The sequence below is a fragment of the Bradyrhizobium sp. CCBAU 11361 genome (genome assembly GCF_028128935.1).
Classification (GTDB): Bacteria; Pseudomonadota; Alphaproteobacteria; order Rhizobiales; family Xanthobacteraceae; genus Bradyrhizobium; species Bradyrhizobium niftali.
This window is the reverse complement of record NZ_LBJZ01000195.1, coordinates 166,589-223,438: the sequence shown is the minus strand read 5'-3', so window position 1 is coordinate 223,438 and position 56,850 is coordinate 166,589. Positions and strand designations below refer to the sequence as shown.

The following is a 56,850-nucleotide window of genomic DNA, read 5'->3' as shown; positions in this document are numbered from 1 at the left end:
GCCATAGCAACCGGGAGCCGCACCGCGAATTGTTCGGACGGGACTGCGCGGATTGCCATGGGCTCGCGTCCTGGAAGATCGCTGGTTTCCTGCACCCCTCGCCGACGTCGAGGGACTGCGCCCAATGCCATCAGGCGCCGCCGAGCCACTACATGGGTCACTTCGTCATGATGGATCGGATGATCGCGGGGCAGGAGCACGCATCGGTCGATCAATGCTTTCTGTGTCACAGAACCGACTCGTTCAACGACGTCAAAGGCGTCGGCTGGATGAAGCATCATTGACGGATTCGGTCGAGCGACGGAGATGGGTGCAATATATTACAGGGCTCGACCAAAAAAATCGGGAGCTCATTTCCGCGCCGCATCTGGCATGGCGCACGACTCTCCTCACCGTTCTTGCAGTGTCGAAGCCGTGTGCGTCGTTTTCTATTGGCCGTCACTGCAACCAGAGCTATATGTTTCCGGTCGGGACAGCAGGTGCAGGGATGATTGGCTTGCGAAAGCCGAGGCGAAGATGGTGGGGATGGCTTGTCGCCATCACTTACCTGCTCGCGTCGATGACGCCGTCTCTCGCGATCTCGATTTCCCTCGACGCAGCGATGCAGTGCGACCATCAGGGTGATCAGCCTGGAGATGCGCACGATCACGCTGGCGGATCGGCAGTACATTCGCATGACGTTGCGATGGCCGGGGATTGCGACGACGACCAGGACCGGCCCAGCGAGCGGCATGCGACCTGCTGCGGCTCGGTGCTTTGCTTCAGCGCCGTGTGGCCGCAAGCTCCGGCCATTGCGGAGTTCATGGTGCCGCGCTCGCGCTGCGAGGCGCAGCCTGACGTGATCGGCGACGAAGGCACGTTCCGCCGCCACTACCGGCCCCCCATCGCCTGAGATAGCACCCGAAAACCGGACTGCGTCGCTCCAGGTGCGAGCGCGGATCGACACGTCTGCGAGGGGCACTTTGCCATGCGGATGACGGCGATACGCGCCACGACCTCACACGCGGCGGAGTGACGGCGCCGGCCTCGGTGTTGCTCGCGCGCGCTGAGCGCCACGGGCTGAGTGGAAGAACGCCGAGAAAACGATCGTCCGTTTGCAGAAACACAGGTCGCCACGTGAGCGCCGCTGGAGCGGTGATTTCTCGCGACCCCTGTTCGGGAGGCTGCCGCACCGGCTGATGGCAGCCGCGCCGTCGCGTTTCCGCTCCAACGAAGCGATCTACCGAATGTCATGCAAGGACGATGCGTCATGAAATCGCCGAACGAGAGTCTGCCGGCGCAGACAGCCGGTCCCTTGGATGTGCAGGACGCAGTCGTTCGTGCCGCCCTCGTCGGCAGTTACGATCGCCTCCGCAGCTATCTACAGCGACGCTTTGGCGGGAAGGCGGAAGCGGAGGAGGTGCTCCAGGCGTTCATGTTGCGCGCGCTGGAGCGGTCCGGCGACATTCGCGATGCGGACTCGGTTCGAGGCTGGTTGAGCAGGGTCCTGGCGACGACGATCGCCGACTTTCACCGTCAGACGTCAAAGAGCAGAACGCGAGAGATGCCGTTCCCGCATGAGCTCAACGAGCGTCTCGCGGCCGATCAGGATCCCGCGGCGAATGCCGCGGTCTGCGAGTGCCTTCATACCCATCTATCCCTGCTGAAGCCGGAACATGCCGACGTCATCAGAAGGGTGGATCTCGCCGGTGAGCCGCGGGAGCTGGTTGCAGCCGACCTGGGCGTGACCGTCAACAACCTGACCGTTCGCCTTCATCGCGCCCGACACGCCCTGAAGGAGCGTCTTGAGCAGACCTGCGTTGTGTGTTTGGAGGAAAGCTTCTGGGAATGCCGCTGCGCCGACAACAGAAGTCCGACCTAACCCGCCTCGCGGCGGCGGCTCTCGTTGCCGTCGCGCGGGGCGAGCCGGCTGCGATGCAGTGCGAACAGCTCCAGCACCTTGTCGGCCGGCTTTGCGGCGCTGAACAGGTAGCCCTGCATCTCGGAGCAGCCGAGCGTGCGGAGCAGGCGCCGCTGCTCCTCGGTCTCGACGCCCTCGGCGGTGGTGGTCATGCGGCGGGAGGCCGCAAGGTTGACGACGGCCTGGACGATGCTGGCGGAGCCGTCTGGGCCGGCGATGTCGTTGACGAAGCAGCGGTCGATCTTGATCTTGTCGAACGGGAAGCGGTGCAGGTAGCTCAGCGAGGAGTAGCCGGTGCCGAAATCGTCGAGCGCGATGTGCACGCCGATGGCACGGAGCTGGTGCAGGATCGCCAGCGCGGTGTCGTCGTCGCGGATCAGCACCGCCTCGGTGATCTCGAGCTCGAGCCGGCTCGCCGGCAGGTTGGAGGCGGCGAGCGCCGCCATGATCTTCAGCGCCAGCGTGCCGCTCTTGAACTGCACCGGCGAGACGTTGACGGCGAGACGGATGTCGTCGGGCCATGTGGCTGCGTCGCGGCAGGCGGTCGCCAGCACCCATTCGCCGATCTCGTTGATCAGGCCGGTATCCTCCGCGATTGGGATGAATTCGGCCGGCGAGACCATGCCGCGATCGGGGTGGCGCCAGCGCACCAGTGCCTCGCAGCCGGTGATGCGATCGTCCTTCAGGCCGAGGCAGGGCTGGTAATAGACCTCGAGGCCGCCATCGGCGATGGCGTGGCGCAGGTCGATCTCGAGCTGCCGCCGATCGCGGACCTTGGCGTCCATCTCCGGCTCGAAGAAGCGATAGGTGCGGCGTCCGGCGGATTTGGCGGCGTACATCGCCATGTCCGCGTTCTTCAGGAGCTGGTCCAGCGCGGTCCCGTGACCCGGCGCCAGCGCGATGCCGATGCTGGCGTCGGAGGTGAGGTGGTGGCCCATGCAGTCGAAGGGTGCGCGGATGGACTCGAAAACCCGGGCGACGAGATCGTTGACCTGGTCCGGCGACGTCACTGCGCTCTGCACGATGGCAAATTCGTCGCCGCCGAGCCGCGCCACGAAATCCGCCGGGCCCGCGCAGCCGCTGAGGCTCGTTGCGACCGATTTCAGGAGCTCGTCGCCGACGAGGTGGCCGAGCGCGTCGTTGACGCCCTTGAACTCGTCGATGTCGATGTAATGCACCGCGATCTCTTCGCCGTCGACGATGGCGGCCAGCTGCTGCCGCAGATGCTCGTGGAACATGGCGCGGTTGGGCAGGTCGGTCAGCGCGTCGTAATGGGCGAGGTGGGTGATGCGCTCCTCGATGCGCCGGCGCTCGGTGATGTCCTCGTGCGTCGCCACCCAGCCGCCGTCCGCGAGCGGTTCGTTGAGGATGTGGATCGAGCGCCCGTCGGCGGTGTCGACCACCATGGAGCTGCGCGCGTGGACGTCGCCGAGCACGCGCGCGACATAGTTGTCGACGTCGCCGGTGAACGACCCGGTCGCCCTGCGGTGGGCAATGATGTCGTGGAAGCTGGAGCCCGGCTTCACCACCTCGGGCGACAGGCCGTACATCTCGATATAGCGTTCGTTGCACACCACGAGCCGCTGCTCGGCGTCGAACAGCAGCAGGCCCTGGGTCATGTTGTTGACGGCGCGGTCGAGGCGCTGCTTTTCCAGCATCAGCCGTTCCCGCGAGAGGCGGTGCTGCTCCAGAAGCTTGCGCACGATCGCGATCAGCACGCCGGCGATGGCGAGCGCGGAAGCAGCGGCGACCGAGATCAGGATGCCGATCTGCTCGCGCCAATCCGTCAGGGCCGCCGCGCGCGTCGCGGTGGCCATCATCAAGGTCGGGAAATGGGGCAGGGCATGCGAGGAGATCATGCGGTCCTCGCCATCGACGGGGCTGATGAAGCGTCCGGCAAAATGGTCGAGGCTGAAGACTCTCTGCTGCGCGAACGGGCCGTTCCTGAAGTTCCGCCCCATCAATTCGCCGGAATGCGGGTAGCGGGCGAGCAGCGTGCCGTCACGATGCAGCATCGAGATGGTCGCGCCTCCGCCGAGCACGACGGACTCGAAGAACTTCTCGAAATTGGCCGGCTCGATGCCGCGTCCGACTACGCCCATGAACTCGCCGTTCGGGCCGACGATCTTGCGGACGATCACGATGGTCCATGCGCCCGAAATGCGGCTATGCACCGGCTCGACCAGGACGTCGGGCGCATCGGGGGCGTATCGGAAGGTACGGAAATAGGCGCGATCGGCGACGTTGACCTTCGGAGCCGGCCACGCCGTCGACGAGTTGATCAGATTGCCTTCGGCATCGATGACGTTGACGCCGCCCATGTAGGGAAGCGCCTCGATCTTCGAGCGCAGCAGACGGTGGATGTCCTGGCCGGAAAGGCGCTTGCGATAGTCTTCCGCGCTGGCAATGCCGATCGCGCGGACGTGGTCGACAAAATCCTTCTGGATGACCGCGAAATCCTGCAATTGCTGATCGAAATGATGGGCGAGCATCAGCACGGTGTTTTCGAGCTCGCGGCCGGAGTTGCGCAGCGCGCGCTCGCGGAAGTTCTGCGCCATCAGGACCGCACCGACGGCGATCGCGGCGATCAGCAGCGTGCCGCCCACGACCAGCCAGCGGATCGGTCCGCTGCGCACAAAGGCCTGGTCAAAGAGGCGACTGCCGTATTTCGTCATCATGTGGATCGTTGCCGCACACACGCCAGGATCAATTCCTGGACCTCAAAACATCCGTCGGTTTACGGGAACGGTGTGGAGGCGAAGTTAGGAAGCGCGGTTAATGCGGCATGAACGTCCACACGCAAAAGCAATCGATACGCGGGATGCTGGACGTGCAGAAATTGCCGCAAGGTTCCTGCAATGCCGATCAATTCCTGCCGGTCATGCGCCGATCAACCAAGGCTTAACCATCTAACATGCTGGCGCTCCTCACGGCGGCACTGGCACGTAATTTGCGAACACGCGTGCCAACGAGACAGTGAGGACACGACGATGAAAAACACCTTGAAGAACTTCCTCGCCGACGAGCGCGGCGCGACCGCGATCGAATACGGCCTGATTGCAGCCGGCATCGCGCTTGCGATCATCACCGTTGTGAACGGCATGGGCAGCAAGCTCAACACCAAATTCGGCTCGATCAGCTCTTCGCTGAAGTGAGGACCACGCGCTCAGGCGCGGTAATGGCCGGACTTGCCGCCGAGCTTCTCGACGAGATGGATGCCCTCGATGCGCACGCCGCGCTCGACCGCCTTGATCATGTCGTAGATGGTGAGGCAGGCGACGGACACGGCCGTGAGCGCCTCCATCTCGACGCCGGTCGGGCCCGTCACCTTCACGCTGGCACGGACGAGGCAGCCCGGCAGCTTTGCGTCGGGCTCGATATCGACCGTGACCTTCGACAGCGCGAGCGGATGGCAGAGCGGGATCAGCTCCGAGGTGCGCTTGGCGGCCATGATGCCGGCGATGCGCGCGGTGCCGAGCACATCGCCTTTTTTGGCGTTGCCCGAGACAATGAGATCAAGCGTCGCCGTGGTCATGAGGACGCGGCCTTCGGCGACCGCAAGCCGTTCGGTCGCGGGCTTGTCCGAGACGTCCACCATCCGCGCCTCGCCGGAGGCGCCGATATGGGTGAGGGCAGGGCCGGCCTTGGTAGCCTTGGTCTTGGTGGGCCTCTTGGCCGGCTTGCGCGCCATCTCAGCGCGTACCGGTCGCGCGGTCCGTCGTCTCGCGCGCGAGCAGCGCGCGCGTGGCGGCGGTCACATCGGTCTGCCGCATCAGGCTCTCGCCGACCAGGAAGGTCGACATGCCGACACGCTCGAGCCGGGCGAGGTCGGCGGGCGTGAAGATGCCGCTCTCGCCGACCATCAGCCGGTCCCCGGGGATCAGCGGCGCCAATGCTTCGCTGGTCGCGAGCGTGGTCTCGAAGGTGCGCAGGTTCCTATTGTTGACGCCGATCATCGGCGAGCGCAGCTTGAGCGCGCGGTCGAGCTCGGCGCGGTCGTGGATCTCGATCAGCACATCCATGCCATGGGCGATAGCCGTGTCTTCCAGGTCCCTGGCGGTGGCGTCATCGAGCGCGGCCATGATGATCAGGATGCAGTCGGCGCCATGCGCGCGGGCTTCGACCACCTGATAGGCGTCGAACATGAAGTCCTTGCGCAGCACCGGCAGCGCCGTCGCCGCACGCGCGGCCACCATGAAGTCGAGATGGCCCTGGAACGACGGCGTGTCTGTCAGCACTGAGAGGCAGGCGGCGCCGCCGGCCTCATAGGCCTTGGCAAGCTGGGGCGGATCGAAATCGGCGCGGATCAGCCCCTTCGACGGCGAGGCCTTCTTGACCTCGGCGATCAGCGCGAAGTCGCCGTCGGCATGCTTGGCCTTGATGGCGCGCAGGAAGCCGCGCGGTGCGGCCTGCGCCTTGGCCCTTGCTTCGACAACGGAGAACGGCTGCGCGCGCTTGGCAGCCGCGATCTCTTCGCGCTTGTACGTCTCGATCTTGGTCAGGATGTCCGACATGTCAGGCTCAGCCGTTGGAGACCGCGATCAGATGCTTCAGCCGTGCATTGGCCGCGCCGCTGTCGAGCGATTTGGCGCCGATCGCGACGCCCTCCTTGAGGTCCTTGGCACGCCCGGCCACGATCAGCGCGGCCGCCGCGTTCATCAGCGCCACGTCGCGGTAGGGGCTCGGCTTGCCGCTGAGCACGCTTTGCAGCGCAATCGCATTGGCGTCGGCATCTCCTCCCTTGAGCGCACCGGGCTCGCAGCGCGGCAGGCCCGCTTCCTCCGGCGTCACCTCGAAGTTCCTGATCTCACCATTGTGGAGCGAGGATACGAAAGTCGGGCCGGTGAGGGTGATTTCGTCGAGGCCGTCGGAGCCGTGCACCACCCAGGCGGATTCAGAGCCGAGGTTCTTGAGCACCTGCGCCAGCGGTTGCACCCACTGCCGCGAGAACACGCCGACCATCTGCCGCTTCACGCCGGCCGGATTGGACAACGGGCCGAGCAAATTGAAGATCGTGCGGGTGGCGAGTTCGACCCGGGTCGGGCCGACATTCTTCATCGCGGGATGGTGGGCAGGGGCGAACATGAAGCCGATGCCGCATTCGCGCACGCAGCGCCCGACCTGCTCCGGCCTGAGGTCGATCCTCACCCCGAGCGAAGCCAGCACATCGGCGGCGCCGGAGCGTGAGGACAGTGCGCGGTTGCCGTGCTTGGCCACCGGCACGCCGGCGCCCGAGACGATGAAGGAGGCACAGGTCGAGACGTTGACCGAACCGGAGCCGTCGCCGCCGGTACCGACGATGTCGATGGCGTCGGGCGGTGCCGTCACCGTCAGCATCTTGGACCGCATCGCCGCGACCGCGCCGGTGATCTCGTCCACGGTCTCGCCGCGTACCCGCAGCGCCATCAGCAGGCCGCCCATCTGCGAGGGCGTGGCTTCGCCCGACATCATGGCGTCGAAGGCGGAAGCCGCTTCGTCACGCGACAGGCTAGCGCCGGTCGCCACTTTTCCAATGATCGATTTCAGGTCGTCCATCGCGTGCTTTCAACTCACTGGTTCGCGCCGGTCACCTGCGCGAAGGCGGCCTGATTAATGGTGGTCCCGATGTCGGTTTCAAGCTTGTTGACGTAGGCGGCGACCTGCTCTTCGGTCTGCGCCCGGTCGAGGCTGTCCTTCAGCTTCTTGACCGCGTCGGAGGCCGCGTCGACCGCGGGATCGATGATGTCGGTGACGCGGAAGACGATCACTTCGCTGCCGCCGCTCACGGGCGTCTGTCCGACGCCGTCCTTGGCGGTGCGGAAGGCGGCCGCTACGACGGTGCCGGGCACGCCGGCGGGCGAGTCGTCGCGCTTGAAACCGGTCGCGGTCTCGACCTTGGCGCCGATCGCAGCGGCTTCATCGGCAAGCTTGCCGCCCGCTTCGAGCTTCTGCACCATCTCGGTCGCCTTGGTCTTCAGCTTTGCCGCGATCTGGTCCTGGCGCCAGCGGGCCTCGACCTGGTCGCGGACCTCGTCGAGATTGCGATCGCGCGAGGGCGTGATGGCGAGCACGTCGTACCAGACATAGCCGCCCTTGAACGAGATTGCGTCGTTGTCGACGCCGACGTCGGTGTTGAAGGCCTGCGACACCACGTCGAGGCCCTGCGGGACGTTGGCGACCGGCTGGCCGTTCGGGGCGCGGCCGGAGCGGTCGACGGCGTCGATGGTCACGGCGGTGAGGCCGAGCTTCTGCGCCGCGTCGATCACGCTGGAGCCGCCGCCGCGTTCGTCTTCCATCTTGTCGCGGAGATCGGCGACCTTGACGCGCGCGCGCTCGGTCGCGATCTCGCGCTTGATGTCGCCGACGAGGCTGGCGTAGTTCGCCTCGACGCCCGGCTCGATCTTGTCGACCTTGACGATCGCGGTGCCGAGACGGCCCTGGATCGGCTGGCTGATCTCGCCCGCGGCAAGCGCGAAGGCGGCGTCGCCAACCGCCGGGTCCAGCGACGATTTGGTCACGAGCCCGAGATCGACGTCGGAGGCGCTCAGTCCGCGCTCCTTGCCGAGATCCTCGAACGACACTCCGCCGGCGAGGCGCTCGCGTGCGGTCTGCGCCTCGGCCGCGTTGGGGAACACGATCTGGTGGATCTGGCGCTTCTCCGGCGTGCCGAGCCGGTCCTTGCGCTGTTCGAACACCTTCTTCGCGTCCTCGTCGGAGACCTCGGTCCATTTGCCGATCTCTTCCGGCGAGATCACGACGAAGGCGATCTTGCGATATTCGGGCGCGCGGAACTGGACCTTATGATCCTCGAAATAGGTGGCGAGCGCCTCGGGCGAGGGCGCATCGATGGTGCCGGCCTGGGCTGCGTCGAGCCTGACGAACTCGATGGCGCGCTGCTCGTTCTGGAAACGCGTCAGCACGTCGATCATCGCCTTCGGCGGCTCGAGGCCGGCACCGATCGTGCCGGTGATCTGCCGGCGCAGCGACACCTTGCGCTGGTCGGAGACGTAGCGCTGCTCGGTATAGCCGAAGTTGCGGATCACGGCCTGGAAGCGGTTCGGATCGAAGCTGCCGCCGACGCCCTTGAAGTTGGGGTCGTTCATGATGACCTGGCGGATCTGGTCGTCGGACTGGCCGAGCCCGAGCCGGCGCGCCTCTTCGTCGAGGGCTGCTTCCGCGATCGTCTGCTGGAGCACCTGACGGTCGAGGCCGAAGGCGCGGGCCTGATCGGGCGTCAGCGGACGGCCGAACTGGCGGCTGATCTGTTGCAGGCGGTCGGTATAGATCTGGCGGAACTCGTTCAGCGAAATCTCGGTGCGGCCGATCTTGGCCACCGTGGACTGCCCGAAGCCCTTGAAGATGTCGGCGATGCCCCAAATGCCGAAACTGACGATCAACACGCCCATCACCACGGCCATAATGGTCTTGCCGAGCCAGTTTGATGAGGCCTTGCGCATTCCTCGAAGCATTTGGTCCAACTTGTTTGGCAGGAGGGGAACGGGAGCGCGTCTTAATGCAGATTCCGCAAAAGCGCGTCACCAAATTGATCAATCATCATAAAGTGGCGGCTTTCCCCCCGCAACCTCAGGTCACGCGGCCTCACGAAGCTGCGGTTAAAAGCCCTTAGGTCTCTGGAACTGCCGCAGCGGCTCTGCTAGCGCATGCACAAACCTCATTTTGCTGGAAATTGACATGACCGACGCCATCCGACCGCTGATCGCCGGCAACTGGAAAATGAACGGGCTGAAGGCCTCCACTGCCGAATTCGACGCCATGCTCAATGGCGCGGCAGAGGTGGCCGCCAAGGCCGATCTGCTGGTCTGCCCGCCCGCGACCCTGATCGCGGCCTTTGCCGACAAGGCACGCGGCAAGAAGGTCGCAGTGGGGGCCCAGGATTGCCACCCCAAGGCCTCCGGCGCCCATACCGGCGATATCGCCGCCGAAATGCTGGCGGACGCGGGTGCGACCGCCATCATCGTTGGCCATTCCGAGCGCCGCGCCGACCATGGCGAGGGCGATGCCTTGGTGCGGCAAAAGGCGGAAGCCGCCTGGCGTGCCGGGGTGACGGCGATCGTCTGCATCGGCGAGACGCAAGCCCAGCGCGATGCCGGCCAGACCCTGGACATCCTGCGCGGCCAGCTCGACGGCTCGCTGCCGGACGGCTCGACCGCGGCCAACCTCGTCGTCGCCTATGAGCCAGTCTGGGCCATCGGCACCGGCCTGACCCCCACGGCCCAGGATGTCGAGCAAATTCATGAGTTTATCCGGGAATTCCTGACGTCCCGGTTTAGGGCGGACGGCGCCAGGATGCGGATCCTCTATGGCGGCTCGGTCAAGCCGTCGAACGCGGCCGAGCTGATGGCCGTGAAGAACGTCAACGGGGCGCTGGTCGGTGGCGCCAGCCTCAAGGCGGCCGATTTCCTTGCGATCGCCAAGGGCTGTCCCTAGCTAAACCAAACCGTTGGTCCGGACCCGATCGGGGGTGGCAATGCCGTTTCCGATCGTGTAACACCGCGCAACTTCAGGAAAACCCGCGAAGCGCGATCGGCCGCCGTCTCGGCGCTGTCGGCTTGTGACGGAAGGGCACTATGCAGACTGTTGTCATCGTCATCCATCTCATGATCGTCGCCGTCATGATCGGCGCCGTCCTGCTCCAGAAGTCGGAAGGCGGCGGCCTCGGCATGGGCGGAGGCGCGGGCTTCATGTCGAGCCGCGGCACCGCGAATCTGTTGTCGCGGACGACTGCGATCCTCGCTGCCGGCTTCTTCCTGACCAGCCTGTTCCTGTCCTGGTACGCCGGATACAACCGCGCGCCTTCGTCGATCATTGGCCAGCCGGCATCGCAGGGCCAGCCGGCCGGCGGATCGCCGATTGCACCGCCGACCTCGGGCGGCATCCTGGATTCGCTGAAGAAGGCCGACGAGCAGCAGCAAGCCCCGGCCCCGAGCGGCCCGCAGGTACCTCGTTCGCAATAAAGCAGGGGGGCCATGCAGCGCGGCTTCTACCGTCCTGCATCAACAATCCCCATCAAGACACTGTCACCACTCTTCGTTCCGGTTCACCCACAGGCCCGCAAAATCTTTGGGGCGGAATACGAATCGCTTTGGCGAATCGAATTCGAGGGATTAGAGGTTAAGTCCCATGGCGCGGTACATATTCATCACCGGCGGCGTGGTTTCTTCGCTCGGCAAGGGTCTGGCTTCAGCGGCACTCGGTGCGCTGTTGCAGGCCCGGGGCTACAAGGTCCGCCTCCGTAAGCTCGACCCCTATCTCAACCTCGATCCCGGAACGATGTCGCCGTATCAGCACGGCGAAGTGTTCGTGACCGATGACGGCGCGGAGACCGATCTCGATCTCGGTCACTACGAGCGCTTCACCGGGCGGCCGGCGACCAAGGCCGACAACATCACGACGGGGCGCATCTACCAGGACATCATCACCAAGGAGCGCCGCGGCGATTATCTCGGCGCGACCATCCAGGTGGTTCCGCACGTCACCAACGCCATCAAGGAATTCGTCCTCGACGGCAATGACGATTACGACTTCGTGCTGGTCGAGATCGGCGGCACCGTCGGCGACATCGAGGGCCTGCCGTTCTTCGAGGCGATCCGCCAGCTCAAGAACGAGCTGCCGCGCGATCATGCCGTTTACATCCATCTCACGCTGCTGCCCTACATTCCGAGCGCTGGCGAATTGAAGACGAAGCCGACGCAGCACTCGGTGAAGGAGCTGCGCTCGATCGGCATTCAGCCGGACATCCTGCTCTGCCGCACCGACCGCGAGATTCCGAAGGAAGAGCGGCGCAAGCTCGGGCTGTTCTGCAATGTGCGTGAAAGCGCGGTGATCGAGGCGCGCGACGTCGACAACATCTATGCTGTCCCCGAGGCCTACCACAATGCGGGCCTCGACGACGAAGTGCTCGCCGCTTTCGGCATCGCCTCGCGGATTCCGCCGGAGCTGCGGAGCTGGCAGCAGATCAACGAGCGCGTGCGCAATCCCGAAGGCAACGTCACCATCGCCATCGTCGGCAAATATACCGGCATGAAGGATGCGTATAAGTCGCTGATCGAGGCGCTCTCGCATGGCGGTATTGCCAACAAGGTGAAGGTCAATCTCGACTGGATCGAGAGCGAGATCTTCGAGAAGGAAGATCCCGCGCCGTTCCTCGAGCACGTCAACGGCATCCTGGTGCCCGGCGGATTCGGCCAGCGCGGTGCGGAAGGCAAGATCCGTGCGGCGCAGTTCGCGCGCGAGCGTGACGTGCCGTATTTCGGTATCTGCTTCGGCATGCAGATGGCGGTGATCGAAGCCGCGCGAAATCTCGTCGGCATCGAGGACGCCAACTCCACCGAATTCGGCCCGACCAAGGAGCCCTTGGTCGGCCTGATGACGGAGTGGCTGCGCGGCAACGAGCTCGAGAAGCGCTCGCAGGCCGGCGATCTCGGCGGCACGATGCGGCTCGGTGCCTATCCGGCGGCGCTCAACCGCGGCAGCCGCGTCTCGCAGGTCTATGGCGGCGCGACCGAGATCTCCGAACGCCACCGCCACCGCTACGAAGTGAACACCGCCTACAAGGACCGTCTCGAGCAGCACGGCCTGAAATTCTCAGGGTTGTCGCCCGACGGCGTCCTGCCGGAGATCGTCGAGTACGAGGATCATCCCTGGTTCATCGGCGTCCAGTTCCACCCCGAGCTGAAGTCGCGGCCTTTTGAGCCTCATCCTCTCTTCGCCTCGTTCATTCAGGCGGCGATGGTGCAGAGCCGGCTGGTCTGATGGCTCAGCGCGCGGCGGAGTAGTCGCGCGCGTGATGGATCGGCTCCAACGCGACCCGCGTCGAGGGGGTCGGCGCAAGCGATCCCGTGACCAGCTTCATCTGCGGCCGCCGCGTCAGCTTGTAGACGGCGGCCGGCGGCACGTTCAGCAGGGCGCGATCGACCAGGGTGGCGCGTAAGCCCAGCCGATCGAGAATCGGCCGCGGCACCGGGCAGCTCATGCCGTAGGTGAACTGGTAAAAGGCACCGCCGGGGCGGACGTAGCTGAAAGCGCCGCCGACGATGGAGACGACCTTGCGCGTCGACATGTTGAGCAGCGGCAGACCGCTCACGACCGCGCCGACCGGCGTGCCGTCATAGAGGCGCTCCGTGGTCAGCCGCCCCGCATCCATCCACAAGACGCGCGCGTTGGGAAAGCGCAATTGCAGGAGCTTCATGAAGTCGGAGCCGTATTCGATCAGTGTGATGTCCTGCTGGCGCACGCCGCGTTTCAGGAGCTTGTAGGTGAATGCGCCGGTGCCGGGACCGAGCTCGAGGATCGGGCCGCTCGATGCGGTGATCTCCCGCGTGATCAGATCGGCGAGCGCCGCGCCTGATGGCGCGATCGCGCCGACCCGACGCGGGGCCGACATCCAGGACAGGAAGAAGGAGAGGAAATCGTTGGGCATGCGCACTCCGGCATCTTGGTTGCACCTCGAAAGATCAGAGGTGAGGCGGATGCAGTGTCACGGCCGTGCATTGCGACAGCATTGCGCTGTGAGAGGCGCAGTCGGATTGATTCAACCCTGCGGGATTGGGCGCAGCGTTATTCTGAAACAGGCGCCGCCGTCCGGCCCGTCCGTGACCGAGACGTGGCCGCCATGCAGGTGCATGATCTCGCGCACCATGTTGAGGCCGAGGCCGGCACCGCGATCGAGCGGCGTCAGCCGATAGAACGGCTCGAAGATCTGCTCGCGTTGTTCGGCGGGAATGCCGGCACCTTCGTCCGTGACTTCGATGCTCGCGGGTCTGCTGACGCGAATGCCAATGGTGCCGCGGCGAGGGCCGTGCTGAATCGCATTTTGCATGAGGTTGGTCAGCGCGCGTTCCAGCGCGGCCGCGTCACCGATCGTCTCGATCGGCGTCGTGGGTGCATCGAGCGCCAGCTCGTAGCCGCCGGCAATCGCCAGCGGCGCGAGGTCGGCAGCAGCGTCTTGCGCGACCCGGACGAGGTCCACGCGCGCGAACGGATGGCCGCAGCGGTCGAGCCGCTGAATGTCCAGCAACTGCTCGGCAAGCGTCGCCAGCCGCGCGGCATCTTCCAGCAGCCGGGTCTTGTCCGGCCCCGGGGCAAGCGACTCCAGGCGCGTGTTGAGGATCGCGATCGGCGTGCGCAGCTCGTGCGCCGCGTCGGCGACGAAACGCTTGTGGCGGGCATAGCCCTGGTCGAGCCGCGCCAGCGCGTCATTGACCGCGTTCACGAGCGGCACGACCTCCAGTGGAATTCTCTCCACCGACAGGCGTGCGCCGCGCTGATGGATGTCGATGCGACGCGCCTGGTCCGCGGTCGTATCAAGTCCTCTGAAGGCGCGCTGCACGATCACCGGTGTCGCGATGAAGGTCGCGGTTCCCATCAGAAGCAGGCCAGGCAGCGCGATGCCCAGGAATGCAAGCGATGTCATGACCAGCGCCTTGGCGCCGGTCAGCCGGCCCTGCGTCGCCGTGATGACCTGCACATTGCCGGCCTCGGTGTCGACCCGCTTCAGCCGCGCCGCCGGCTTGCGCGGATCGTCCTCGAACATCTGCCAGCCGAGCCGCGCCTGGCTGATCTGGTCGAGGCCGCCGCCGATCGCTGCGAATTCGGCCGGCACGGCACCTTCGGCGAGCGAATGTCCCTGCCGGTCGCGTACCAGGAACCAGAGGTCTGGTGTCTCGCTACGCAATTGCCTGAGCTCGGACGTTGGCCGCACGGTCAGGCCGCCCTGTGCGTCGCGTGCGAGTGCGCGCTGCACGACGTCGATCACGCGATCCTCGTCGCGCTCGGCGAGCACAAATCCTGACGCGCACAGCGCCCCGACGACGACGGCAACCAGTGCCAGGAGCAGCGCGGCCTGGAGCGAGAGCAGGCGCCAGCTCAGGCGCGAGCGCAGGCAATAGGGATCGTCGTGCCTGCTCATGGCAGCTTCTTCAGGAGATAGCCGACGCCGCGAATGCCGTGGATCTCGATGCCGGCATCCCCCTCGGCGAGCTTGCGGCGCAGCCGCGAAATATGCGTGTCCAGCGCGTTCGACTGGATCTCGTCGTCGAAATTGTAGACGGCCTCTTCCAGCGCCGAGCGCAGCACGGTGCGGCCGAGGCGGCGGATCAACGCCTCGAGCACCAACAGCTCGCGACGCGGCAGCTCGAACGGCTGGCCGTCGATGCTCGCCTCGCGATGGCCGACATCGAAGGCGAGGCGGCCGGCACGGATGACATCCGGCGTAAGTCCCGCGGGGCGCCGCATCACGGCGCGCAGGCGCGCCAGCAGCTCCTCGACCGCGAACGGCTTGGCCAGATAATCGTCGGCACCGCTGTCGAGCCCGGCGATCCGGTCGGCGAGCTCGCCGCGCGCGGTCAGGACGATGATCGGCACGCCGTCCGCGCGCGCCCGGAGCTTCGGAATCAGTGCAAGGCCGTCGCCGTCGGGGAGCTGGCGGTCGAGCAGGACCGCGACATGGACGTCGGCGGAAATGGCCTCTTCCGCCTCGGCAAGGGTAGGAGCATGGTCTACCACCATGTCGTAGCGCTTCAGCGCTGACGCCAGCGCGCCGGCCATCTCCGCCTCATCCTCGACGAGCAAAATCCGCATGATCCGGCACCTGGGCTTCAACCAAAGCCATTCTAGCGGCCCGATCATTGCGGCAGCATTGCGGGAGCCCGACGTGGTGCGTCGTCGAAGGCCGTCTAGCCATGCGCGAAACGCCACCGGGGTGGCCGGGCAGGGCTCAAGACATGGTCATGGCCAGCCGTTATAACCGCCCGATCTGTTCGGGGAGGAAGCAAGAATGATCTATGAAATGCGCGTCTATCGCTGCGTGCCCGGCCGCTTGCCGGCGCTCTTGAAGCGGTTCGAGACGGCGACGCTGAAGATCTGGGAAAAGCACGGCATCCGCCAGGCCGGATTCTTCACCACGCTGATCGGTGAATCCAGCCAGGAGCTGACCTATTTCCTGGCCTGGGAGTCGCTCGCCGAGCGCGAGAAGAAGTGGGGCGCGTTCGTGACCGATCCGGACTGGCACGAGGCGCGGGCGAAGTCGGAGGCGGACGGCCAGATCGTCGGCAATATCGTCAGCCAGCTCCTGACGCCGACCGCTTTCTCGGCGGTGAAATAGCGCCGGCCCGCGGAACTTCGGCGCAACCCTGATATTCTGACAGCCCGGGCCGAATGGGGTTGATCCGACCCCGATGGCGGCTATGGTCGCGCGGAAACGAGGGATTTGCCTTGAGCTCTTCGACGTCAGCGGCGCCGGTCGTCACCATCGGTACGGTCAAGTTCGGCAATGATCTGCCGATCTCGATCATTGCGGGACCCTGCCAGCTCGAAAGCCGCCAGCATGCGCTGGAGGTGGCCTCCGCGCTGAAGGAGATCGCCGCGCGGCTGAATGTCGGCCTCGTCTACAAGACGTCGTTCGACAAGGCCAACCGCACCAGCGCGTCGGCGGCGCGCGGGCTCGGGCTCGCGCAGTCGCTGCCGATCTTCGCGGAGATCCGATCCTCGCTCGGCCTGCCGGTGCTGACCGACGTGCACGAGGCCACGCAATGCGCAGAGGTTGCGCAGGCCGTGGACATCCTGCAGATCCCGGCCTTCCTGTGCCGGCAGACCGACCTGCTGCTGGCGGCGGCCGCGACCGGCAAGGTCGTCAACGTCAAGAAGGGCCAGTTCCTGGCGCCCTGGGACATGGCGAACGTCGTCACCAAGATCACGAGCGCGAGCAATCCGAACGTGCTTGTCACCGAGCGCGGCGCCTCCTTCGGCTACAACACGCTGGTCTCCGACATGCGCGCGCTGCCGATCCTGGCGCGCACCACCGGTGCGCCCGTGATCTTCGACGCCACCCATTCGGTGCAGCAGCCGGGCGGGAAGGGGACGTCCTCCGGCGGCGAGCGCGAATTCGTGCCGGTACTTGCGCGCGCGGCGGTCGCGGTCGGCGTCGCCGGCGTCTTCATCGAGACCCATCCCGACCCCGATAGCGCGCCTTCCGACGGCCCCAACATGGTGCCGCTGCGCGAGTTCGAGGCGCTGATCCGCAGGCTGATGGCGTTCGACGCGCTCGCAAAGAATCCGCGCTGATGCAGCAAGGCGAGGCGCGGCCGCACGATCACGGTCTGCCGGCCGCGCTCTACGTCATCTCCGGCGCGAGCTTCGCCGCGGCGCTGTCGGCGCGGGCGCTCGATCCGGTGCTGCCGCATGTCGCCGAGGATTTTGGCGTCAGCATCGCAACCGCCGCGGGCTTTGCCGCGGTGTTCGCTTTCACCTTCTCGATCATCCAGCCGATTGTCGGCGCGGGCGCCGACCTGTTCGGCAAGACGCGGCTGATGATCGGCTGCCTCGCGCTGCTCGGCCTCGCCAATATCCTCGGCGCGCTCTCGACCTCGTTCTCGGTTCTGTTTGCGACCCGCATCCTTGCCGGCATCGGCTCGGGCGGCGTGTTTCCGGTGGCGCTCAGCCTGACCAGCGACCTGGTCGGTCCGGAGAAGCGGCAGGTCGCGATCAGCCGCACGCTCGCCGGCGCCATGACCGGCAATCTGCTCGGTGCCTCGGCCTCAGGCCTGATCGGCGACTTCCTCGGCTGGCGCGGCGTGCTGGCGGTGCTCGGCGTGCTCGTGATCGTTGCATCGATCGCGGTCGCCGCCGGCTTTCGCGGCGCCAAGGTCAAGCATCCGCCGAAGACGAGCCTGTCGGCGCTGAAGGCCGGCTATCGCACCATCTTCACCAACCCCAATGCCTATGTGTGCTATTCGGCGGTGTTCGTCGAAGGCTGCTGCGTGCTCGGCCTGTTTCCCTATATCGCCTCGTTCCTGTTCGAGCTCGGCCAGACCTCGCTCTCGATCGCCGGCATCGTCATCGCGGGCTTCGCGGTCGGCGGCCTGTTCTACACGCTGACGGTGTCGCGCCTGTTGCCGTGGCTCGGCATGAAGGGAATGATGATCGCGGGCATGACGCTGGTGGCCTCGCAGCTCGTCGCTGTGGCCTTCGGTCCGCGCTGGGAAGTGCAGGCGCTGAACCTCGTCGTCATGGGCTGGGGCTTCTACATCGCCCATGGCTGCCTCCAGGTGTTCGCCAGCGAGCTCTCGGTCGAGGCGCGCGCCACCGCGCTGTCGCTGCATTCGTTCTTCTTCTTCATGGGTCAGACGGTCGGGCCGCTCGCCTACGGCCTCGGCCTGCAGCACGGCGGCAAGGTGCCGACGCTGTTCACAAGCGCCGCGATCATGGTGGTCCTCGGCATCGTCTGCGCCCGGTTGCTCAAGCCGCGTGCACCATCCGACGCGCGCTGAGATTCTATTCGGTCCCTAAAAGGGGCGCGCCCCACCACGACACCGTCGGCCCCGTATACATGGCACACGAATTGCTTTGATTCTGGGCAAATCGAGGTGCGAGACCGTGGACGCCCAGCCCACCCGTTTGCCCAGCGTAGCCGGCGCGACCCGGTCGGCCGGATATCCCACCAGGCCGCCACTGCGGCGTTTCCTGACCGATTGCTACGAGGAATTCAGGAGCGACGGTTCGGGCGAGCTTGCCGATTACATCCCCGAGCTGAAGCGCGCCAACCCCGATCATTTCGGCATCGCGCTCGTCACCATCGACGGCCATGTCTACGAGGTCGGCGACAGCGCGGTGCCATTCACGATCCAATCGGTCTCGAAGGCCTTCGTGTTCGCACTGGCGCTGGAGACGGTGGGCGAGGAGCGCGTCTCGGCCACCATCGGCGTCGAGCCGAGCGGCGAGGCCTTCAATTCGATCCGGCTCACCAACGACAACCGTCCCTTCAACCCCATGGTCAATGCCGGTGCGATTGCCTGCTCGGGCCTGATCTACGAGGTGGACGGCAAGGGCGCCTTCGAACGCGTCCGCTCAAAACTCAGCGAGTTCGCCGGGCGCGAGCTCGGCGTCGATGAGGCCGTGCATGCCTCGGAGACCGCGACCGGCAACCGCAACCGCGCGATCGCGTGGCTGCTCCGCAATTACGCGGTGCTGCCGGACGACGTCGACGCCGTGCTCGACGTCTATTTCCGCCAATGCGCGATCCTGGTGACAGCGCGCGACCTGGCGGTGATGGCGGCAACTCTCGCCAACCGCGGTATCAATCCGGTGACGGGCGCGCAGGTGATCACGCCGCACATCGTCGCTCGCACGCTGTCGGTGATGACGAGCTCGGGCATGTACGACTATGCGGGCGAGTGGACCTATCGCGTCGGCATCCCCGCCAAGAGCGGCGTCGGCGGCGGCATCGTTGCGGCGCTGCCCTCGCAACTGGGACTGGGCACCTTCGCGCCGCTGCTCGACAATCACTTCAACAGCGTGCGCGGCCTGAAGGTCTGCGAGGCGCTGTCGGCGCGGTTCGATCTGCACATGCTCAACCGCAATGCCGACGTCCGCACCAGCATCATGGCGGACTACGACGTCTACGGCATCTCCTCGCGCCGCAGTCGCCAGCCGCACGAGCAGCAGATCCTCGACGAGCGTCACAGCGACATCCGAATCCTCGAGCTCGTCGGCGCGCTGAATTTCGGCACCATCGATTACGTCACGCGAAGACTCAGCAGTGAGCCGCCGAACGCGCCGCTATTGATCATCGATTTCCGCCGCGTGCCTGACATCACCGCGGCCGGTGCGGAGCTTCTGGGCGAGACGCTGACGGCGCTCGGCAATGCCGGCGTCACCGCGATTCTGTCCGGCCTCGAGGAGACCTCCGCGGTCTGGGCCGCGATCTCCGCGCGCATGGGGGATCCGCGACGGCTGCGCCGCTTCGCGCTGCTCGACGATGCCATCGAATGGGCCGAGGACCAGGTGATCTACCGCTTCGGCGGCTTCACCGACGTGAAGGAGAGCGCGCATCTCGGCGATCAGGCGCTGCTGGCCGAGCTCGACGCGGACGAGATCGCCGCGATCGTGAAACTATCGACCACGCGCCACTACGCCGCCGGCCAGCGCATCATCGCCGCCGGCGAGCCCGCCAATTCGCTGTTCTTTCTCCAGAGTGGCATGGTCAGCGTGAAGCTGCGGAGCGGCGTGCGGCTTGCCTCGCTCAGTCCCGGCATGGAGTTCGGCGAGATGGCGATCCTGGAGAGAATCCGCAGCGCCGACGTGTTTGCCGATACGCCAGTTACCTGCCTCGAACTGCCGCTCGACCGCTTTGCCGATTACCGCCGCCTGCACCCGGAGACGTCGCTGAAGATCATGCGCAACCTCGCCGCGATCCTGGCGCGGCGGCTGGTTCTCGCGAATGCCAAGGTGGATCTGCTGAGCGCGTATTAGGGGGCGTGGCCTCCCTAATTCGCACCACCAGCCGGGATCGGCTCCATGCCGCTCGCGATGATCGTGTCGCGGGCGGCGGGGGAGGCGAGGAACTTGATCAAGGCCCGGCCAGCATCGGGCTCTTTCGAAACGGTCGCGATGCCGGCTGAGAAGATCGTGATCTTCTGCAGTTCGTTCGGCAGCGGTCCGACGATATCGATGCCCTGCACCGGCTTCAGTTCGCTGATCTGCTGAAAGCCCAGTTCGGCCTCACCATGCGCGACGATCTCGCCGACCGGCGTGGCCGGGATCTTGCGCGCCTTGTCCTTCATGACATCGGCAATGCCGAGCTTGTCGAACATCTCGGTCGAGACGTAGACGCCGCTGGCGCTATCCGAGTAAGCGATTGTCTTCGCCGCCAGCAGCGCACGCTTGACTGCCTCCGCCGAGCCGATGTCCGGCTTCGGCGCGCCCGACTTCACCGCGATTCCGATCGGCGATCTGGTCAGATCGACCTGGCTGCCGGCAACGACCTTACCCTTGCTGGCGAGGTCGGTGAGGGCATAGCCCACCATGATCAGGACATCGGCCGGTTCGCCGCGCTCCAGCCGGACCGGGATCGCATTGGTGGTGGTGCCCATCGACGGCCCGAACGCCGTCAGCACCTTGTGACCGGTGGCTTTCTCGAACTCCGGCACGAGCGCCTGATAGGCAGCCGTCAGACCGCCGGAAATCATCACCCGGACCTCGGCAGCGTCGGACGCGCCAGTCAGCCACAGGACGCCCAAAAGGCCCAAGGAAAGGTTCAAGGCAAGGTTGCGGAATATTGCTGATGTCGATTTCATTGTCGGTCGTCTCCAACTAACCCCGGCCGCGATAGGGCGCGACGCCTTGCTCCGGCACCCACAGACCCTTCGGCACCCGGCCGGTCTGCCAGAACACGTCGATCGGGATGCCGCCGCGCGGATACCAGTAGCCGCCGATGCGGAGCCATTTCGGCTTGATCTCCGAGGCGATGCGCTTGCCGATCATCACGGTGCAATCCTCGTGGAAGGCGCCGTGATTGCGGAAGCTCGCGATGTAGAGTTTCAGCGATTTCGACTCCAGTAGCCATGGGCCGGGCGCGTAGTCGATCATCAGATGCGCGAAATCCGGTTGTCCCGTGACCGGGCACAGCGAGGTGAATTCCGGCACGGTGAAGCGCACCAGATAGTCGGTGCCCTTTTGCGGATTGGGCACGCGGTCGAGCTGGGCTTCTTCCGGTGTGTGCGGCCATTCGACCGCGCGGCCGAGCTGGAGGGATTTTTTCGCCATCGTCGTCACATCCTTTGCGGATGCCGGGATGGACGCAATTGGAGCTGCCGTCAACCAGTGGCGATGGTCTGGATCATGACGATCCGGTCGTTGCCGGACTCGCAGCCCCAGAGCTCGCCCGGCCTGCCGTCGAGCTGGCGGACATTGGCATTTGGCTTGTCGCTGGCGAAGACGTTGAACCGCTCGGTCGCGGGATCGAAGCGGACGATGGCATTGGCGGAGAAATCGGTCAGCCAGACCTTGTCCTTGTCATCGACATAAACCGCGTAGGTGCGGGGACGCTCGCCCGGCAGCTTCCAGGTCTTCCAGGAGCCGTCAGCGGGATCGTGCACCGACACATGGCCGCTGTTCCACTCGCTGACCCAGATCCGGCTCTTCGAATCCGACCAGACGCGCCGCGATCCCTGGCTCGGCGTTGGCGGCTCGACCACATTGGCGTTGCCGGTCGCAAGATCGATCTTCGCGATATAGCTGCCGGCGAGCGAGGCGTACCAGACGTCGCCCTTGGGCGTCACCGTGATGCCATAGGGGCCGACGCCCTTGGGCGCCCGGAACACGCTCATCTCGCCCGACTTGGGCGCAAGCCGGCCGTAATAGCCGGACTGGCCGGTGAACCAGTAGGTGCCGTCCTTGTCGAACACGCCGGTGTTGAGATTGGCGGAGGCGAACTTTTCGGGCAGGCGGAACAGCGTGACCTTGAGGTCCTTGGGCTCCACCCGCGCGATGGCGTTCTGGCCGCCTTCGGTGATCCAGGGCGCGCCATCGGGGCCGATCGTCACGCCATGCGGCGCGGCGCCCTGGCCGAGGCTGACGGTCTTGAAGGTGCCATCCTTCGGATCGAGCCTGCCGAGCATGCCCTTGCCCTGCGCGGTGAACCAGACCGTGCCGTCGGGAGCCGGGGCGAGGTCGTGCAGGCCGATCCCGGCATTGATGGGGAAATATTTTGTCCGGAACGGGCCTTCCTGCGCAAAAGATGGGCGAACGGCGAGGAGGGCGGCGCTGGAGCCGAGAAACTGGCGGCGATTCATGGCGTTACCCCGACTGCTTCAGATTGAGGTTGGACGCGCGGACCAGATGCCGTCAAGTTTAGTCCTGGGCACCTCGCGCGTCAGTCGAAGCACGCCGTCCAAGCGTTCACATTTGCTTGCGCTCCGTGTAAGACCCGCGGCGAACCGATCAAATCTAACGAACGGAAGTGCAACATCATGACCGCCATCATCGACATCATCGGCCGCGAAATCCTCGACAGCCGTGGCAATCCCACCGTCGAGGTCGACGTCGTGCTGGAAGATGGCGCGCTCGGCCGCGCCGCGGTGCCATCAGGCGCCTCCACCGGCGCCCATGAGGCGGTGGAACTGCGCGACGGCGACAAGGCCCGCTATCTCGGCAAGGGCGTCACCAAGGCGGTCGGCGCCGTCAACGGCGAGATCTTCGAGGCCTTGAGCGGCCTCGATGTCGAGCAGCAGGCCCAGATCGACCAGATCATGATCGATCTCGACGGCACGCCGAACAAGAGCCGGCTGGGCGCCAACGCCATCCTCGGCGTCTCGCTCGCCTGCGCCAAGGCGGCCGCGAACTCGCTCGACATGCCGCTCTACCGTTACGTCGGCGGCACCTCGGCGCGGCTGTTGCCGGTGCCGATGATGAACATCATCAATGGCGGCGTGCATGCCGACAACCCGATCGACTTCCAGGAGTTCATGATCCTGCCGGTCGGCGCGTCGAGCTTTGCCGAGGGCCTGCGTTACGGCGCGGAGGTTTTCCACACGCTGAAGTCGGAGCTGAAGAAGGCCGGCCACAACACCAATGTCGGCGACGAGGGCGGCTTTGCCCCGAACCTGCCGTCGGCGGACGCCGCGCTCGAATTCGTCATGAACGCGATCGGCAAGGCCGGTTTCAAGGCGGGCAGCGACATCGTGATCGGCCTCGACTGCGCCTCGACCGAGTTCTTCAAGGGCGGCAAATACGTCTATGAAGGCGAGGGCAAGACCCGTTCGATCTCCGAGCAGGCCAAGTACCTTGCAGACCTGGTTGCGCGTTATCCGATCGTGACCATCGAGGACGGCATGTCGGAAGACGACATGGACGGCTGGAAGGAGCTCACCGATCTCATCGGCAAGAAGTGCCAGCTCGTCGGCGACGATCTGTTCGTCACCAACGTCAAGCGCCTCGCCGAAGGCATCAAGGCGGGCCGGGCCAACTCGATCCTGATCAAGGTCAACCAGATCGGCACGCTGACCGAGACGCTCGCCGCCGTCGAGATGGCGCACAAGGCCGGCTACACCTCCGTCATGTCGCACCGCTCCGGTGAGACCGAGGATTCCACCATCGCCGACCTCGCGGTGGCCACCAACTGCGGCCAGATCAAGACCGGCTCGCTGGCGCGTTCCGACCGCACCGCCAAATACAATCAGCTCCTGCGTATCGAGCAGCAGCTCGGCAAGCAGGCGCTCTATGGCGGCAAGGCGGCACTGAAGGCGCTGGCATAAGCCAGCGCTTCGACAGGACAGGGAGGATCGACATGAGCGATGGCAACACCGGACTGCAACTGCGTTCGCTGATCAAGGCGAGTGGCGAGCTGGAGATCTCGCTTCTCGACGTGCCGACCCCCGAGCCCGCCGAGGACGAGGTCGTCGTCCGCGTCGAGGCGGCGCCGATCAACCCGTCGGATCTCGGTCTGCTCGTCGGCGCCGCCGACATGAGCACGGCGAAGGCCTCCGGCACGAAGCAGGCGCCCGTCATCACCGCGAAAGTGCCTGACGGTGCAATGCGCGCGATGGGGGCGCGGCTCGACCAATCCCTGCCGGTCGGCAATGAAGGTGCCGGCGTCGTCATCAAGACCGGCTCGTCGGACGCTGCGAAGGCGCTGATGGGCAAGACGGTCGCGATGATCGGTGGCGCCATGTACTCGCAATACCGGACCCTGAAGGCGAGGGACTGCCAGCCATTGCCTGACGGTACGACGGCGGCGGAGGGCGCGTCCTGGTTCGTCAATCCGCTCACCGCGCTCGGCATGACCGAGACCATGCGGCGCGAAGGCCACAAGGCGCTGGTGCATACCGCGGCCGCCTCCAATCTCGGGCAGATGCTGAACAAGATCTGCATCAAGGACGGCATCCCGCTCGTCAACATCGTGCGCAGCAAGGAGCAGGCAGAGATCCTGAACAAGATCGGCGCCAAATACGTCGTCGACTCCAGCGTGCCTAGCTTCCTCGACGATCTCACGGCCGCGCTGGTCGAGACCGGCGCCACCATCGCGTTCGATGCCATCGGCGGCGGCAAGCTTGCCGGCGACATCCTCAACTGCATGGAAATCGCGATCAACAAGACCGCGAAGGAATACAGCCGCTACGGCTCCAGCGTGCACAAGCAGGTCTATGTCTACGGCGCGCTGGATATCCGTCCGATCGAACTGCCGCGCGGCTTCGGCATGGCCTGGGGCGTAGGCGGTTGGCTGCTGACCCCGTTCCTCCAGAAGATCGGTCCGGCCGACATCGGACGGCTGCGCCAGCGCGTCGTGAATGAATTGAAGACCACCTTCGCCAGCCACTACACCAAGGTGGTGTCGCTTCAGGAGACGCTCGATCCCGCCAACATCGCGGTCTACGCCAAACGGGCCACCGGCGAAAAATTCCTCATCAACCCGAATAAGTCGTGACGAGCGACGGCGTCCAGGCCTGATCGAATCTATGCCTGGGCCGTGGGGCGAATGACGATCTCGCCGACGTCCACACTATCCGGCTGCGCTATCGCGAAGGCCATCGCCTCCGCGATGGCGCTCGCCGGAATGGCCATCGCCTTCATGCTTGCCTGCCCTTGCTCCCGTAATGCGGAATCCGTCATGGACGACGGCAGTTCGGTGTCGACATAACCGGGTGAGATGGTCGTCACCCGAAGCGACGGGCCGGCCTCCTGACGAAGCCCTTCGGAAATCGCCCTTACGGCATTCTTCGACCCCGCATAGACGGCCATTGTCGGAACGATCTTGATGCCGGCGGTCGACAGGGTGTTGACGAAATGGCCGAAGCCCTGACGACGAAAGACGGGCAGGGCCGCGGCGATCCCGTAGAGCACGCCCTTCACGTTCACGTCGATCATGTCGTCCCAGTCGTCGACCCTCAGATCGTCCAGGCGCGAAATCGGGGCAATCCCTGCATTGTTGATCAGGACGTCCAGCTTCCCGTATCGGTCCGTTGCCAGTCCGACGAGCCCGGCGACATCCTCGCGTTGCCTGACGTCGGTGACGAGGTACGACGCCTGTCCGCCCTTTGACGCGATGCTCGCGGCCAGCATCTCCAGCCGGTCGGCGCGCCGTGCGCCGAGGACCACGATGGCGCCACGTTCCGCGAGATGCCGGGCGGCGGCTGCGCCTATTCCGCTGCTGGCGCCCGTGATGGCGATGACTTTGCCTGCGATGCCCGTCATAGATGTCCCATGCAATTCGTTGCGAGATGAACTTCGCATCGGAAGCGAGGATGATCTATGCTCGAAGTGCTCGAAAATCGTCGAGATCGGATCAAGCCTTGGGCAAACCCTCGGATAGGCACGAGACCTCGGGTAACGCCTCGGACCCGCTGTCTCAGGTCTTCTCGCTCCTGAACGTTCGCGCTGCGCGTTGCACGAGGTTCGAGGCGGGCGGCAATTGGTCGTATCGGTTCCCGGCCAAACCCGCCCTGAAGTTCGGCGCGGTCATCCGAGGTGATTGCTGGATCGATTTCGGTGACGAAGCCCATCATCGGCTGGTCACCGGCGACTGCTTTCTTCTGGCCAATGCACCAGCCTATGTTCTGGCCAACGACCGACGCCTTGCTCCCGATGACGGTATAGCGGCGTTCGATTGGACGCAGTCGGATGTCGCGCGTCACGCGGGCAGCGATACCGTTCTGCTTGCCGGCAGTTTCGGTTTCGAAGCGTCGGACGCCGGATTGCTGCTCGATGCGCTTCCTCGCTTTCTGCTCATACCGTCGCGCAGTCCGTCGGCCCCCATCATTCATTCCACGCTCGGGATTCTCGACCTTGAAATCAGGGGGACGGGAATCGGAGCCGCCGTACTCACCGACAGGCTTGCCGACGTCCTGCTCGTCCAGGTACTTCGCGCGGCGCTGGATCAGAGTGCCGGCGAAGGTTTGGGATGGATCAACGCGCTGGTCGATTCCAGGATCGGCAAGGCCATCAGGCTGATGCACGAAGACGCCGCTCACCCCTGGACCCTGGAAGCATTGTCCGAAGCGATCGCCATGTCGCGATCCGCGTTTTCGAAGCGGTTCAAGTCGCTTGTGGGGTTGGCGCCGCTCGACTATCTGCTTCGATGGCGAATGCGACTTGCACGCAATCAGCTGCGACGTGGAGCGACCGTTTCGGCAACGGCCGCGCAGCTTGGATACTCGTCGGAGAGCGCCTTCGGACATGCCTTCAAGCGAGTCTACGGCCATGCACCGAAGCGGTACTGGCGCGGACAGGCCACGGGCGAAAAATTCCCCAACGCCCCAAATAAATTGTCGTGATCTGCGACGGCACCTCACCGAAGGAAGGTCTTGCCTTCTGAGCGAAGCCGGGGATTATTCCGCCGCCATTGAAAGCGGAAAACCGCAAGGGCTCAGAAGGGGACCTCTCCATGACCGATCTCAATCGCCGTCATCTGCTCGCAGGCGCCGCCGCCATCGGTGCGGCGGCCGCCACCGGACTTCGACCGACCATTGCCAACGCCTCAGTGCCGCAAAGCGGGACGCAGGCACCCGGCTTCTATCGCTACAAGGTCGGCAGCTTCGAGTGCACCTCGATCAATGACGGCGCGCGCACCTTCCCGATGCCGGACAAGTTCGTTGTCAACGTCCCGAAGGAAGAAGCCGCAGCCGCCGGCGAGGCCGCCTACATGCCCAAAGGCATGGTCACGGTGCCGTTCAACCCGCAGCTCATCAACACCGGCTCCAAGCTGGTGCTGATCGACACCGGAAATGGAGTCGCCAACCTGGAGCCGAGCAAGGGTGCGGTCGGCCGTACGCTGCAGAACCTCCAGGCCGCCGGCGTCGATCCCAAGAGCATCGACGTCGTGCTGCTCTCGCATCTGCATCCCGACCACACCAACGGCATTCGCCTCGCCGACGGCGCGCTCGCGTTCCCGAATGCGGAGATCATGGTGCCCGGCAAGGACTGGGAGTTCTGGACCAGCGCGGACAACGCCGCCAAGGCCGAGTCCAACGCGATGATGAAGAACTACTTCGCCAACGTGAAGAAGACCTTCGCCGGCCTCGAATCCAAGGTCACCAAGTACGAGTGGGGCAAGGAGGTCGCGCCCGGCATCACCTCGATCGCGACGCCCGGCCATACCCCCGGCCACACCTCGTTTGCGGTCGCGTCCGGCGATGCCAGGGTGTTGATCCAGTCCGATGTCACCAACATTCCGGAGTTCTTCTTGCGCAATCCGGACTGGCACGTGGTGTTCGACGCCGACGCCGCGATGGCGCAGGAGACGCGCCACAAATTCTACGACATGGCGGCGGCCGAGAAGGCGACGGTGATCGGCTTCCACTTCACCTTCCCCTCGGTCGGCCATGTCGAGAAGGATGGCGCCAAGTATCGTCTGATCCCGTCGGCCTGGAATCCGACGATCTGATCTCGGTTGCGGAATTGCTCGAAACATCAGGCCGCCGCTGGGCAGCCTGATTGTTTTGGGTCGTAGCCCGGATGGAGCGAAGCGTAATCCGGGACCGGCGGAACTTGGGGGCACGACCCCGGATTGCGCTGCGCTCCATCCGGGCTACAGGCCTCAATGTCCCCTTTCGCGAAACTCAATGTTTCCAAATCGGACCGGTTCATGCACTTGCATCCATTGGTCCGGATCGCTTAAGTGCCGCCCGGCACTCCCGCTCAAGTTCTGAGGACACTCCATGGCCTACAATATCGTCGTGATCGCCGGCAGCCTGCGCAAGGACAGTTTTTCGCTGAAGATCGCCAATGCGCTCGCCAAGCTCGCGCCGGCCTCGCTCAAGCTCGAGGTCGTCACGCCGGCGGGTATCTCCTTCTTCAACCAGGACCTCGAGGGCGCGCCGCCCGCGGACTGGCTGGCCTTCCGCGACAAGCTCCAGAAGTCGGACGGCGTTCTGTTCGTCACCCCGGAATACAATCGCGCGATCCCGGGTGTCCTGAAAAACGCCATCGACGTCGCCTCGCGCCCCTATGGCAAGAGCTCGTTCAACGGCAAGCCGGTCGGCATCATCTCGAACTCGCCGGGTCCGCTCGGCGGCGTCAGCGCGGCCAAGACGCTCCAGAACATCCTGCCGGGCATTGCCGGCCCGATCATGCAGCAGCCAGAGATCTACCTGAACGCGGTTGGCGACGCCTTCGATGCGGAGGGGAACCTCGCCAAGGACTCGCTCAAGACCGTGCTCCAGGCCTATATCGACGCCTTCGCCGCACACGTGGCCAAGCATCACGGCTGAGTACGCTCTCCGTCATGGCCGGGCAAAAGCGCGAAGCGCGTCTTCGCGCCAGATGTCCCGGCCATCCACGTTCTTGGTTGCGACGACGAAGAACGTGGATGCCCGGCACAAGGCCGGGCATGACGATGACGTTTGGTGGCGCGGGCAGGGCGCATTAGCGCTCCCTTAACCAAACTCCCCCATCTTCCGAAGATGGTCTCCCGCGCGCGCCTCAAATCGATCCTGACCGGTCTCGCCCTCTACGCGATGGCGGCCGCCATCGTCGGCTATTTCGGCGTCAACGCCTACACCGGCAAATACGGCCTCAACGCCCGCCAGGAACTCGACCAGGAGATCATCGCGCTCACGAGCGAACTGGCTCAGCTCAAGCGCGAGCGCGCCAGGAGCGAGCAGCGCGTCTCGCTGCTGCGTTCCGCGAGGATCGATCCCGACATGCTGGACGAGCGGGCGCGCTTCCAGCTCGATTATGTCAATCCGCGCGATCTCGTTCGGATGATCCCGCCGAACTAGCGCTTGCGCGGGTTTCGAAACCGGTATCGAAAGCCGGCCCGAGCCCGGCTGCCTCCTTCTCCATCACGCCAAAGTCGCAAGACCTCAGTCGCTTTGCCGCCTTGACGCAGCGGCGCCGGCGAGGGCATGGCTTGTGCGGCGCACTGCTCCCCAGGATTGACAGAGATCAATCAGGCCGCGCCGGCACGTCGTAAATTGCCATCCGGAGGAAACGGTGATGAATGGGTCAATGCCCCAGCATCACGCGGCTCGTGTCGAAGCCGCTATTGCATCAGGCCAGGCGGCTCGCTCCGCGCTCGTGGCCTCCTGGCGCCGTTCGTCCCGATTGCATCATCTCGACCCCTCCGGCCGGGGCTTGCCCCAGCGGCTGACCGACGCGGAACTCCGCGAGGCGCGCGAGCGTATCGCGCCGCTGCTCGCCGCTGCGCAAGGGGCGATGGACCGGCTCTACCAGGCGGTTGGCGCCGCCGGCTGCTGCGTGCTGCTGGCCGACGGCGAGGGGGTGCCGGTAGATCGTCGCGGCACGCGGGCCGACGACACCACCTTTCAATCGTGGGGGCTGTGGACCGGCGCGCTCTGGAGCGAGGAGCACGAGGGCACCAATGGCATCGGCACCTGTGTCGTCGAACAGCGGCCGCTGACGATCGATCGCGACCAGCACTTCTTCACGCGCAACACGCTGTTGAGCTGCACCGCCGTTCCGATCTACGACCACGAGGCGGCGTTTGCCGGCGTGCTCGACGTCTCCTCCTGCCGCGCCGACCGGACCGACGCGTTTTCCAATCTGATCGCGCTTGCGGCGGGCGACGCGGCAAGGCGCATCGAGGCCGATCTGTTTCGCCGCGCCTTCGCCCATGCCCGCATCGTGCTGACGCAGGGCGCGGACGGTCAGTCCATCGGTCTCGTCGCGGTCGATGCCGACGATCTCGTGATCGGCGCGACCCGCTCCGCCCGGGTGGGACTGGGGCTCGCGCCCGGCCGGGCGTTGCGCCCCGTGCCCGCGGCCGATCTTCTCGGCGGCGATACGGCGCGCGACCACCTCGCTGGCGGTCAGCGTGCGGTGTTGCAGCGGGCGCTGCTGCGCACGGGTGGCAATGTTTCGGCGGCCGCCAAGGCCCTCGGCGTCAGCCGCGCCACGCTGCACAGGAAGCTCAAGCGGTTCGAACTGAACCACTGAGGGCCGCAGTCTCCTCAGCCGTCATTGCGAGCCAACGGGTCCGCGCAAAGCGCGGCCCGATGACAGGCTCCGCGAAGCAATCCAGAATCTTTCCGCGGAGGGACTCTGGATTGCTTCGCTGCGCTCGCAAAGACGATGTGGAAGCCGTGTGTGCTCCATCTTGCACTTGCCTCCGTCAGACCTGTCGCAGTTCTGCGACAGGTCCGCTCTTCCATCGCTCCCGCCCGGGCTGACAGCACACGCCCCCCGATACATCGTCGGCGCAAGTCGCGACCACGCGACGAATTGCACAAACAGCAAACATCGGGAGTGATCAATGAACAAGGTGGAATTCCTCAGCGTCACCACAGTTCCCTTCGCCGAACGCTATGACAACTTCATCGGCGGCAAGTTCGTCGCGCCGATCTCCGGCAAGTATTTCGACAATGCCTCGCCGGTGAACGGACAGATTGTCTGCAAGATCGCGCGCTCCGACGCGCAGGATGTCGAAGCCGCCCTCGACGCGGCGCATGCCGCCAAGGCCGCCTGGGGCCGCACCAGCGTCGCCGAGCGTGCCGCGATCCTGAACAAGATCGCCGATCGCATGGAAGAGAATCTCGAGCGCCTCGCGATCGCCGAGACCTGGGACAACGGCAAGCCGATCCGCGAGACCCGCGCGGCCGACATCCCGCTCGCCATCGATCACTTCCGCTATTTCGCCGGCGTCGTCCGCGCCCAGGAGGGCTCGATCGGGGAGATCGACCACGACACCATCGCCTATCATTTCCACGAGCCGCTCGGCGTCGTCGGCCAGATCATCCCCTGGAACTTCCCGCTGCTGATGGCCTGCTGGAAGCTCGCGCCCGCGCTCGCCGCCGGCAATTGCGTCGTGCTCAAGCCCGCCGAGCAGACCCCGGCCTCGATCATGGTCTGGGCCGAGATCGTCGCTGATATTCTGCCGCCTGGCGTCCTCAACATCGTCAACGGCTTTGGCCTTGAAGCCGGCAAGCCGCTGGCCTCGAGCCCGCGCATCGCCAAGATCGCCTTCACCGGCGAGACTTCGACGGGCCGGCTGATCATGCAATATGCCAGCCAGAACCTCATTCCTGTCACGCTGGAGCTCGGCGGCAAGTCGCCGAACATCTTCTTCAAGGACGTCACCGCCGAAGACGACGACTTCTTCGACAAGGCGATCGAAGGCTTCGTCATGTTCGCGCTGAACCAGGGCGAGGTCTGCACCTGTCCGAGCCGCGCGCTGGTTCACGCCGACATCTACGATCGCTTCATGGAGCGGGCGCTGAAGCGCGTCGCCGCGATCAAGCAGGGCGACCCGCGAGCGGCCGACACTATGATCGGCGCACAGGCATCCAGCGAGCAGCTCGCCAAGATCCTCTCCTACATCGACATCGGCAAGCAGGAGGGTGCCAAGGTGCTGGCCGGCGGCGGACGTGCGGAACTCGGCGGCGATCTTTCCGGCGGCTTCTACGTCCAGCCGACGGTGTTCGAGGGCCACAACAAGATGCGAATCTTCCAGGAGGAGATCTTTGGCCCCGTCGTCTCGGTCACGACCTTCAAGACCGATGACGAAGCGCTCGCGATCGCCAACGACACGCTCTACGGTCTCGGCGCCGGTGTCTGGAGCCGCGATGCCAACCGCTGCTACCGCTTCGGCCGGGCGATCCAGGCCGGCCGGGTCTGGACCAATTGCTACCATGCCTATCCCGCGCATGCGGCGTTCGGAGGCTACAAGCAGTCGGGCGTCGGTCGCGAGACCCACAAGATGATGCTCGATCACTACCAGCAGACCAAGAATCTCCTGGTCAGCTACAGCCCGAAGAAGCTCGGCTTCTTCTGATCGGACAGGAGCGGGCGGCGCAATCCTGCGCCGCCCGTTCCGAGCCGTTCTTCCCCACCGTCATCCGTCTGTCAGATAATTGAGACAAGACGAGCGCGCCGACCTCATTCGGTTCGGCGCTTGTGGCATCCGGAGCGATGCCAGGTACGGACGGAGGCTCGGCCATGAAGAACAGTCATTTGCAGCGGAAGGCACATCTTGGAGCGATGCTGCTCGGCGCGGCAGCCTTGACATTCCTCCCGCTATCGTTGGCCAGCGCACGGACCGGCCCGGCGCCATCAGGCGCCAAGAAATTCCTGACCGTTGACGGAAAGCCACCGCTGATCCTCGGACATCGCGGCGTGCCGGGACTGGTGCCTGAAGAGACCGAGGCGTCGTATGATATCGCCGCGGCGCTCGGAACCGATGCGCTCGAAGAGGACCTGCATCTGACCAAGGACTGCGTCTTGGTGGTGCGTCACAACCCTTGGCTGGCTGACAACACCAACATTGCGGAGGTGGCGAAGACCAATGCGTCCGTGGCGGCGCGCAAGCGCACGGTGCCCGGTGTGCGCGTCAAGGCTCCAACTCCAACCAGCGGGCCTGCTGACTACCTTACGGATCTCACCGACCCGGCCGACCCCAAATCGGTGCTGAAGTCATTGATCGTCGACGGCGAGGACCATACCAACGACTGGTCGATCAGCGATTTCACCATGGCCGAGCTGAACAGCTGGATCGGCGGCACCACCTATGACGCAGCCAACGAACGGCCGAAGGTCTTCAACGGCAAATTCCCGGTCATCAGTTTCCAGGACGTCATCGACATCGCCAAGGCCAGGAGCAAGGAGACGGGGCGTCCCGTCCTCGTCTATCCCGAAACCAAGAACCCGACCTGGAACAATGCCCAGGCGATTGCCAATGGCTGCGGTGCCGCCGGCAGCCACCCGCTCGAAGATGCCCTGATCAAGATCATCAAGGACAACGGCCTCAACACGAAGGATGCCCCGATCCTGGTTCAGAGCTTCGAGCCCGGCAGCCTGAAATACATGCGCAGCCACGGTCTGGAAACGCGGCAGGTGCAGCTCATTGATGGCAACGGGATTGACTTCAAGACCGGCAAGGTCCTCCTCGACAACATCACAAATTCGCGTCCGTTCGACTGGACGATTGCGGGCGACCCGCGCTTGTACGATGCGATGCTGACGGCCGAGGGCCTTGCCGAGATCAAGACCTATGCCGACGGCATCGGTCCGTGGAAGCCCTATATCGTTCCGCTCAAGATTGCGCCGTGGAAGGACAGCAATGCCGACGGCACGCCCTACAAGGGATCGACGCCGGAAGCTTCGACGCAGGATGCAACCAGCCTTGTCGCTGACGCGCACAAGCTCGGCCTGTTCGTGCATGTCTTCACGTTCAGGAACGAGAAGAAATATCTGGCTGCTGACTATCGCGGCGATCCGGTCCTGGAATATCTCAAATTCTTCCGCCTCGGCGTAGACGGGGTCTTCACCGACTTCACGCATACCGGCGTTGCCGCCCGCGCAGCGTACTTGCGAGAGCTGGGCTGGTAAGGCGGCACTGAGAATCGGGCATGCGCGGGGTCTCGGACGCGCGGAGAAGCGTGCCCGAATTTCTGAGCCGCGGCTGCTTGCACCCCCTTCGCTGATGCGTGAGCTAAAGTTGCCCGATCAAGCCCAAAGGTTTTGCAAAGTTTCGGCCACGTTGCAGTGCGGCATAATGAAAGTCGTGCCATGCCGCCGCGGTGCTTTCCAAGGGTGTTTGACTTGGGTTAGAGAGGACGAAAGTTTTCTCTGACCCGGAATTCCCATGGCCGCACCCAAGAAAGCCGCCGCAAGCGCTCCACAGGACAAGACCAACGGCGGTTCGCCCCCGGAATTCACCAGGGAGCAGGAGCTGAAGGCGCTCCGCGACATGCTCCTGATCCGGCGATTCGAGGAAAAGGCTGGCCAGCTCTACGGCATGGGCGCGATCGGCGGCTTCTGCCACCTCTATATCGGCCAGGAGGCCGTGGTGGTCGGCATGCAGATGGCCCTGAAAGAGGGCGATCAGGTCATCACCGGCTATCGCGATCACGGTCACATGCTTGCCACCGGCATGGAGGCCAACGGCGTCATGGCCGAGCTCACCGGCCGGCGCGGCGGCTATTCCAAGGGCAAGGGCGGCTCCATGCACATGTTCAGCAAGGAGAAGCACTTTTACGGCGGCCACGGCATCGTCGGCGCCCAGGTCTCGCTCGGCACGGGTCTCGCCTTCGCCAACAACTATCGCGGCAACGGCAATGTCAGCGTCACCTATTTCGGCGACGGTGCCGCCAACCAGGGCCAGGTCTATGAGAGCTTCAACATGGCGGAGCTCTGGAAGCTGCCGGTGATCTACGTCATCGAGAACAACCGCTACGCCATGGGCACCGCGGTCTCGCGCGCTTCGGCGCAGCAGGACTTCTCCAAGCGCGGCGCGTCGTTCAACATCCCCGGCCAACAGGTCGACGGCATGGACGTCCGCGCCGTGAAGGCCGCCGGCGACGAGGCGGCCGCGTGGTGCCGCGCCGGCAAGGGCCCCTTCATTCTTGAAATGCAGACCTACCGCTATCGCGGCCACTCGATGTCCGATCCTGCAAAATACCGCACGCGCGAGGAGGTCGAAAAGGTCCGCCACGACCAGGACCCGATCGAGCAGGTGCGCAACCGCCTGCTGGCCGCTAAGGTGAGCGAGGCCGACCTCAAGGCGATCGACGCCGAGGTGCGCGACATCGTCAACGCGTCCGCCGATTTCGCCCAGCATGATCCCGAGCCGGATGCCGCCGAGCTCTGGACCGACATTTACCGCTGAACGCGCGCAAGCTTTCTTTTGGAGTCGATATGCCAATTCAAGTGCTGATGCCCGCGTTGTCGCCCACGATGGAGAAGGGCAACCTCGCCAAATGGCTGAAAAAAGAGGGTGAGACGATCAAGTCCGGCGATGTCATCGCCGAGATCGAGACCGACAAGGCGACCATGGAGGTCGAGGCGACCGACGAGGGTACGCTCGGCAAGATCCTGATCCCCGAAGGCACCGCCGACGTCGCCGTCAACACGCCGATCGCGACGATCCTCGCCGACGGCGAGAGCGCCGCTGATCTCGCCAAGGCGCCGGCACCTGCCGCGCCGAGCGTCGCGCAGGAAGTCGCCGAGTCCCGCTCGCCGGTCGGCGAAGGCAAGCCGATGATCTCGGCGCCCAAGGCTGCGCCCGCGCCGCAAGCTGTCGCCGAGCCCGATCCCGAAGTGCCCGCGGGCACCGAGATGGTGACGCAGACCATTCGCGAAGCCTTGCGCGATGCCATGGCCGAAGAGATGCGCCGCGACGCCGACGTCTTCGTGATGGGCGAAGAGGTTGCCGAGTATCAGGGCGCCTACAAGGTCACCCAGGGCCTGCTCCAGGAATTCGGCGCCAAGCGCGTGATCGACACGCCGATCACCGAGCACGGCTTTGCCGGCATCGGCGTCGGCGCCGCGATGACCGGGTTGAAGCCGGTCGTCGAGTTCATGACCTTCAACTTCGCCATGCAGGCGATCGACCAGATCATCAACTCCGCGGCCAAGACGCTGTACATGTCCGGCGGCCAGATGGGCTGCTCGATCGTGTTCCGCGGGCCCAATGGCGCCGCCGCGCGCGTTGCCGCCCAGCACAGCCAGGACTATTCGTCCTGGTATTCGAACGTCCCGGGTCTCAAGGTCGTCGCGCCGTTTTCGGCCGCGGATTACAAGGGCCTGCTCAAGGCCGCGATCCGCGATCCCAATCCGGTGATCTTCCTCGAGAACGAGGTGCTCTACGGTCACACCGGCGAAGTGCCCAAGCTCGACGACTTCGTGATCCCGATCGGCAAGGCGCGCATCGTGCGCTCCGGCAGCCATGTCACCATCATCTCCTGGTCGAACGGCATGACCTACGCGCTGAAGGCGGCCGACGAGCTCGCCAAGGACGGCATCGAGGCCGAGGTGATCGACCTGCGCACGCTGCGGCCGATGGACACCGAGACCATCGTCAACTCGGTCAAGAAAACGGGGCGCGCCGTCACGGTGGAAGAGGGCTGGGCCCAGAGCGGCGTCGGCGCCGAGATCGCCGCGCGGATCATGGAGAACGCGTTCGACTATCTGGATGCGCCTGTTGCGCGCGTCTCCGGCAAGGACGTGCCGATGCCGTATGCCGCTAATCTGGAGAAGCTCGCGCTGCCTTCGGCGGCTGAAGTCGTCGAGGCCGCCAAAGCCGTCTGCTACAGGTAGACCATGGCGGGCCCGAAGGAGCAGCCACTGCCACCCGACGTCATGACCCGCGAGGACGCGGTCGAGATCCTGCGCGTGTTCGTGCTGGACGGCGGGCTGTCGATGGCGTTCCAGCGTGCCTTCGAGGAACCTGACATGTGGGGCCTCTTGCTCGTCGACCTTGCCCGCCATGCGGCGCGCGCCTATGCGCGCGAGAGCGAATATACCGAGGAGGACGCGTTGAGCCGGATCCTCGAGATGTTCCAGGCCGAGATCGAGCGTCCCACGGACACCGGCACCACGACGCCGCGCGGGAAGGGGCACTGACAGTGGCGATCGAATCCTATCACTTCGATTTCATGCTGGAGGCAATCCGCGAGGCGGAGGCCTCGATCGCGCAGGGTGGTCTGCCGATCGGCGCCGTGCTGACGCGCGACAACCAGATCATCGCCCGCGGTCACAACAACCGCGTGCAGGAGAACAACGTGATCCTGCACGGCGAGATGAGCTGCCTGCGCGAGGCCGGCGCGATCACATTCCACGACACCGTCATGTACACCACGCTGTCGCCATGCTCGATGTGTGCCGGCGCGCTCGCTCTGTTCAAGGTGAAGCTGGTGGTGATCGGAGAATCCGTCACCTTCCCGGGATCCAAGGACATTCTCGACAAGTTCGGCATCCCCTGGATCGACCTTGCCGACGACCGCTCCATCACCATGATGAAGAATTGGCGATCTATCCCGGCCAATGAGCGCCTCTGGCAAGGCGACATCGGCAACTAAACCTGGTCTGTTCGTCTTCGCTGTCGGAGACGACGTTTTGCAAAGTTCTTCTTGAGGTCAGCATGCCCATCAACATCCTGATGCCCGCTCTCTCGCCGACGATGGAGAAGGGCAACCTCGCCAAGTGGCTGAAGAAGGAAGGCGACAAGGTCAAATCCGGCGACGTCATCGCCGAGATCGAGACCGACAAGGCCACCATGGAGGTCGAGGCGATCGATGAAGGCACGATCGCCAAAATCCTGGTGCCTGAGGGCACGCAGGACGTCCCGGTCAACGACGTGATCGCCGTACTCGCTGGTGAGGGCGAAGACGTGAAGGCCGCCGGCGCCGCCAAGCCCAGTGCGTCGGCTGCGCCTCCGAAGGCTGCTGAAGCTCCCGCTGCAGCGCCGGCACCCGCGCCGGCTGCACCGAAGGCAGCGCCGGCTCCTGCCACCGCGCCGGCTTCAGCTCCCGCGGCACAGGCCAACGGGCAGGGCGGCCGCGTGTTCTCCTCGCCGCTCGCGCGGCGCCTCGCCAAGGACGCCGGCATCCAGATCGCCGCCATCAACGGCACCGGTCCGCATGGCCGCGTGGTCGCGCGCGACGTTGAGCAGGCCAAGTCCGGCAAGGGCCTGAAGGCGCCCGCCGCAGCGCCGTCAGGCGCGCCCGCGATCGCGCCGACCATGTCGGACAAGCAGATCCTGTCGCTGTTCGAGCCCGGCTCCTACGACATCGTCCCGCACGACGGCATGCGCCGCACGATTGCCCAACGTTTGACCGCGTCGATCCAGAACGTCCCGCATTTCTTCCTCACCATCGACTGCGACATCGGCAAGCTGATGGCCGCACGCGAAGAGATCAACGCGGCAGCTCCCAAGGACAAGGAGAAGAAGCCGCTCTACAAGATCTCGGTCAACGACTTCGTCATCAAGGCGATGGCGGTCGCGCTCCAGAAGATCCCGAACTGCAATGTGAGCTGGACCGAAAGCGGCATGGTCAAGCATCACCATTCCGACGTCGGCGTCGCCGTGGCGATGCCCGGCGGCCTGATCACCCCGATCATCCGGAAAGCGGAGACCAAGACGCTCTCCACCATCTCCAACGAGATGAAGGACTTTGCCGCGCGCGCCCGCTCGCGCAAGCTCAAGCCTGAGGAATACCAGGGCGGCACCACCGCCGTCTCCAACCTCGGCATGTTCGGCATCAGCCATTTCACCGCCGTGATCAACCCGCCGCATGCGACCATCCTCGCGGTCGGCACCAGCGAAGAACGGCCCGTGGTGCGGAATGGCAAGATCGAGATCGCGAACATGATGAGCGTGACCTTGTCCTGCGATCACCGCGCCATCGACGGCGCGCTCGGCGCCGAGCTGATCGGCGCGTTCAAGCAGTTGATCGAAAATCCCGTCATGATGATGGTCTGAGATGGCGCATGAGGACGCGCTGGCCCTGGATCTCGATGCTGGTTTCGCTGATCCTCACGCTCAGTCCGCCCGGCCGCGACATCGTTGAAGCCGCCTTCTTCGCCGGCGAAGCGCTGTCGCGCAACATCTGGGCGCCGATCGCGCTCACCATCTTTGCCGTCATGGCGGTGGTCATTCTCTTGGAATGGCTGATCAGAACTTACATCCTCAATCGCCGCGCCCGCGGCGCAACGACCGCTTGAGTTGAACGGGAGCCGCCATGGCCGATACATCCTTCGACATCATCATCATCGGCTCCGGTCCCGGCGGCTATGTCACCGCGATCCGCGCCGCCCAGCTCGGCTTCAAGGTCGCAATCGTCGAAAAGTCCTACCTCGGCGGCATCTGCCTGAACTGGGGCTGCATCCCGACCAAGGCATTGCTGCGCTCGGCCGAGATCTACCATTACATGCAGCACGCCAAGGATTACGGCCTGTCGGCCGAGAAGGTCTCGTTCGACCCGAAGGCCGTGGTGCAGCGCTCGCGTGGCGTCTCGAAGCGGCTGAACGACGGCGTCGGCTTCCTGATGAAGAAGAACAAGGTGAGCGTGATCTGGGGCGCCGCCTCGATCGACGCGCCCGGCAAGGTCACCGTGAAGAAATCCGACGTCGAGGCGCCGAAGGGTGCGCTGGGCGAGGGGACTTACCAGGCCAAGCACATCATCGTTGCGACCGGCGCGCGGCCGCGCGTGCTGCCGGGGCTCGAGCCCGACAAGAAGCTGATCTGGACCTATTTCGAGGCGATGGTGCCGGAGCGGATGCCGAAGTCGCTGCTGGTCGTCGGCTCCGGCGCGATCGGCATCGAGTTCGCCTCGTTCTTCCACACCATGGGCTCCGACGTCACCGTGGTCGAGGTGCTGCCGCAGATCCTGCCCGTCGAGGACGCGGAGATCGCGGGCCTTGCCCGCAAGCGCCTGGAGAAGCAGGGCATCAAGATCATGTCCTCGACCAAGGTGACCAAGCTGGAGAAGAAGGCCGACAGCGTCGTCGCCACCATCGACGACGGCAAGGGTAAGCCGGTGACGACCGAGTTCGAGCGGGTGATCTCGGCGGTCGGCGTGGTCGGCAACATCGAGAATCTCGGCCTCGAAAAGCTCGGCGTCAAAACCGATCGCGGCTGCATCGTCATCGACGGTTACGGCAAGACCAACGTGCCCGGCATCTACGCCATCGGCGACGTCGCAGGTCCCCCCATGCTCGCGCACAAGGCCGAGCATGAGGGCGTGATCTGCGTCGAGGCGATCAAGGGCCTGCATCCGCATCCCATGGACAAGAACATGATCCCGGGCTGCACCTACTGCCAGCCGCAGGTCGCCTCCGTCGGTTTGACGGAAGCCAAGGCCAAGGAGAACGGCCGCGAGATCCGCGTCGGCCGCTTCCCCTTCGTCGGCAACGGCAAGGCGATCGCGCTCGGCGAGGACCAGGGCCTGGTTAAGGTGATCTTCGACAAGAAGACCGGCCAGCTGCTCGGCGCCCACATGGTCGGCGCGGAGGTCACCGAGTTGATCCAGGGCTACGTCGTCGCCATGAATCTGGAGACGACGGAAGAAGAGCTGATGCACACGGTATTCCCGCATCCGACGCTGTCGGAGATGATGAAGGAAGCCGTGCTGGATGCGTATGGACGGGTGTTGAATATCTAGCCGCCGCCGTCATTGCGAGCGAAGCGAAGCAATCCAGACTGCCTCTGCGGAAAGACTCTGGATTGCTTCGCTGCGCTCGCAATGACGAGCAGAGAGAGCCGTTTGCAAAACAAGAAGGAAATCATCCCATGCACGACAACGACAATCTCACCATCGAACGCCCGACCTTCGTCACCCATCTCGAATGCGCGATGGAAGGTGATCATTACGCGGCCGACCAGGTCCACAACCTCTCGAAAGCCGGCAAGCCGCTGCTGGTGCGCTACGACCTCGCGGGCGTGAAGAGGGCGCTGACCAAGGACGCACTCGGCCAGCGCCCCGCCGACATGTGGCGCTACCGCGAGCTGCTGCCGGTGCGCAAATGCAAGGACATCGTCTCGCTCGGCGAAGTGACGACGCCGCTGATCCGGCTGCCGAAGCTCGGGAAGAAGCTGGGTGGCGGCGAGATCATCGTGAAGGACGAGGGGCGGCTGCCGACCGGCTCGTTCAAGGCACGCGGTCTGGTGATGGCGGTGTCGATGGGCAAGGCGCTCGGCATCAAGCACATGGCGATGCCGACCAACGGCAATGCCGGTGCGGCGCTTGCGGCCTATGCAACGTCCTGCGGCATCAAGACCACGATCTTCTGCCCGGCCGACACGCCCGAGGTGAATGTCAGCGAGATCGAGCTGCAGGGCGCGACCGTCTACCGCGTCAACGGCTATATCGACGATTGCGGCAAGATCGTCGGCGAGGGCAAGGCCAAGGTCGGCTGGTTCGACACGTCCACGCTCAAGGAGCCGTACCGCATCGAAGGCAAGAAGACGATGGGCCTCGAGCTCGCCGAGCAGCTCGGCTGGGACGTGCCCGACGTGATCTTCTATCCGACCGGCGGCGGCACCGGCCTGATCGGCATGTGGAAGGCCTTCGACGAGCTCGAGAGGATCGGCTTCATCGGCGCAAAACGCCCGCGCATGGTCGCGGTGCAGGCCTCCGGCTGTGCGCCGATGGTGCGGGCCTTCGATGCCGGCACCGAGCACGCGACGCGCTGGGAGGACGCCCACACCATCGCGTCGGGCATCCGCGTGCCGCAGGCGATCGGCGATTTCCTGATTTTGCGCGCGGTGCGCGAGAGCAAGGGCTTTGCCATCGCGGTCGACGACGACAAGATCTCGGCGGCGCTCAGCGAGGTCGCGCGCGAGGAGGGGCTTTTGCTGTGCCCCGAGGGCGCCGCGACCTACGCCGCCTACAAAGAGAGTCTTGCCGACGGCCGCGTCAGCAAGACCGACCGCGTGATGCTGTTCAACTGCGCGACTGGCCTGAAGTACCCGCTGCCGCCGGTGACCCGCACGCTGGATCGGCACAAGCCGATCGATTTCTCGCAGTTCTAGCGCGTCATTTCGTCTCTTCACGAATGATCCCTCTTCCCCTACGCGGGAAAAGGCAAAAATAAGAATGACATTGCTGGGGAGAGAACAATGAAGAAGGCCGTCTGGGCCGGGCTGATCGGTATTCTCGCTCTCGCCGGCGCTGCGCGCGCCGACGACTATCCCTCGCATCCCATCACCATCATCGTTCCCTTCGCGGCCGGCGGCCCGTCGGATGCGATGGCGCGCGTGCTCGCCGAACGGATGCGGACGACGCTCGGCCAGCCCCTGGTGGTCGAGAACGTCACCGGCGCCGGCGGCTCGATCGGCGTCGGCCGCGCCGTGCAATCACCGCCGGACGGCTACACCATCTCGTTCGGCCATCTCGGCACTCATGTGGCCAACGGCGCCGTCTACAAGCTCAAATACGACCTCGTTGCCGATCTCGAGCCGGTGGTGCTGCTGCCGAGCAATCCGATGATCGTGGTCAGCAAGAACGCGGTGCCCGCGACCTCGCTGAAGGAGCTGCTGGACTGGCTGAAGTCGCGCCCGTCGTCCCCCACGGCCGGGACGGCCGGTGCAGGCTCCGGCAGCCACATCGCCGGCGTCTATTTCGAAAGCGTCTCCGGCATCAAGCTGCAATACGTGCCGTATCGCGGCACCGCGCCTGCGCTGAACGATCTCATCGCCGGCCAGATCGACGTCATCGTCGACCAGACCTCCAACTCCATCAACCAGGTCCGCGCCGGCACCATCCGTGCCTACGCCGTCACCGACGACAAGCGCCTGCCCTCGGCGCCCGACATCCCGACCGCGGAGGAGGCGGGCCTGAAAGGCTTCCACATGACGCTGTGGTCGGGCATGTGGGTGCCGAAGGGCACGCCGAAGGAGATCGTGGCCAAGCTCAACGCGGCGGCCGTGGAGGCCCTGAACGATCCAGCCGTGAAGAAGCAGCTCGAAAGCCAGGGCCTGGAGATGACGCCGCAGGATCAGCTCACCCCCGAAGCGCTCGGCACCCGCCAGAAGGCGGAGATCGCGAAGTGGTGGCCGATCATCAAGGCGGCCAACATCAAGGTGGATTGAGCGCCTCGTCCCTATCTATGTCGCCACGACGATGAGCCGCCGCAGCCTGAGGAGCTATCAGGGGCAGACGCGGCCGGGTTACATCTTGGACTCCAACAGGGCCGCCTCCAGACATTGAAGCAGAGCTGGCGTGGAAAACGGCTTAGCGAGAAAGCAGCTCGCGCCGGCCTTCAGCGCGCGGTCGCGCACGGCGTCGTCGGGAAAAGCCGTCATGAAGATGAAGGGCGTGATGCGCCCGAGGCTGCGCATATGCGTCAACAGCTCGACACCGCTCATGGCCAACATCTGCACGTCCGCGATCACGCAGGAGGTCGTGTCCAGTTCGGCGGATTGGAGAAATTCGTGAGCGGAACCAAAGGTGTAGACCGTGTATCCGCGCGACGTCAGGAGGTTGTTCGTCGCGAGGCGAACGGAGGGATCATCATCAATGACGGAAATGATCGAAGGCACTGACAATATGATCGCTCCTGAACGGGGAGCCGCCGGCCGCGGTTCAGCCGTTTAGGGAAAGTGGGCCCCCGGAGCGAGATTGGAAAGCATACTTAGGTTTGCAGGTGACCCCTATTGCGCGGGATTCCGAGCGCGTCGGTCATTCTGACGAGATCGGCCAATGACTTCGCCTCCATCTTCCGCATGATCTGCCCGCGATAGATCTTCACGGTGATCTCGGCCAGTCCAAGTTCGGCGGCGACCTGTTTGTTCATCAGGCCGGATGCAACCAGGGCGAGGACGTCGCGCTCGCGCGCTGTCAGCCCCTCGAAACGGGATCGCACGCCTGAGATCGACTTCTCGGCATCGCGCCGCTTGCGATCCCGTTCGATCGCCGCCTGTACCGCATCCAGCATGTCCTGGTCGCGCACCGGCTTGGTCAGAAAATCGACGGCACCGCTCTTCATGGCTCTCACGGTCATGGGAATATCGCCATGACCGGTGATGAAGATAATGGGCGTGTGAATGTTGGCCTTGGCGAGGTCGGCCTGGAGGTCGAGGCCGCTCGATCCTGGCAGGCGGATGTCGAGCACAAGGCAGCTGGGGACCGCAGGCGGTTTGGCTTCCAAGATCTCCGCCGCTGAACTGAAGGCCTCGACCTTAAGGCCGACCGATTGAAAGAGATTGGTCAGTGCGCGGCGCATCGACGGATCATCATCGACGATCAGGACGATCGGCTCACCTGCGCTCGCCTGGCCCTGCTTGGCATGGTCGGTCACGACGTGTCCTTGTGCTGCAAGGGCAGGGCGATCTGAAATGTTGCACCGCTCCCCTCATTCTGAAAGGCCGAAAGCCGGCCCGCGTGAGCCTCGATGATCGATCGGCAGATCGAGAGTCCCATCCCCAGACCGTTCGATTTCGTCGTGAAGAAGGGGGTGAAGATGCGTTCCTTGACCTCCTTGCCGAGGCCGACACCGCGGTCCGTCACGGTGAGAAGCAGGCGGTCGCCGTCGTCGTCGTCCGTCCGGCTCGATCGGATCGCCATTTCGCGCGGGCGGTCGACATTGGCTTGCATGGCTTCGATGCCGTTCATCACCAGGTTGATCAGCACCTGCTGGAGCTGGATCCGGTCGCCGCAAATCTTCGGCAGGTTGGACGCCAACTCCATTCGCACCGACACCCTATGGGTCGCGAGCTCGCGCCGAACGAGCGCCACAGCCTCCCTGACGACCTGGTTGATGTCGAGTGGAACCACTTCGATCTCGGTCTTCTTCGCGAGCGCCCTGATCCGGCGGATCACCTCGCTGGCCCGATTTGCGTCCTCGACAATCCATTCTGCGGAACGGCGCGCGGCCTTCAAGTCGGCGGGTTCGCGATCGAGCCAAGCCATGCAGGCGTCCGCATTGGAGATCACGGCGGCAAGAGGCTGGGTGATTTCGTGGGCAATCGAGGCGGTGAGTTCGCCAAGCGTCGTGACGCGCGTGACATGGGCGAGCTCGGCTTGTGCTTTGCGCAGCGCTTCTTCAGCATGCTCGGCGCGGATCGCCGCCGTTACATCGCTACTGACGCCTCGATAGCCGAGAAAATGACCGTCCGCGTCATGCAGGGGCTTGCCGCTGGTGCGCACGTAAATTGGAGAGCCGTTGCGATCCCTGCCGCGGTAAACCAGATCGCGGAACGGGAGGTGGGCGTCGAGCGTCGCGCGATGCTGCTCCCACTTCCCGGGCTCGAGCTCGGCATCGGGCGGAATGTCCCAGCGCGTCAGGCCGATCAAGGCCATCGGCGCAGCACTGGCCGGGTCGGCGTGCTCCGATATCTTCGTGATACGGTGATCCGGTCCGGTCTCCCAAAACCAGTCCGATGCGGTTTCCGCATAGTCGCGGAATCGCTGCTCGGATGCCTTGAGCTCGTCAAATGCCCTTTGAAGCGCTTCTTTTGCGGCGACCTGGTCGGTGACGTCCACATGGGTACCGATGATTTCCATCACTTCGCCATCGCTACCGACGACGGGATGTCCTTCGGTATGGACTCGTCGTATCGAGCCGTCTGGGCGCGCAATGCGAAAGTCGATTTCAAAGGGGTCCCTTCGCTGGAGGGCCTGACGTTCCACCTCGATGATCCGTTGGAAATCCTCGGGGAGGATACGTTCCTGGAAAGCCCGTGCCGGTACATCGATATGGTTCGGCTCAAATCCGAACAGGCGGTAGAGTTCAGCCGATCGGTATGCAAACTCCTGACGGCGCACATCCCAGGCCCAGCTGCTTGTATGGCTGAGCCGTTGCGCCTCGGCCAAATAGGCCTCGCTGCGCCGCAGCCTTTGCTCGGACTCCTTTGCAACCGTGACATCGGTGACGGCCCCGACAAACTCGATGCGCCCTGATCCATGTTTCACCGCGCGCGCCACGGAATGGAGGTATTTGACTGATCCATCCGGCATCAGCAGGCGATACTCATGGTCGAAATCCTCTGCGAGTCGGGAGGCCCGATCGAGGGTCCTTCTGACCGCATCGCGATCCTCCGGATGGATGCGCTGGAAGGCAAAATCCAGGGTCGGCTTCACCGCCAGGTCGCACTGGAAGATGCGAAAGGTTTCCCTTGACCAGACGATCGCGCCTGTCGCGACGTTCAGGCCGAAGCTGCCGGTGCGGCTCAGTTCCTGCGCCTGGGCGAGGTAGGCTTCGCTCTGCCGCAGCGCATCCTCCGCTTCCTTGCGCTGGGTGATATTTTCGCAGGCAACCAGCACGATCGGCGTTCCGTCGCCGCGCAGCATCGCCTTGGCGTTTTCACGGACCCAAAGGACCGAGCCGTCCTTCCGGAACTTGCGAATCTCCCAGGTATGCGACTGGTGCAGGGTTTCCAGGGACCGCGCGACGCATCGACGGACGTAGTCGTGGTCCTCCTCGAAGAAGACGTTGAGCACGGACTGGCCAATCAGCTCAGCCGGCGTATAGCCCAGTTGTGCGGCACCGAACGTATTGACGTTGAGCACTGTTCCGGCCGGATCGACCATGAAATACATGACCGGATTGTGCTCGAACACCTCACGCCATTGCCTCACGGCGTCGCGTAGATCGATGGCGTCTTGCCGCGAATCATCCGCGACCGCGGGCTCGTCCTTCTCGACGTTGCCGAACGATCGAAGCGCCGCAAGGCCGCCGAGCAGGAATTGTGCGGCCGAATTCCCAAATTTCGCGATCTGGCCAGGCATCATCGCAGGCATCCCGGCTCGCTGGGGCCATGGCAAGTAGAGCACTTTGCAACAAGGGGAGCAATTCCTTCCCTACTAAAGTGGCATCAGCCCAACGATACTCGCGGTCGCCGTGCAGCCTGCCGGCCTTGCGCTGTCTCGTTGAAGACGCGGCGAAAGGCCGGAAAACTACGGGACAAACCTACGTATAGCTCGCGCATCCCTAATCATAGAGCACATTTACCTCCGTACAATTGAGCGGTCCGTTGCGTGCGGACTAGTCTCACGACCAATCGAGGGGACGCGATGTGCAAGGCACAAGCCAGCGATTTGCGCGATGTGCTGCTCATAGAGGCAAGCTCTGCGTCCGTTACTCCGAATTGCCGCATGATTGGCGGGTCGTGATTGAGAGACCGCTTTTTCAATAACGAGCGTGGATGGCCGTGCACCGACGCACGAGCGTAGCCACGATCATGACAGACAGGAGTAGAGCATGATGTGCGATAGCCCTGAACACCCCGAGCGCGGTCCTGTTGTAAAAGGCTGTGCTGTCTGTAACGGCAAGTTTGGCCTGATCCGATATTATTCCTGGCGAACGCCGCTGTGCTCCAGAAGGTGTCTCGATCGCTTCAGGGCGCGCCGCGAGCGCGACCGTCGATGGCTGTTTCGATTTCAGGCGGCGTGAGTCCGAAACTCTGAACGGGAGGCTGCGTGCTGAACCGTGGTTGCAAGCTCCTCTTGACGATTGCGCTGTCGCTTCCGTCGCTGACCGGAGTGAAGGCCGAGGAGCTTGGACAGGATGCGCATCGTCATCATCCGCCGCAGGATCAGCTGCTGCACGAGAAGTTCTATTCGAGCTGGCACATGCCCGACAATCCGGTGCTGAGTTGCTGCAACAGCGCGGATTGCTATCCAACAGAGGTACGGTACGTCGACGGCAGGATCTACGCACGGCGCCGGGAAGACGGGAAGTACATCCTCATCCCGTCCCAGAAGGTGGAGCGAAACAGGGATAATCCCGACGGCCGCAACCATCTTTGCGCCCCGCCGCCGTCCGCCTCTCTGGTCGACACGGTCTACTGCTTCGCGCTCGGAGGTGCCACGTGAGGTTCATACTGGTCAACGGCCGAACCCCTTTTCGCAAGACGTTCTGTCTATGGTGCTGCGAGGAGATCAGCGGCAGCTACTTGCGCGACGTCAGGACGCTGCTGCCCTACTGCGGTTGCGAATGCTACGCGCTTCATCACGAGGCAGCATCGTTGATCGGGGGGCGTGCGCGCGCGGCATCTTGAGCAGACAGGTGGGCGAGGCGCATCGGCGGGTGCGCGCTGGCCGGCAGGAGAGGACACGGCTTTGAGATTCATGCTCGTCAATCAGGAACGTCCCTGCCACGGCGCCGTCTGCAGCGCGTGCGCCCGGCCGCTGGGTTCGAGTTACGTCCGGCAGGTGTCCAAGCAAGAGCGCTATTGCGACCAAGATTGCTACCGTCGGGATCAGCGGGCGGCCATGGAACTGCTGTGGCCCTACCGCAGCTCGCTCGAGGCGATCGCGGTGCTGGGGGCGATCTCGAGCTGGAGCTGGATGATGCAGATGGGCGCGCTCTCGCGCTCGCTGACCGAGGCATATCTGCGCGCCCACGACCTTCTGACCACGGAAGGAGGTGACGGCTAGCTGAACCACGCAGGCCGCGCAGAATCGTCGGCCGCAGTCACCACGTCCAGCCCCGCGCCGCGTTCCAGCCCCGGCGGTCGCCAGGCTAGGGCGAGGGGGCTGCGGCCGATGCCGTTGGTGCCGCGCTCACTTCCTGCGTCGTGACGCGCTGCTCGGATTTCGCAGCGACCATGCCGCTGCTCTCGAACCGCGCACGGTAGACCAGCACGTTCTCCATCACCCGCTGGACGTAATTGCGCGTCTCCGACAGCGGGATGCGTTCGACCCAGTCGACCGGATCGACCTTGGGATCCCTGGGGTCGCCGCGCGCCTGCACCCATTCGCGCACGCGGCCGCGGCCGGCATTGTAGCCGGCGAAGGTCATGATCTGGTTGCCGCGATATTCCGACCACAGCGCGCTGAGCTCGGCTGCCCCCATCTGCGTGTTGTAGACGGGATCGGAGACCATCCTGTCCCAGTCATAGGTCAGGCCGAAGCGCTTTGCGGTGTCGCGCCCGGCTTCCGGCGTCACCTGCATCAGGCCGACCGCATTGGCGGGCGACTTGTCGCGCTGGTCGAACGAGCTTTCCGTGCGCGCCACCGAATAGATCACGCTGGTCTCGATCGCGGGCGCGACCTGCTTGTGCTCGGGGATGCCGATGGTCGGAAAGGCGTAATGGTCGAGCGCGAACCCGCGCGCCAGCGCCGACTTGCCCACCTCCAGCATGACGCGCGCATCGTTGCGCCGCCCAGCCAGCTCGCCGAGGCCTTCGAGCGCGGCAACGTCGGTGCTCTCCTTGGCAAAATCCTCGGCGTAGTAGAACACCGTGTCGCGCTCGCCGACGCCATAGAGCATGTCGGCCGCGCGCACGCGCTCGTCCGGGGCCTGCGTGTCGGCTGCGGCCAGCACGGGCGAGGGCGGGCGCAGCTCGATGCGGTCGAGGCCGAGCTTGGCGCGGGCGAGCTGACCGTAATAGGCGGTCGGGTAGCGCGCCGCCACTTGATAGCTCTGGCGCGCATCGGCCGTCGCCCCCATCGCTTCCGCGGCGCGGCCGCGCCAGTAATGGGCGCGCGACAGCGCGAGCGGATTGGCCGAGCCTTCGTCGATCGCGGCGAAGTGCATCATCGCCGTCCTGGGATCGTCGAGATAGCGCAGCGCGATCCAGCCGCACATGAAGTGGTAGTCGACGCGATAGACCTCCATCGCCGGCACGGCCGCCGCGCGCACCACGTCGTAAGCGGTCCTGGACTTGCCCTGGTCGAGCAGTTTTCGCGCCAGCAGACGACGCTCGCGCCACCAGGCGTCGGTGTCCTGCGCCGCCATGGTGTCGGGCGCGGCGGCCAGGATCACCTCGGCCGCGTCGTCGATGCGGTCCTTCTGGAGATGCCATTGCGCGCGGCACAGCACGTAGCCGAGATCGCGGCGCGCCTCGGTCGACACGTCATCGAGATAATCCTTGGCCTTGTTGGCCTTGCCGGTGACGGCGGCGCAGGCCTTGACGATCGCGAGCGCATCCTCGCCGAGCCGTTTTGCGGCGCGCCTTGCGCCGGCATAGTCCTTGGCGCCGAGCCGCTTGTCCATGCGGGCGCGATGGTCGTCGGCGGTGAGGAGATCGCGGAACGCCTCGTAAGAATCTTCCTCGCTGCGCTCCGACAATTCGTCCGTGCGCCAGGCCTCGCGGACGAGACGGGCAGCCCTGTCGGCGTCGCCTTCGGCGAGCAGCACGCGGGCGAGCGCGAACTTGCCCTTGGCGCTGGTCGGGCGGTCCATTGTGAATTTGTGCACGGTGGCCGCGTCGGTCTTCTCCTGCCACAGCCGCGCCTCGGCGCGCCGGCGCAGCAGCGCGCTGCTCGGCCAGTCCGGATTGGCGGCGAGGAAGGCGGCGTAGCGTTTGAAATTTGCGGTGCTCTCGGAATGGCGCAGCATGAACCAGTCGGCGAGCTTCTGCCCGGCGGGGTCAGCGATGCGGTCGCGCGCCGCGCCCGCATCATCGGTCTTGCCCTTGCGCGCGAGATCGATCGCGTCCTTGAGTGCGGCGAGGTCGCCGGTCAGCGGCGGGGGCGCGGGCTTGTCTAACGGCTCGTCGTCCTGCTTCTTCGACTTGCGCTTCGCCTCGGCGTGCTTGCCGTGGCGCGATTTCGCCGCGGCATGGCGCTGCTTGTCGGCTTTCGCCTCATGCGTCTTCTTCGACGCGGACGATTTGTGATGGCTCTTCGCCGCCAGCTCCGTCGGAAGGAGAGCCAAGGCGGCCACGGCAACGACACACGCGAGCGAGCGTAGGCACTGGTTCATTCCGTGGTCCCCCCTGCGAAACCAGTACAAACCAAAGTCCGCGACGACATGCGGCTCGAGAATCAAAGCATCGAAAACGATGCCACGGCATCGTTTCGCATTTGTCACGCTGTCGCAACATTGCGGCAAAATACGGATGGAGCGCGGGAACTCTTGCAACGAGGGATAGAGCCGGGTCTTTAATCTTTGTTAACGAATAGGGCCCGCGCGACGATTGCGCAGGGTCCAGGACGTCGCGAGGGCCAGATTGCGCGTGTTCCCGGGCTGAAATCCGGTGTATTGAGTTCCCCGACCTGTCCCTTCAGCCTTTGCCCCGAACCTATGCCGATTTTCAACCAGTCGATCCGGCGCAAGATCGTCGGCATCGCCCTCGGATTGATCGTCCTGATGCTCGTCACCTCGATCCTGTCGATGGTGATGTCGAGCCAGGTCGGCGTTCTCCTGGACGAGCTGACCAACCGCTATATCCCGGCCTATGGCGATCTGGCGCGCGCCAATATTCGCTCGCTGGAGCGGTCGGTGGCGCTGCGGCGCATGGTCATGATGAAGATGCAGGCGTCCTCGGACGAGGAGGCCTATGCGGCGCGCCTGCGCGAGTTCGAGGAAGCGGACCGCAAGATCGAGGAAGAGGCCGAGGGCGCACGCAAGCTCATCAACGCGATCATCGACGACCCGAGGACGCCGTCCGACAATGCCGCGTTGGCGCGGATCGAGATCCGCATCGAGACTGCCGTCACCGAGCTGCGCCGCGAGCTGAACGAGGACCACGCAAAGCTCCTCAAGCAGGTCGACGCCAAGCAGATGGCAGAAGCCCGCGGCACGCTGGAACACATCGATGCCATCCGCGACCAGTTCAACCAGAAGTTCGATGCGATCCGCGCCGACATGCTGACACAGGTCTTCGCCGCGACGTCGCAGGTGATCGGTCACCAGCGGCAGGCGATCGTCGTTTCGGGCATCGTGACCTTGCTCGCTGCGATTGTCGGATTTGCCTTCGCGCTGCTGGTGTCCAGCGGCATCACGCGGCCGGTGCGCCTTTTGCTGGCCGGCACCCGCGAGGTCGAGGCGGGGCGGTTCGACAAGACCATCGCCGTCTCGACCCAGGACGAGATCGGCGAGCTCGCGGCCGCCTTCAACCGCATGATCGAGCAGCTCAGGCACAACGAGCGCATCCGCGAGACCTTTGGCCGCTACATCGATCCGAAGGTGGTGCAGGGCCTGATCGAACGGCCCGAGGTCGCCATCGACGGCCAGCGCCGGGTGATGACCATCATGTTCTGCGACATGAGCGGCTTCACCTCGATGAGCGAGGGCATGACCCCGCGCGGCCTCGTCAAGGTGATGAACCACTATTTCACGGTGATGTCGGTCCCGATCAGGAGCAATCGCGGCGTCATCGACAAGTATATCGGCGATGCCATCATGGCCTATTGGGGCCCGCCCTTCATCGAGGAGGACGAGCCGGCGCTCCTGGCCGGCTGTGCCGCCATCGACATGGCCGACCAGGTGCCCGCGCTCCAGAGGCAATTGCCCGATCTGCTCGGCATCCGCGCCATGCCCGTGCCGTGCGACCTGCGCATCGGCATCGCCACCGGCGAGGTCCTCACTGGCAGCATCGGCTCCGAGCTGATGATGAGCTTCACCGTGATGGGCGATGCCGTGAACCTCGCCTCGCGGCTCGAGGCCGTCAACAAGGTCTATGGCACCCGCATCCTGATCGCGCAGGCGACGGCGGATGCGATCGGTGAGCGTCTCGAATTGCGCGAGATCGATCGTCTGGCGGTCGCCGGCCAGAGCGCGCCGCAGGCGATCTTCGAGGTGATGGCGAGGGCCGGCGCGCTCACCGCTGCGCAGGACGGCTTGCGCGCGCACTTTGCCGAAGGTCTCGCCGCCTATCGCGCCCGCCGCTTCGACGAGGCCCGCGCCGCCTTCAACGCGGCGCTCGAAGCCGTCCCCGGCGACGGCCCCTCGCGCACGCTGCTGTCCCGGATCGCGCAGTTCGAGGCCGATCCGCCGGGCGAGGGGTGGGACGGCGCCTGGCGGCTGGAGCAGAAGTAGGCCCCGCGCGGGAAAAATTGATTCTACTCGATAACGATGTTCGCCCTGACCTATTTCCCGGGCTTAGGTTGGCCGTCCTTGAGGCGTTTGATGGGGACACGCCGATGACCGAACTTGAGGACAGGCTGGAACGGTTCGAGACGCTCACGGCCGAATGCGAGCTGATCGCCAAGCTCGCCACCGACAGCAGCAAGCGCGAATTCTATCTCAAGCTCGCCGAGCACTATTACCAGCTGGCGCGCGAGACGCGGGCCGCGGTCGCGACCAGCGTGCGGCCTGAAGGCGGCTGCAATCCGATCTTAACATTTGAGACGCATCCTCTGAGGGCGTGAGCGTCGCGATTCGCGATGGGAATGCCGGGGCTCGCTGCAATGCAGCGCGTTCCGGTGATGTTGCTTTGCCGGTGTCTTACAGGGCAATCCCATGCGTCTTCTTGCGGTGCTCATCCTCGCGCTCATGACGGCGGCCTGCAACCAGGAGCAGGACATCACCGGCTCGACCGCAGCCTGCCCGGTGCGGAACTACAGCTCTTACAATCCCCGCGACATGAGCCAGTGCGTGGCCGCCTGCAAGGCGTGCGACCATGGCAACACGGTGACCTGCACCACGTCCTGTACGCTCAAGGGCGCGCACTGAGCTGCCAGGGATCGCCGGTCCTTCGGGCGTCGAGGGGCTGACGGTGTCGGGGCACCGGAACGATTCACATGACATAATCATTGGTAGGAGCAGGCAGGACGCGGAGTCCAATGGGAATGGGTATGCTCGATCCCGGCCGGTTTCTGGTGTCGTGCTCGCAGTGCGACGCATGGCCGATGGCGGCCAACGTCAAACGCTCGAGCTGGTCGGCGTCCCCGAGCGAGGTCCGCTTCGTGTGCCCGCGCTGTCGCCGCGAGGAGACCGCGATCGTCTCCGCCTCGGGCGAGTTGACGCCGATCAGGCGCATCGACATCCCGCCGCGCGAAGTCACTGTGGCCTGGGCCCAGGCGCAGCGCCCGAGAGGCCGCACATAGGCGGCCGGCGCATTGCTCGATCCCGTTCGGGAACCCGGCCGATCGTCGGACGTTTCCGCCCCAACATCACCTATCGAGGCCGGGCGAATGATCAGCGAGCATTTCGACACCCGCACACGGATCAACATGAAGCTGGCGCTGGATCGGATTTGCCGCAATCGCGCCGTGGGTGAGGATCATGCGTTCCGCAAGTCGGTCGCCGAGAACATCATCCGCTGCGCGCTGACAGGCCGGACCGGCATCGGTCAGCTCGTCGATGCCGGCGAGCGGGCGGTGGTCACGACGCGCGCGGCGCGGAAGCCTGTCTGATTGTGTTTGCTCGCGTTTGCAGCTCATCGTTCCACCGGTCGATTGACTCCCCGTATGCTCGCCCCCTAGATTGATCGGTGACGGTTCTCCTCATGGAGATCAAAAGGGAACGTGGTGCGAGATTGTCCCGACGCCGGGATTGTCCCAACGCCACGGCTGCCCCCGCAACTGTAAGCGGTGAATCTTTCGTCATATGCCACTGGGAATCTCGGTCCTGGGAAGGCGACGTCAGGTAACGACCCGCGAGCCAGGAGACCTGCCGTCAGCCGTGGTCACACGCGAAGATGTCGGTCGGGGAGTACAGGCATTAGCTTCACCGGAGCAATCGATCGCTCCGCCGTAGAGCCTCGTTCGCTGTGACGTGCCACTGACGTCATACCGAGGTTACAATTGTGTCCCGTATTGTCTCTGCCGCCAGGCGCCTCAGCGCCGGCCTGTTCGCGCTCGTCTCCCTGCACTCACTCGATCTGTCCACCGCCTTCGCGCAGCAATCGGCATCACCGGATCTGCTGCCTCAGGTCGAGGTTGCATCGCCCAAGCCGGCGGCAGGCGCCGTGCAGTCGCCGCCCTCCCAGCCGAGGTCAAGCCAGCGGCGCGAGCCGCGCCAACCTGCGCTGCCGGTCGTCGCCACGTCCGCAGCCCCAAGCCTCGCATCGCCGCTCGTGATCAGTCCGACCGGCGTTGCGACGCCGGCAGGGCAGGTCGCGAGTTCGATCACCGTCGTGACCGAGAAGGACATCCAGACCCGGCAATATCGCACCGTTCCCGACGTGCTGAACACCGTGCCGGGGCTGAACGTGGTCCAGACCGGCGGTCCGGGCGGACAGAGCTCGGTGTTCATGCGCGGCACCAACTCCAATCACACCAAGGTGTTCGTCGACGGCATCGACGTCGGCGATCCCTCGACGCCGAACGGCGCCTTCGATTTCGCGCATCTGTTGACCGCCGACATCCAGCAGCTCGAAGTGCTGCGAGGTCCGCAGAGCGGCCTCTACGGCTCGGACGCGATCGGCGGCGTGATCTCGATCGTGACCCGGAAAGGCGAGGGGCCGCCGCGCGCGACCGCCTCGATCGAGACCGGATCGTTCAACACCTTCAACCAGACCGCGGGCCTCAGCGGCGCGCAGGACAATTTCAACTATGCGCTCAGCGTCGCGCATTTCCATGCCGGCGACGTCCCGGTCACGCCGCTGCAACTGCTGCCGCCGGGACAGAAGGCCAACGGCAACAACTACGACAACATGACCTACTCGACCAAGCTCGGGCTCGACATCAACGAGAACTGGTCGGTCAACAGCGTGGTCCGTTACACCGATGCGACGCTCCTCTTCACCGGCGACGGCGGCTTTCCCAGCGTGCCGAACGCGACGCAGACCCGGCACGGCGTGCATCAGCTCTTCAATCGCCACGAGGCGGTCTGGTCGGTGCTCGACGGTCGCATCAAGAGCTATTTCGCCGTGAATTACGCCAATCTGCGCAGCGACGATATCGGCCCGGCCGACCTCGTCTCGACCATCACGACCGGCGAGCGCATCAAGTATGACTGGCACAGCGTCGTCGCGCTGGCGCGGGGCAACAATCTGGTGTTCGGCGCCGAGCAGCAGACCGAGCGGATCGACACCACCGGCTTTGCGGTCGAGAACGGCAACAAGGCCGGCTTCATCGAACTGCAGTCGGAATTCGCAAAACGCTTCTTCCTGGTCGCCAATATCCGCAACGATCACAACGACCAGTTCGGCGAGCACGCGACCTACCGCGTCGCGCCGGTGCTGATCGTGCCTGTGACCGAGACCAAGCTGAAGGCGAGCTACGGCACCGGCTTCAAGGCACCGACGCTCAGCGAGCTCTACCAGAACTTTCCCGATTTCGGCTTCTTCGGCAATCCAAACCTGAAGCCGGAGCAGAGCGAAGGCTACGATGTCGGCTTCGAGCAGCCGCTGTTCGACGACCGCATCAGGTTCGGCTCGACCTACTTCCACAACAGCATCACCAACCTCATCACCACCAACGCGACCTTCACGTCCTACGCCAACGTGAATCTCGCCACGACCGAGGGCACCGAGAGCTTCGTCTGGGCGCAAATCACCGAGCGTTTTGGCATCCGCGCCGATTACACGTTCACCCGCGCCGTCGATGCCGGCACCGGATTGCAGTTGCTGCGCCGGCCGAAGGAAAAGTGGAGCGCGACCGCGACCTGGAAACCGATCGATCCGCTCACGCTGTCGGCGACCGTGCTTCATGTCAGCGACTGGCGCGACGTCACGCGGGACGGATCGGTGTCGGGCATCACGGCGCCCGGCTACACGCTCGTCAATCTGCGCGGAGACTATGCGCTCAACGACCAGGTCAAGCTGTTCGCGCGGGTCGATAATCTCTTCAACACGCACTACCAGAATCCGACCGGCTTCCTCGCGCCCGGGCTCGGTGTGTTCGGCGGCATCCGCATGGCGAGCTTTGGCGTAAGATAGCAGGGATCATGGGAGCCATCGCATGACGACAGCCGATCCGCGCATGGACTTGCTCGCAGGCCAGCTTGCCGATGCCGAGGCCGGCTGGAGCATCGGCACATTCGGGGCCATCGCCGAGTTCACGCGTGAGCCCGGCGAGGCCTTCGACATGGAGCGGTCTCGCGACAGGGCCAGTGTCGTGACGGACAAGGGCGGGATACGCATCGTGTCCCATCCCGACCTGCGCCTGATTGCGTCGGAGTCGCCGACCACCGAGAGCTGGAGCCATCGCGTCGCACTCTGCCTCCCGTATGAGGCGAGTGCGATGTGCAGGCGCACGGAGTTGACCGAAATCGGCCCGGACCGCGAGGCACTGCGCCGACGGGATCGCGATGGCATCCTGTTCGATCTTGGCCTTGGCGCGTTGCAGATCGACGCCTGCATCCGGGTCGGCGACGCCGACGCCGTCGCCGCATTGAGGCGCCGCACGGGCCGATCCGTGTTCGCAGCCGAAAGCGACGTCATGCGGATC

At 64.8% G+C, this 56,850-nt stretch carries 54 protein-coding genes and 1 riboswitch (2 of these 55 only partly in view); of the genes, 38 read left to right on the top strand and 16 right to left on the bottom strand.

Translation table 11 applies throughout. The features are described 5' to 3' along the window. The 3 genes from XI08_RS36585 to XI08_RS36575 all read left to right on the top strand — a co-directional run. Positions 1–284, top strand: partial view of a class III cytochrome C family protein gene (locus tag XI08_RS36585; protein ID WP_271578132.1) — the 3' portion only. 496 nt of this gene lie to the left of the window's left edge; 284 of the gene's 780 nt are visible here — the last part of the coding sequence; its start codon lies beyond the left edge, outside the window; the stop codon is at positions 282–284. After that, on the top strand, positions 281–892 hold the full coding sequence (locus tag XI08_RS36580; protein ID WP_271578131.1) for a hypothetical protein: 612 nt from the start codon (positions 281–283) through the stop codon (positions 890–892). Before XI08_RS36585 ends, XI08_RS36580 begins: the two co-directional genes overlap by 4 nt. A gap of 357 nt (positions 893–1,249) precedes the next feature. Next, positions 1,250–1,861 (top strand): RNA polymerase sigma factor, encoded by a 612-nt coding sequence (locus tag XI08_RS36575; RefSeq protein WP_271578130.1) that lies wholly within the window; start codon positions 1,250–1,252, stop codon positions 1,859–1,861. Here the strand turns inward: XI08_RS36575 and XI08_RS36570 are convergent. After that, the gene (locus tag XI08_RS36570; protein WP_271578175.1) at positions 1,858–4,578 is read right to left on the bottom strand and encodes a bifunctional diguanylate cyclase/phosphodiesterase; all 2,721 of its coding nucleotides are present in this window, start codon (positions 4,576–4,578) and stop codon (positions 1,858–1,860) included. The genes XI08_RS36575 and XI08_RS36570 overlap by 4 nt on opposite strands. 312 nt (positions 4,579–4,890) lie before the next feature. On the opposite strand from XI08_RS36570, the gene XI08_RS36565 reads away from it, so the two are divergent. Further along, a complete protein-coding gene (locus XI08_RS36565) occupies positions 4,891–5,055 on the top strand; it encodes a Flp family type IVb pilin (protein ID WP_027545828.1) in 165 nt (54 codons plus the stop codon). 11 nt (positions 5,056–5,066) lie between these two features. Here the strand turns inward: XI08_RS36565 and moaC are convergent, their stop codons facing one another. From moaC to XI08_RS36545, 4 genes are read right to left on the bottom strand one after another with little or no spacing between them, the layout of a single operon-like run. Continuing rightward, on the bottom strand, positions 5,067–5,591 hold the full coding sequence (gene moaC, locus XI08_RS36560; protein WP_271578129.1) for a cyclic pyranopterin monophosphate synthase MoaC: 525 nt from the start codon (positions 5,589–5,591) through the stop codon (positions 5,067–5,069). 1 nt (position 5,592) lies between these two features. After that, positions 5,593–6,414, bottom strand: a complete 822-nt coding sequence (trpC, locus tag XI08_RS36555; RefSeq protein ID WP_271578128.1) for an indole-3-glycerol phosphate synthase TrpC — start codon at positions 6,412–6,414, stop codon at positions 5,593–5,595. A 7-nt stretch (positions 6,415–6,421) separates the two neighbouring features. Further along, positions 6,422–7,435, bottom strand: coding sequence for an anthranilate phosphoribosyltransferase (gene trpD / locus XI08_RS36550; protein WP_271578127.1), 1,014 nt, complete (start codon positions 7,433–7,435; stop codon positions 6,422–6,424). Between the two features lie 14 nt (positions 7,436–7,449). After that, the gene (locus XI08_RS36545) at positions 7,450–9,348 is read right to left on the bottom strand and encodes a SurA N-terminal domain-containing protein (protein WP_271578126.1); all 1,899 of its coding nucleotides are present in this window, start codon (positions 9,346–9,348) and stop codon (positions 7,450–7,452) included. Positions 9,349–9,571: 223 nt separating this feature from the next. On the opposite strand from XI08_RS36545, the gene tpiA reads away from it, so the two are divergent. The 3 genes from tpiA to XI08_RS36530 all read left to right on the top strand — a co-directional run bounded on the left by tpiA (position 9,572) and on the right by XI08_RS36530 (position 12,652). Continuing rightward, complete coding sequence (gene tpiA / locus XI08_RS36540; RefSeq protein ID WP_271578125.1) at positions 9,572–10,327, top strand: triose-phosphate isomerase; 756 nt, start codon at positions 9,572–9,574, stop codon at positions 10,325–10,327. Between the two features lie 140 nt (positions 10,328–10,467). Continuing rightward, entirely contained in the window at positions 10,468–10,854 is a 387-nt protein-coding gene (gene secG / locus XI08_RS36535; protein WP_135175226.1) for a preprotein translocase subunit SecG, read from the top strand. 166 nt (positions 10,855–11,020) lie between these two features. Then, positions 11,021–12,652 (top strand): CTP synthase, encoded by a 1,632-nt coding sequence (locus XI08_RS36530; RefSeq protein ID WP_027545835.1) that lies wholly within the window; start codon positions 11,021–11,023, stop codon positions 12,650–12,652. A 4-nt stretch (positions 12,653–12,656) separates the two neighbouring features. Here the strand turns inward: XI08_RS36530 and XI08_RS36525 are convergent, their stop codons facing one another. The 3 genes from XI08_RS36525 to XI08_RS36515 all read right to left on the bottom strand — a co-directional run bounded on the left by XI08_RS36525 (position 12,657) and on the right by XI08_RS36515 (position 15,478). Further along, positions 12,657–13,319: a class I SAM-dependent methyltransferase gene (locus tag XI08_RS36525; RefSeq protein WP_271578124.1), complete on the bottom strand. Its 663-nt coding sequence runs from the start codon at positions 13,317–13,319 to the stop codon at positions 12,657–12,659. A gap of 111 nt (positions 13,320–13,430) precedes the next feature. Then, complete coding sequence (locus XI08_RS36520) at positions 13,431–14,807, bottom strand: sensor histidine kinase (RefSeq protein WP_271578123.1); 1,377 nt, start codon at positions 14,805–14,807, stop codon at positions 13,431–13,433. Then, positions 14,804–15,478: a response regulator gene (locus XI08_RS36515; RefSeq protein ID WP_271578122.1), complete on the bottom strand. Its 675-nt coding sequence runs from the start codon at positions 15,476–15,478 to the stop codon at positions 14,804–14,806. The genes XI08_RS36520 and XI08_RS36515 overlap by 4 nt, the downstream gene beginning before the upstream one ends. A 196-nt stretch (positions 15,479–15,674) precedes the next feature. Between XI08_RS36515 and XI08_RS36510 the strand changes: the two genes are divergently transcribed. The 4 genes from XI08_RS36510 (at position 15,675) to glsA (ending at position 20,146) form a co-directional block, all read left to right on the top strand. Continuing rightward, positions 15,675–16,001, top strand: coding sequence for an NIPSNAP family protein (locus XI08_RS36510; RefSeq protein ID WP_027545839.1), 327 nt, complete (start codon positions 15,675–15,677; stop codon positions 15,999–16,001). A gap of 110 nt (positions 16,002–16,111) precedes the next feature. Then, a complete protein-coding gene (gene kdsA, locus XI08_RS36505) occupies positions 16,112–16,960 on the top strand; it encodes a 3-deoxy-8-phosphooctulonate synthase (protein WP_271578121.1) in 849 nt (282 codons plus the stop codon). Continuing rightward, on the top strand, positions 16,960–18,165 hold the full coding sequence (locus XI08_RS36500) for an MFS transporter (RefSeq protein WP_271578120.1): 1,206 nt from the start codon (positions 16,960–16,962) through the stop codon (positions 18,163–18,165). Before kdsA ends, XI08_RS36500 begins: the two co-directional genes overlap by 1 nt. Before the next feature lie 106 nt (positions 18,166–18,271). Beyond that, the gene (gene glsA / locus XI08_RS36495; protein WP_271578119.1) at positions 18,272–20,146 is read left to right on the top strand and encodes a glutaminase A; all 1,875 of its coding nucleotides are present in this window, start codon (positions 18,272–18,274) and stop codon (positions 20,144–20,146) included. A gap of 14 nt (positions 20,147–20,160) precedes the next feature. Here the strand turns inward: glsA and XI08_RS36490 are convergent, their stop codons facing one another. From XI08_RS36490 to XI08_RS36480, 3 genes are read right to left on the bottom strand one after another with little or no spacing between them, the layout of a single operon-like run. Further along, complete coding sequence (locus XI08_RS36490) at positions 20,161–20,970, bottom strand: substrate-binding domain-containing protein (protein WP_271578118.1); 810 nt, start codon at positions 20,968–20,970, stop codon at positions 20,161–20,163. Between the two features lie 16 nt (positions 20,971–20,986). Further along, entirely contained in the window at positions 20,987–21,439 is a 453-nt protein-coding gene (gene queF / locus XI08_RS36485) for a preQ(1) synthase (RefSeq protein WP_038967228.1), read from the bottom strand. Between the two features lie 50 nt (positions 21,440–21,489). After that, positions 21,490–22,467 (bottom strand): Vgb family protein, encoded by a 978-nt coding sequence (locus XI08_RS36480; protein ID WP_271578117.1) that lies wholly within the window; start codon positions 22,465–22,467, stop codon positions 21,490–21,492. A gap of 177 nt (positions 22,468–22,644) precedes the next feature. Here XI08_RS36480 and eno point away from each other — a divergent pair, with 177 nt between their 5' ends. Both eno and XI08_RS36470 read left to right on the top strand, forming a co-directional pair. Further along, positions 22,645–23,928 (top strand): phosphopyruvate hydratase, encoded by a 1,284-nt coding sequence (gene eno / locus XI08_RS36475; protein WP_092181218.1) that lies wholly within the window; start codon positions 22,645–22,647, stop codon positions 23,926–23,928. 32 nt (positions 23,929–23,960) lie between these two features. Next, a complete protein-coding gene (locus XI08_RS36470; protein ID WP_271578116.1) occupies positions 23,961–25,097 on the top strand; it encodes a zinc-binding dehydrogenase in 1,137 nt (378 codons plus the stop codon). Positions 25,098–25,126: 29 nt separating this feature from the next. Here XI08_RS36470 and XI08_RS36465 read toward each other — a convergent pair whose 3' ends face one another. Beyond that, positions 25,127–25,864, bottom strand: a complete 738-nt coding sequence (locus XI08_RS36465; RefSeq protein WP_271578115.1) for an SDR family oxidoreductase — start codon at positions 25,862–25,864, stop codon at positions 25,127–25,129. A 98-nt stretch (positions 25,865–25,962) separates the two neighbouring features. Between XI08_RS36465 and XI08_RS36460 the strand changes: the two genes are divergently transcribed. The 16 genes from XI08_RS36460 (at position 25,963) to XI08_RS36385 (ending at position 42,935) form a co-directional block, all read left to right on the top strand. Further along, positions 25,963–26,943, top strand: a complete 981-nt coding sequence (locus XI08_RS36460) for an AraC family transcriptional regulator (protein WP_271578114.1) — start codon at positions 25,963–25,965, stop codon at positions 26,941–26,943. Between the two features lie 110 nt (positions 26,944–27,053). Next, positions 27,054–28,052 (top strand): MBL fold metallo-hydrolase, encoded by a 999-nt coding sequence (locus tag XI08_RS36455; protein WP_271578113.1) that lies wholly within the window; start codon positions 27,054–27,056, stop codon positions 28,050–28,052. A gap of 274 nt (positions 28,053–28,326) precedes the next feature. Continuing rightward, a complete protein-coding gene (locus tag XI08_RS36450) occupies positions 28,327–28,878 on the top strand; it encodes an NADPH-dependent FMN reductase (protein ID WP_135175238.1) in 552 nt (183 codons plus the stop codon). 192 nt (positions 28,879–29,070) lie between these two features. Continuing rightward, positions 29,071–29,388, top strand: a complete 318-nt coding sequence (locus XI08_RS36445; protein WP_011087554.1) for an FtsB family cell division protein — start codon at positions 29,071–29,073, stop codon at positions 29,386–29,388. A gap of 217 nt (positions 29,389–29,605) precedes the next feature. Beyond that, entirely contained in the window at positions 29,606–30,565 is a 960-nt protein-coding gene (locus tag XI08_RS36440) for a helix-turn-helix domain-containing protein (RefSeq protein ID WP_271578112.1), read from the top strand. A 316-nt stretch (positions 30,566–30,881) separates the two neighbouring features. After that, the gene (adh, locus tag XI08_RS36435; RefSeq protein WP_271578111.1) at positions 30,882–32,399 is read left to right on the top strand and encodes an aldehyde dehydrogenase; all 1,518 of its coding nucleotides are present in this window, start codon (positions 30,882–30,884) and stop codon (positions 32,397–32,399) included. A gap of 164 nt (positions 32,400–32,563) precedes the next feature. Next, positions 32,564–33,952 carry a glycerophosphodiester phosphodiesterase family protein gene (locus tag XI08_RS36430; protein WP_271578110.1) on the top strand — a complete coding sequence of 463 codons (1,389 nt, stop codon included), beginning with the start codon at positions 32,564–32,566 and terminating at the stop codon, positions 33,950–33,952. Positions 33,953–34,208: 256 nt separating this feature from the next. Further along, positions 34,209–35,231 (top strand): pyruvate dehydrogenase (acetyl-transferring) E1 component subunit alpha, encoded by a 1,023-nt coding sequence (gene pdhA, locus XI08_RS36425; RefSeq protein WP_027548265.1) that lies wholly within the window; start codon positions 34,209–34,211, stop codon positions 35,229–35,231. A 29-nt stretch (positions 35,232–35,260) separates the two neighbouring features. Next, the gene (locus XI08_RS36420) at positions 35,261–36,661 is read left to right on the top strand and encodes a pyruvate dehydrogenase complex E1 component subunit beta (RefSeq protein ID WP_271578109.1); all 1,401 of its coding nucleotides are present in this window, start codon (positions 35,261–35,263) and stop codon (positions 36,659–36,661) included. A gap of 3 nt (positions 36,662–36,664) precedes the next feature. After that, positions 36,665–36,967, top strand: a complete 303-nt coding sequence (locus XI08_RS36415; protein ID WP_008142223.1) for a DUF5076 domain-containing protein — start codon at positions 36,665–36,667, stop codon at positions 36,965–36,967. Between the two features lie 2 nt (positions 36,968–36,969). After that, positions 36,970–37,422, top strand: a complete 453-nt coding sequence (locus tag XI08_RS36410) for a nucleoside deaminase (RefSeq protein WP_027548267.1) — start codon at positions 36,970–36,972, stop codon at positions 37,420–37,422. Positions 37,423–37,484: 62 nt separating this feature from the next. Next, entirely contained in the window at positions 37,485–38,825 is a 1,341-nt protein-coding gene (locus XI08_RS36405; RefSeq protein ID WP_271578108.1) for a pyruvate dehydrogenase complex dihydrolipoamide acetyltransferase, read from the top strand. Between the two features lie 8 nt (positions 38,826–38,833). After that, positions 38,834–39,067: a hypothetical protein gene (locus XI08_RS36400; RefSeq protein WP_271578107.1), complete on the top strand. Its 234-nt coding sequence runs from the start codon at positions 38,834–38,836 to the stop codon at positions 39,065–39,067. A 17-nt stretch (positions 39,068–39,084) separates the two neighbouring features. Continuing rightward, a complete protein-coding gene (lpdA, locus tag XI08_RS36395) occupies positions 39,085–40,506 on the top strand; it encodes a dihydrolipoyl dehydrogenase (protein ID WP_027548270.1) in 1,422 nt (473 codons plus the stop codon). A 128-nt stretch (positions 40,507–40,634) separates the two neighbouring features. Continuing rightward, positions 40,635–41,876, top strand: a complete 1,242-nt coding sequence (locus XI08_RS36390) for a threonine synthase (protein WP_271578106.1) — start codon at positions 40,635–40,637, stop codon at positions 41,874–41,876. 87 nt (positions 41,877–41,963) lie between these two features. Beyond that, entirely contained in the window at positions 41,964–42,935 is a 972-nt protein-coding gene (locus XI08_RS36385) for a tripartite tricarboxylate transporter substrate binding protein BugD (protein ID WP_271578105.1), read from the top strand. A gap of 78 nt (positions 42,936–43,013) precedes the next feature. Here XI08_RS36385 and XI08_RS36380 read toward each other — a convergent pair whose 3' ends face one another. From XI08_RS36380 to XI08_RS36370, 3 genes are all read right to left on the bottom strand, one after another. Then, positions 43,014–43,391 (bottom strand): response regulator transcription factor, encoded by a 378-nt coding sequence (locus XI08_RS36380; protein WP_271578104.1) that lies wholly within the window; start codon positions 43,389–43,391, stop codon positions 43,014–43,016. Positions 43,392–43,477: 86 nt separating this feature from the next. Further along, positions 43,478–44,143 carry a response regulator transcription factor gene (locus XI08_RS36375; RefSeq protein WP_271578103.1) on the bottom strand — a complete coding sequence of 222 codons (666 nt, stop codon included), beginning with the start codon at positions 44,141–44,143 and terminating at the stop codon, positions 43,478–43,480. Then, positions 44,140–46,575, bottom strand: coding sequence for a PAS domain S-box protein (locus XI08_RS36370; protein WP_271578102.1), 2,436 nt, complete (start codon positions 46,573–46,575; stop codon positions 44,140–44,142). The genes XI08_RS36375 and XI08_RS36370 overlap by 4 nt, the downstream gene beginning before the upstream one ends. Positions 46,576–47,262: 687 nt before the next feature. Between XI08_RS36370 and XI08_RS36365 the strand changes: the two genes are divergently transcribed. Further along, a complete protein-coding gene (locus XI08_RS36365) occupies positions 47,263–47,658 on the top strand; it encodes a hypothetical protein (protein ID WP_271578101.1) in 396 nt (131 codons plus the stop codon). A gap of 399 nt (positions 47,659–48,057) precedes the next feature. Beyond that, a complete protein-coding gene (locus tag XI08_RS36360; RefSeq protein ID WP_271578100.1) occupies positions 48,058–48,222 on the top strand; it encodes a hypothetical protein in 165 nt (54 codons plus the stop codon). Between the two features lie 85 nt (positions 48,223–48,307). Here XI08_RS36360 and XI08_RS36355 read toward each other — a convergent pair whose 3' ends face one another. Further along, positions 48,308–50,494 carry a lytic transglycosylase domain-containing protein gene (locus XI08_RS36355; protein WP_271578099.1) on the bottom strand — a complete coding sequence of 729 codons (2,187 nt, stop codon included), beginning with the start codon at positions 50,492–50,494 and terminating at the stop codon, positions 48,308–48,310. A 321-nt stretch (positions 50,495–50,815) separates the two neighbouring features. On the opposite strand from XI08_RS36355, the gene XI08_RS36350 reads away from it, so the two are divergent. The 7 genes from XI08_RS36350 to XI08_RS36320 form a co-directional block, all read left to right on the top strand. Continuing rightward, positions 50,816–52,552, top strand: coding sequence for an adenylate/guanylate cyclase domain-containing protein (locus XI08_RS36350; protein ID WP_271578098.1), 1,737 nt, complete (start codon positions 50,816–50,818; stop codon positions 52,550–52,552). A 104-nt stretch (positions 52,553–52,656) separates the two neighbouring features. Beyond that, positions 52,657–52,884, top strand: coding sequence for a hypothetical protein (locus XI08_RS36345; protein WP_271578097.1), 228 nt, complete (start codon positions 52,657–52,659; stop codon positions 52,882–52,884). Positions 52,885–52,975: 91 nt separating this feature from the next. Further along, positions 52,976–53,188 carry a hypothetical protein gene (locus XI08_RS36340; protein WP_271578096.1) on the top strand — a complete coding sequence of 71 codons (213 nt, stop codon included), beginning with the start codon at positions 52,976–52,978 and terminating at the stop codon, positions 53,186–53,188. A 110-nt stretch (positions 53,189–53,298) separates the two neighbouring features. Further along, positions 53,299–53,562 (top strand): hypothetical protein, encoded by a 264-nt coding sequence (locus XI08_RS36335; RefSeq protein WP_271578095.1) that lies wholly within the window; start codon positions 53,299–53,301, stop codon positions 53,560–53,562. 12 nt (positions 53,563–53,574) lie between these two features. Further along, positions 53,575–53,871, top strand: a complete 297-nt coding sequence (locus tag XI08_RS36330) for a hypothetical protein (RefSeq protein WP_271578094.1) — start codon at positions 53,575–53,577, stop codon at positions 53,869–53,871. Between the two features lie 64 nt (positions 53,872–53,935). Further along, a riboswitch (cobalamin riboswitch) is annotated at positions 53,936–54,149 on the top strand. Positions 54,150–54,260: 111 nt separating this feature from the next. After that, positions 54,261–56,339, top strand: a complete 2,079-nt coding sequence (locus XI08_RS36325) for a TonB-dependent receptor domain-containing protein (RefSeq protein WP_442869897.1) — start codon at positions 54,261–54,263, stop codon at positions 56,337–56,339. Between the two features lie 22 nt (positions 56,340–56,361). After that, positions 56,362–56,850 carry the 5' end (the start) of a DUF6925 family protein gene (locus tag XI08_RS36320; protein WP_271578092.1) on the top strand. The gene runs 522 nt beyond the window's last position, so the window shows 489 of its 1,011 coding nt (coding positions 1–489); it begins with the start codon at positions 56,362–56,364; its stop codon lies off the right edge, out of view.

What these genes read in the sequence shown, in the direction of transcription:
- XI08_RS36525 (WP_271578124.1), bottom strand. Translation starts at nt 13,319, where the DNA reads ATGCCCAACGATTTCCTCTCCTTCTTCCTGTCCTGGATGTCGGCCCCG.
- XI08_RS36450 (WP_135175238.1), top strand. Translation starts at nt 28,327, where the DNA reads ATGGCCTACAATATCGTCGTGATCGCCGGCAGCCTGCGCAAGGACAGT.
- XI08_RS36390 (WP_271578106.1), top strand. Translation starts at nt 40,635, where the DNA reads ATGCACGACAACGACAATCTCACCATCGAACGCCCGACCTTCGTCACC.
- XI08_RS36360 (WP_271578100.1), top strand. Translation starts at nt 48,058, where the DNA reads ATGGAACTGCTGTGGCCCTACCGCAGCTCGCTCGAGGCGATCGCGGTG.
- XI08_RS36415 (WP_008142223.1), top strand. Translation starts at nt 36,665, where the DNA reads ATGGCGGGCCCGAAGGAGCAGCCACTGCCACCCGACGTCATGACCCGC.
- trpC (WP_271578128.1), bottom strand. Translation starts at nt 6,414, where the DNA reads ATGTCGGACATCCTGACCAAGATCGAGACGTACAAGCGCGAAGAGATC.
- moaC (WP_271578129.1), bottom strand. Translation starts at nt 5,591, where the DNA reads ATGGCGCGCAAGCCGGCCAAGAGGCCCACCAAGACCAAGGCTACCAAG.
- XI08_RS36400 (WP_271578107.1), top strand. Translation starts at nt 38,834, where the DNA reads ATGAGGACGCGCTGGCCCTGGATCTCGATGCTGGTTTCGCTGATCCTC.
- XI08_RS36500 (WP_271578120.1), top strand. Translation starts at nt 16,960, where the DNA reads ATGCAGCAAGGCGAGGCGCGGCCGCACGATCACGGTCTGCCGGCCGCG.
- secG (WP_135175226.1), top strand. Translation starts at nt 10,468, where the DNA reads ATGCAGACTGTTGTCATCGTCATCCATCTCATGATCGTCGCCGTCATG.
- XI08_RS36385 (WP_271578105.1), top strand. Translation starts at nt 41,964, where the DNA reads ATGAAGAAGGCCGTCTGGGCCGGGCTGATCGGTATTCTCGCTCTCGCC.
- XI08_RS36530 (WP_027545835.1), top strand. Translation starts at nt 11,021, where the DNA reads ATGGCGCGGTACATATTCATCACCGGCGGCGTGGTTTCTTCGCTCGGC.
- XI08_RS36565 (WP_027545828.1), top strand. Translation starts at nt 4,891, where the DNA reads ATGAAAAACACCTTGAAGAACTTCCTCGCCGACGAGCGCGGCGCGACC.
- XI08_RS36345 (WP_271578097.1), top strand. Translation starts at nt 52,657, where the DNA reads ATGACCGAACTTGAGGACAGGCTGGAACGGTTCGAGACGCTCACGGCC.
- XI08_RS36420 (WP_271578109.1), top strand. Translation starts at nt 35,261, where the DNA reads ATGCCAATTCAAGTGCTGATGCCCGCGTTGTCGCCCACGATGGAGAAG.
- XI08_RS36465 (WP_271578115.1), bottom strand. Translation starts at nt 25,864, where the DNA reads ATGACGGGCATCGCAGGCAAAGTCATCGCCATCACGGGCGCCAGCAGC.
- XI08_RS36470 (WP_271578116.1), top strand. Translation starts at nt 23,961, where the DNA reads ATGAGCGATGGCAACACCGGACTGCAACTGCGTTCGCTGATCAAGGCG.
- tpiA (WP_271578125.1), top strand. Translation starts at nt 9,572, where the DNA reads ATGACCGACGCCATCCGACCGCTGATCGCCGGCAACTGGAAAATGAAC.
- XI08_RS36515 (WP_271578122.1), bottom strand. Translation starts at nt 15,478, where the DNA reads ATGCGGATTTTGCTCGTCGAGGATGAGGCGGAGATGGCCGGCGCGCTG.
- XI08_RS36440 (WP_271578112.1), top strand. Translation starts at nt 29,606, where the DNA reads ATGAATGGGTCAATGCCCCAGCATCACGCGGCTCGTGTCGAAGCCGCT.
- XI08_RS36430 (WP_271578110.1), top strand. Translation starts at nt 32,564, where the DNA reads ATGAAGAACAGTCATTTGCAGCGGAAGGCACATCTTGGAGCGATGCTG.
- XI08_RS36405 (WP_271578108.1), top strand. Translation starts at nt 37,485, where the DNA reads ATGCCCATCAACATCCTGATGCCCGCTCTCTCGCCGACGATGGAGAAG.
- trpD (WP_271578127.1), bottom strand. Translation starts at nt 7,435, where the DNA reads ATGGACGACCTGAAATCGATCATTGGAAAAGTGGCGACCGGCGCTAGC.
- adh (WP_271578111.1), top strand. Translation starts at nt 30,882, where the DNA reads ATGAACAAGGTGGAATTCCTCAGCGTCACCACAGTTCCCTTCGCCGAA.
- XI08_RS36370 (WP_271578102.1), bottom strand. Translation starts at nt 46,575, where the DNA reads ATGATGCCTGGCCAGATCGCGAAATTTGGGAATTCGGCCGCACAATTC.
- queF (WP_038967228.1), bottom strand. Translation starts at nt 21,439, where the DNA reads ATGGCGAAAAAATCCCTCCAGCTCGGCCGCGCGGTCGAATGGCCGCAC.
- XI08_RS36480 (WP_271578117.1), bottom strand. Translation starts at nt 22,467, where the DNA reads ATGAATCGCCGCCAGTTTCTCGGCTCCAGCGCCGCCCTCCTCGCCGTT.
- XI08_RS36570 (WP_271578175.1), bottom strand. Translation starts at nt 4,578, where the DNA reads ATGATGACGAAATACGGCAGTCGCCTCTTTGACCAGGCCTTTGTGCGC.
- XI08_RS36455 (WP_271578113.1), top strand. Translation starts at nt 27,054, where the DNA reads ATGACCGATCTCAATCGCCGTCATCTGCTCGCAGGCGCCGCCGCCATC.
- XI08_RS36520 (WP_271578123.1), bottom strand. Translation starts at nt 14,807, where the DNA reads ATGAGCAGGCACGACGATCCCTATTGCCTGCGCTCGCGCCTGAGCTGG.
- eno (WP_092181218.1), top strand. Translation starts at nt 22,645, where the DNA reads ATGACCGCCATCATCGACATCATCGGCCGCGAAATCCTCGACAGCCGT.
- XI08_RS36350 (WP_271578098.1), top strand. Translation starts at nt 50,816, where the DNA reads ATGCCGATTTTCAACCAGTCGATCCGGCGCAAGATCGTCGGCATCGCC.
- XI08_RS36445 (WP_011087554.1), top strand. Translation starts at nt 29,071, where the DNA reads ATGGTCTCCCGCGCGCGCCTCAAATCGATCCTGACCGGTCTCGCCCTC.
- XI08_RS36340 (WP_271578096.1), top strand. Translation starts at nt 52,976, where the DNA reads ATGCGTCTTCTTGCGGTGCTCATCCTCGCGCTCATGACGGCGGCCTGC.
- lpdA (WP_027548270.1), top strand. Translation starts at nt 39,085, where the DNA reads ATGGCCGATACATCCTTCGACATCATCATCATCGGCTCCGGTCCCGGC.
- XI08_RS36510 (WP_027545839.1), top strand. Translation starts at nt 15,675, where the DNA reads ATGATCTATGAAATGCGCGTCTATCGCTGCGTGCCCGGCCGCTTGCCG.
- XI08_RS36335 (WP_271578095.1), top strand. Translation starts at nt 53,299, where the DNA reads ATGGGAATGGGTATGCTCGATCCCGGCCGGTTTCTGGTGTCGTGCTCG.
- XI08_RS36355 (WP_271578099.1), bottom strand. Translation starts at nt 50,494, where the DNA reads ATGAACCAGTGCCTACGCTCGCTCGCGTGTGTCGTTGCCGTGGCCGCC.
- XI08_RS36575 (WP_271578130.1), top strand. Translation starts at nt 1,250, where the DNA reads ATGAAATCGCCGAACGAGAGTCTGCCGGCGCAGACAGCCGGTCCCTTG.
- XI08_RS36545 (WP_271578126.1), bottom strand. Translation starts at nt 9,348, where the DNA reads ATGCTTCGAGGAATGCGCAAGGCCTCATCAAACTGGCTCGGCAAGACC.
- XI08_RS36490 (WP_271578118.1), bottom strand. Translation starts at nt 20,970, where the DNA reads ATGAAATCGACATCAGCAATATTCCGCAACCTTGCCTTGAACCTTTCC.
- pdhA (WP_027548265.1), top strand. Translation starts at nt 34,209, where the DNA reads ATGGCCGCACCCAAGAAAGCCGCCGCAAGCGCTCCACAGGACAAGACC.